General features: G+C 37.6%; 48 protein-coding genes and 1 other RNA gene (1 of these 49 running past the window's edge). 24 read left to right on the top strand and 25 right to left on the bottom strand.

Going from position 1 to position 57,671, the window contains the following annotated elements; translation table 11 throughout:
* From hemW to H4J62_RS12045, 6 genes are all read right to left on the bottom strand, one after another.
* A protein-coding gene (gene hemW / locus H4J62_RS12070; protein WP_182213959.1) for a radical SAM family heme chaperone HemW crosses the window boundary here: on the bottom strand, window positions 1-29 show its 5' portion. It extends 1,120 nt beyond the left edge of the window; 29 of the gene's 1,149 nt are visible here — the first part of the coding sequence; its start codon is at window positions 27-29; the stop codon falls past the left edge of the window.
* A 2-nt stretch (window positions 30-31) separates the two neighbouring features.
* Complete coding sequence (locus H4J62_RS12065) at window positions 32-625, bottom strand: XTP/dITP diphosphatase (protein WP_182213957.1); 594 nt, start codon at window positions 623-625, stop codon at window positions 32-34.
* A gap of 85 nt (window positions 626-710) precedes the next feature.
* Window positions 711-1,151: a DUF4426 domain-containing protein gene (locus H4J62_RS12060; protein ID WP_259364766.1), complete on the bottom strand. Its 441-nt coding sequence runs from the start codon at window positions 1,149-1,151 to the stop codon at window positions 711-713.
* Between the two features lie 94 nt (window positions 1,152-1,245).
* Window positions 1,246-1,794, bottom strand: coding sequence for a YggT family protein (locus H4J62_RS12055; RefSeq protein WP_070374256.1), 549 nt, complete (start codon window positions 1,792-1,794; stop codon window positions 1,246-1,248).
* A gap of 42 nt (window positions 1,795-1,836) precedes the next feature.
* Window positions 1,837-2,652 carry a pyrroline-5-carboxylate reductase gene (gene proC, locus H4J62_RS12050; protein WP_070374255.1) on the bottom strand — a complete coding sequence of 272 codons (816 nt, stop codon included), beginning with the start codon at window positions 2,650-2,652 and terminating at the stop codon, window positions 1,837-1,839.
* Window positions 2,653-2,743: 91 nt separating this feature from the next.
* Entirely contained in the window at window positions 2,744-3,424 is a 681-nt protein-coding gene (locus H4J62_RS12045) for a YggS family pyridoxal phosphate-dependent enzyme (RefSeq protein ID WP_182214126.1), read from the bottom strand.
* 68 nt (window positions 3,425-3,492) lie between these two features.
* Here H4J62_RS12045 and H4J62_RS12040 point away from each other — a divergent pair, with 68 nt between their 5' ends.
* Together H4J62_RS12040 and H4J62_RS12035 are read left to right on the top strand one after the other, a co-directional pair.
* Window positions 3,493-4,536, top strand: coding sequence for a type IV pilus twitching motility protein PilT (locus H4J62_RS12040; protein ID WP_070374253.1), 1,044 nt, complete (start codon window positions 3,493-3,495; stop codon window positions 4,534-4,536).
* A 227-nt stretch (window positions 4,537-4,763) separates the two neighbouring features.
* Window positions 4,764-5,891, top strand: a complete 1,128-nt coding sequence (locus tag H4J62_RS12035; RefSeq protein ID WP_182213955.1) for a PilT/PilU family type 4a pilus ATPase — start codon at window positions 4,764-4,766, stop codon at window positions 5,889-5,891.
* A gap of 119 nt (window positions 5,892-6,010) precedes the next feature.
* On the opposite strand, the gene ruvX is transcribed toward H4J62_RS12035, so the two are convergent.
* From ruvX to rsmE, 4 genes are all read right to left on the bottom strand, one after another.
* A complete protein-coding gene (gene ruvX / locus H4J62_RS12030; RefSeq protein ID WP_070374251.1) occupies window positions 6,011-6,445 on the bottom strand; it encodes a Holliday junction resolvase RuvX in 435 nt (144 codons plus the stop codon).
* Between the two features lie 19 nt (window positions 6,446-6,464).
* Window positions 6,465-7,019 (bottom strand): YqgE/AlgH family protein, encoded by a 555-nt coding sequence (locus H4J62_RS12025; RefSeq protein ID WP_070374250.1) that lies wholly within the window; start codon window positions 7,017-7,019, stop codon window positions 6,465-6,467.
* A gap of 140 nt (window positions 7,020-7,159) precedes the next feature.
* Window positions 7,160-8,116, bottom strand: coding sequence for a glutathione synthase (gene gshB / locus H4J62_RS12020; RefSeq protein WP_070374249.1), 957 nt, complete (start codon window positions 8,114-8,116; stop codon window positions 7,160-7,162).
* 24 nt (window positions 8,117-8,140) lie between these two features.
* The gene (gene rsmE, locus H4J62_RS12015) at window positions 8,141-8,902 is read right to left on the bottom strand and encodes a 16S rRNA (uracil(1498)-N(3))-methyltransferase (protein WP_182213953.1); all 762 of its coding nucleotides are present in this window, start codon (window positions 8,900-8,902) and stop codon (window positions 8,141-8,143) included.
* Between the two features lie 239 nt (window positions 8,903-9,141).
* Between rsmE and H4J62_RS12010 the strand changes: the two genes are divergently transcribed.
* From H4J62_RS12010 to H4J62_RS12000, 3 genes are all read left to right on the top strand, one after another.
* Window positions 9,142-10,326, top strand: a complete 1,185-nt coding sequence (locus tag H4J62_RS12010) for an efflux RND transporter periplasmic adaptor subunit (RefSeq protein ID WP_182213951.1) — start codon at window positions 9,142-9,144, stop codon at window positions 10,324-10,326.
* A gap of 10 nt (window positions 10,327-10,336) precedes the next feature.
* On the top strand, window positions 10,337-13,444 hold the full coding sequence (locus tag H4J62_RS12005; RefSeq protein WP_182213949.1) for an efflux RND transporter permease subunit: 3,108 nt from the start codon (window positions 10,337-10,339) through the stop codon (window positions 13,442-13,444).
* A 248-nt stretch (window positions 13,445-13,692) separates the two neighbouring features.
* Window positions 13,693-14,673 (top strand): rhodanese-related sulfurtransferase, encoded by a 981-nt coding sequence (locus tag H4J62_RS12000; protein ID WP_182213947.1) that lies wholly within the window; start codon window positions 13,693-13,695, stop codon window positions 14,671-14,673.
* An 88-nt stretch (window positions 14,674-14,761) separates the two neighbouring features.
* Here H4J62_RS12000 and metK read toward each other — a convergent pair whose 3' ends face one another.
* The 5 genes from metK to zapA all read right to left on the bottom strand — a co-directional run bounded on the left by metK (window position 14,762) and on the right by zapA (window position 18,532).
* Window positions 14,762-15,949: a methionine adenosyltransferase gene (gene metK, locus H4J62_RS11995; protein ID WP_182213945.1), complete on the bottom strand. Its 1,188-nt coding sequence runs from the start codon at window positions 15,947-15,949 to the stop codon at window positions 14,762-14,764.
* Between the two features lie 130 nt (window positions 15,950-16,079).
* Entirely contained in the window at window positions 16,080-16,928 is an 849-nt protein-coding gene (gene murI, locus H4J62_RS11990; RefSeq protein ID WP_220470056.1) for a glutamate racemase, read from the bottom strand.
* Between the two features lie 103 nt (window positions 16,929-17,031).
* A complete protein-coding gene (locus H4J62_RS11985; RefSeq protein WP_182213943.1) occupies window positions 17,032-17,733 on the bottom strand; it encodes an ABC transporter substrate-binding protein in 702 nt (233 codons plus the stop codon).
* A gap of 216 nt (window positions 17,734-17,949) precedes the next feature.
* Window positions 17,950-18,131, bottom strand: a non-coding RNA gene (gene ssrS, locus H4J62_RS11980) — 6S RNA.
* Window positions 18,132-18,223: 92 nt separating this feature from the next.
* Window positions 18,224-18,532: a cell division protein ZapA gene (gene zapA, locus H4J62_RS11975; RefSeq protein WP_182213941.1), complete on the bottom strand. Its 309-nt coding sequence runs from the start codon at window positions 18,530-18,532 to the stop codon at window positions 18,224-18,226.
* A 185-nt stretch (window positions 18,533-18,717) separates the two neighbouring features.
* Between zapA and H4J62_RS11970 the strand changes: the two genes are divergently transcribed.
* The 10 genes from H4J62_RS11970 (at window position 18,718) to H4J62_RS11925 (ending at window position 33,086) form a co-directional block, all read left to right on the top strand.
* Window positions 18,718-19,287, top strand: a complete 570-nt coding sequence (locus tag H4J62_RS11970) for a UPF0149 family protein (RefSeq protein ID WP_070374244.1) — start codon at window positions 18,718-18,720, stop codon at window positions 19,285-19,287.
* 14 nt (window positions 19,288-19,301) lie between these two features.
* On the top strand, window positions 19,302-20,669 hold the full coding sequence (pepP, locus tag H4J62_RS11965) for a Xaa-Pro aminopeptidase (RefSeq protein WP_182213939.1): 1,368 nt from the start codon (window positions 19,302-19,304) through the stop codon (window positions 20,667-20,669).
* Window positions 20,670-20,858: 189 nt separating this feature from the next.
* Window positions 20,859-22,082 (top strand): 2-octaprenyl-6-methoxyphenyl hydroxylase, encoded by a 1,224-nt coding sequence (gene ubiH, locus H4J62_RS11960; RefSeq protein ID WP_182213937.1) that lies wholly within the window; start codon window positions 20,859-20,861, stop codon window positions 22,080-22,082.
* Between the two features lie 72 nt (window positions 22,083-22,154).
* A complete protein-coding gene (locus H4J62_RS11955) occupies window positions 22,155-23,423 on the top strand; it encodes a UbiH/UbiF/VisC/COQ6 family ubiquinone biosynthesis hydroxylase (RefSeq protein ID WP_182213935.1) in 1,269 nt (422 codons plus the stop codon).
* A 476-nt stretch (window positions 23,424-23,899) separates the two neighbouring features.
* Window positions 23,900-24,988, top strand: a complete 1,089-nt coding sequence (gene gcvT / locus H4J62_RS11950) for a glycine cleavage system aminomethyltransferase GcvT (RefSeq protein ID WP_182213933.1) — start codon at window positions 23,900-23,902, stop codon at window positions 24,986-24,988.
* 184 nt (window positions 24,989-25,172) lie between these two features.
* On the top strand, window positions 25,173-25,562 hold the full coding sequence (gene gcvH, locus H4J62_RS11945) for a glycine cleavage system protein GcvH (RefSeq protein ID WP_070374238.1): 390 nt from the start codon (window positions 25,173-25,175) through the stop codon (window positions 25,560-25,562).
* 243 nt (window positions 25,563-25,805) lie between these two features.
* Window positions 25,806-28,697 (top strand): aminomethyl-transferring glycine dehydrogenase, encoded by a 2,892-nt coding sequence (gene gcvP / locus H4J62_RS11940; protein WP_182213931.1) that lies wholly within the window; start codon window positions 25,806-25,808, stop codon window positions 28,695-28,697.
* Window positions 28,698-28,986: 289 nt separating this feature from the next.
* A complete protein-coding gene (locus tag H4J62_RS11935; RefSeq protein WP_182213929.1) occupies window positions 28,987-29,616 on the top strand; it encodes a heme-binding protein in 630 nt (209 codons plus the stop codon).
* A gap of 338 nt (window positions 29,617-29,954) precedes the next feature.
* On the top strand, window positions 29,955-30,938 hold the full coding sequence (locus H4J62_RS11930; RefSeq protein ID WP_182213927.1) for a transposase: 984 nt from the start codon (window positions 29,955-29,957) through the stop codon (window positions 30,936-30,938).
* A gap of 390 nt (window positions 30,939-31,328) precedes the next feature.
* On the top strand, window positions 31,329-33,086 hold the full coding sequence (locus H4J62_RS11925) for an ATP-binding protein (RefSeq protein WP_404842526.1): 1,758 nt from the start codon (window positions 31,329-31,331) through the stop codon (window positions 33,084-33,086).
* 241 nt (window positions 33,087-33,327) lie between these two features.
* On the opposite strand, the gene H4J62_RS11920 is transcribed toward H4J62_RS11925, so the two are convergent.
* Window positions 33,328-34,173, bottom strand: a complete 846-nt coding sequence (locus H4J62_RS11920; RefSeq protein ID WP_182213924.1) for a LytTR family DNA-binding domain-containing protein — start codon at window positions 34,171-34,173, stop codon at window positions 33,328-33,330.
* 146 nt (window positions 34,174-34,319) lie between these two features.
* On the opposite strand from H4J62_RS11920, the gene H4J62_RS11915 reads away from it, so the two are divergent.
* Window positions 34,320-35,600: an acyltransferase family protein gene (locus H4J62_RS11915; protein WP_182213923.1), complete on the top strand. Its 1,281-nt coding sequence runs from the start codon at window positions 34,320-34,322 to the stop codon at window positions 35,598-35,600.
* 374 nt (window positions 35,601-35,974) lie between these two features.
* On the top strand, window positions 35,975-38,863 hold the full coding sequence (locus H4J62_RS11910; protein ID WP_182213921.1) for a pitrilysin family protein: 2,889 nt from the start codon (window positions 35,975-35,977) through the stop codon (window positions 38,861-38,863).
* A 266-nt stretch (window positions 38,864-39,129) separates the two neighbouring features.
* On the opposite strand, the gene adhP is transcribed toward H4J62_RS11910, so the two are convergent.
* The 8 genes from adhP to H4J62_RS11870 all read right to left on the bottom strand — a co-directional run bounded on the left by adhP (window position 39,130) and on the right by H4J62_RS11870 (window position 49,669).
* Complete coding sequence (gene adhP, locus H4J62_RS11905) at window positions 39,130-40,140, bottom strand: alcohol dehydrogenase AdhP (protein ID WP_182213919.1); 1,011 nt, start codon at window positions 40,138-40,140, stop codon at window positions 39,130-39,132.
* A 326-nt stretch (window positions 40,141-40,466) separates the two neighbouring features.
* On the bottom strand, window positions 40,467-41,126 hold the full coding sequence (locus H4J62_RS11900) for a peptidylprolyl isomerase (protein ID WP_182213917.1): 660 nt from the start codon (window positions 41,124-41,126) through the stop codon (window positions 40,467-40,469).
* Window positions 41,127-41,418: 292 nt separating this feature from the next.
* Window positions 41,419-43,173, bottom strand: coding sequence for a M14 family metallopeptidase (locus H4J62_RS11895; RefSeq protein WP_182213915.1), 1,755 nt, complete (start codon window positions 43,171-43,173; stop codon window positions 41,419-41,421).
* A 2-nt stretch (window positions 43,174-43,175) separates the two neighbouring features.
* Window positions 43,176-44,822, bottom strand: a complete 1,647-nt coding sequence (locus H4J62_RS11890; protein ID WP_182213913.1) for a M14 family zinc carboxypeptidase — start codon at window positions 44,820-44,822, stop codon at window positions 43,176-43,178.
* Between the two features lie 263 nt (window positions 44,823-45,085).
* Complete coding sequence (locus tag H4J62_RS11885; protein WP_070374218.1) at window positions 45,086-45,874, bottom strand: amidohydrolase; 789 nt, start codon at window positions 45,872-45,874, stop codon at window positions 45,086-45,088.
* On the bottom strand, window positions 45,862-46,992 hold the full coding sequence (locus tag H4J62_RS11880; RefSeq protein WP_259364862.1) for a methionine aminotransferase: 1,131 nt from the start codon (window positions 46,990-46,992) through the stop codon (window positions 45,862-45,864). Before H4J62_RS11880 ends, H4J62_RS11885 begins: the two co-directional genes overlap by 13 nt.
* Window positions 46,993-47,231: 239 nt before the next feature.
* Window positions 47,232-48,764, bottom strand: a complete 1,533-nt coding sequence (locus H4J62_RS11875; protein WP_182213910.1) for a hypothetical protein — start codon at window positions 48,762-48,764, stop codon at window positions 47,232-47,234.
* Window positions 48,764-49,669: an ABC transporter ATP-binding protein gene (locus tag H4J62_RS11870; protein WP_182213908.1), complete on the bottom strand. Its 906-nt coding sequence runs from the start codon at window positions 49,667-49,669 to the stop codon at window positions 48,764-48,766. Before H4J62_RS11870 ends, H4J62_RS11875 begins: the two co-directional genes overlap by 1 nt.
* Window positions 49,670-49,939: 270 nt before the next feature.
* Here H4J62_RS11870 and H4J62_RS11865 point away from each other — a divergent pair, with 270 nt between their 5' ends.
* The 5 genes from H4J62_RS11865 to H4J62_RS11845 all read left to right on the top strand — a co-directional run bounded on the left by H4J62_RS11865 (window position 49,940) and on the right by H4J62_RS11845 (window position 52,913).
* Complete coding sequence (locus H4J62_RS11865; RefSeq protein WP_182213907.1) at window positions 49,940-50,260, top strand: hypothetical protein; 321 nt, start codon at window positions 49,940-49,942, stop codon at window positions 50,258-50,260.
* 51 nt (window positions 50,261-50,311) lie between these two features.
* Window positions 50,312-51,103: a phytanoyl-CoA dioxygenase family protein gene (locus H4J62_RS11860; protein WP_182213905.1), complete on the top strand. Its 792-nt coding sequence runs from the start codon at window positions 50,312-50,314 to the stop codon at window positions 51,101-51,103.
* A gap of 235 nt (window positions 51,104-51,338) precedes the next feature.
* Window positions 51,339-51,740, top strand: coding sequence for a hypothetical protein (locus tag H4J62_RS11855; protein ID WP_182213903.1), 402 nt, complete (start codon window positions 51,339-51,341; stop codon window positions 51,738-51,740).
* A 310-nt stretch (window positions 51,741-52,050) separates the two neighbouring features.
* Window positions 52,051-52,428: a PAS domain-containing protein gene (locus tag H4J62_RS11850; RefSeq protein ID WP_182213902.1), complete on the top strand. Its 378-nt coding sequence runs from the start codon at window positions 52,051-52,053 to the stop codon at window positions 52,426-52,428.
* Window positions 52,429-52,613: 185 nt separating this feature from the next.
* Complete coding sequence (locus tag H4J62_RS11845) at window positions 52,614-52,913, top strand: YkgJ family cysteine cluster protein (RefSeq protein WP_182176625.1); 300 nt, start codon at window positions 52,614-52,616, stop codon at window positions 52,911-52,913.
* Window positions 52,914-53,036: 123 nt separating this feature from the next.
* Here the strand turns inward: H4J62_RS11845 and dnaK are convergent, their stop codons facing one another.
* A complete protein-coding gene (gene dnaK / locus H4J62_RS11840) occupies window positions 53,037-54,929 on the bottom strand; it encodes a molecular chaperone DnaK (RefSeq protein WP_182213900.1) in 1,893 nt (630 codons plus the stop codon).
* Window positions 54,930-55,264: 335 nt separating this feature from the next.
* On the opposite strand from dnaK, the gene H4J62_RS11835 reads away from it, so the two are divergent.
* Window positions 55,265-56,029: a Crp/Fnr family transcriptional regulator gene (locus tag H4J62_RS11835; RefSeq protein ID WP_070374211.1), complete on the top strand. Its 765-nt coding sequence runs from the start codon at window positions 55,265-55,267 to the stop codon at window positions 56,027-56,029.
* Window positions 56,030-56,578: 549 nt separating this feature from the next.
* A complete protein-coding gene (locus tag H4J62_RS11830; protein ID WP_182213899.1) occupies window positions 56,579-57,538 on the top strand; it encodes a PHB depolymerase family esterase in 960 nt (319 codons plus the stop codon).
* The last annotated feature ends 133 nt before the right edge of the window (window positions 57,539-57,671 follow it).

Genomic DNA, 57,671 nt, shown 5'->3' with positions numbered 1-57,671 from the left:
TATAAAGAAAGCGGGGGCGCTTGTAGCATTATTATTTAACACCAAAATGTTGTACAAGCTTAGCAAGTGCTTGGCCGCGGTGACTTAAACTATTTTTTAAATCGCGAGGCAATTGTGCTGAAGTTTGTTGCTGCAGCTCTTGCCAAAAAATAGGATCATAACCAAAACCTTGCTCGCCCAATTTTTCATGGGTAATTGTGCCTTCCCAAACGCCATGACAAATTATCGGCGTTGGATCGTGCTCGTGTTTCATATAAACCAGCACACAATGAAAACGAGCGGTACGTAGTTCATTAGGTATATTCTCTAATGCTTTTAACAGTTTTTCAGTATTGTCACTATCACTAGCGTTTTCACCCGCGTAACGCGCCGAATAAACCCCCGGTGCGCCATTTAATGCATCAACCTCTAAACCTGAGTCGTCAGCGATTGCCGGTAAGCCCGTTATTTTAGCTGCATGACGCGCTTTAATGATGGCATTTTCAACAAAAGTAGTGCCTGTTTCTGCCACTTCACTGACATTAAATTCACTTTGGGGTTTTATTTCAATGTTATGTGCGGCTAATAAATGGCTAAGCTCTTTAACTTTACCTGGGTTGCCTGTGGCTAATACGATGGTTGACATTTTGTACCTTGAGCGTGTAGAAATGAAAAAGTAAAATCAGGTAAAACCTGATTTTATATATTAATTATTTGTATGCAATTAGTGATTAATCAACATAAAATTTCTGTTTGAATTTAAGCTGGTGGGTTTCTTTGCCGTCACTAATGGTGATATCAAAGTAAAAGGTTTCTTCGTTGGTGTAATTAACTTGTGCTAAATAATAAATAGCATCACCTTCTTTTACTTCGTCAAATTCAAGGGTTTTGATTTGACCAATATCATTTCGAGCTGTTCCTTGTATGGTTACTGCTTTAGCTGGCGTCGACGGTTTAGTATCGTCTAAAACCGAAATATTAATTAAACCGTTAAAACGACTACGTTCAATATCATAAGCTTTTGCTACTTTTGGAGTTAAAAATGTGGCATTTATTGCCATATAATGAACTTGCATCGAACCCAATTTTTTCATGTTTTCAGCAAAAACGTTACTGGCTAGGGTCAATGAAACTAAAATAATAAATAAACAGGTTTGAAAGATATTTTTCATAATGTGTTCCTTTTTGTTTTAATGATCCATACATTTAATAAGACAGGTTTTATAGCCAAATTATTACAAAACCTGTTTTATTGTTTCTACGTTATTATAGCATTGCCCAACCTGGAATGGCGCCAGATAGGAAAATATTAATTACGTTTAGTAATAAGAAAGCAATAAGTATAGATAAGTCTAAACCGCCAATGCTGGGTACAATACGTTTTATCGGTTTTAAAAACGGTTCAGTTAACTGCTGGAAAATAGCTTGCGTAGGATTATAACCCTGAACTACCCAACTCATTAATGCCATAACGAGCATTAACATAAATAGCAATACACCGGTTTGTTTAATTAAATAGATAAGACCTAAGTATAGCGCCGAAATAATATTGATATCTCCACCATTAAGTAATGGGATAAGAATAAACTTTAACGCTGCTACGGCAAAAGCTAACAACAATGTTGATACATCAATACCACCAAAACCAGGTATAACGCGGCGAAGCGGAATAACGGCTGGGTTGGTTACTTTTACAATAAACTGGCTTAACGGGTTATAAAAATCAGCACGGACCAATTGTAACCATACACGTAAAACTAACAACATTAATAATGCGTCAAAGGCAAAGCTCAGCAAATAATTAATGGCTTCCATCTACTTCTCCAAAACTTAATAATTAATAAAATTCAAACGGTATTAAACGTTATTTTGCGCCATTTCTTTAGCGCGATGCAATGCACTGTTCATTGCATTTGTTACTATTTTATCCAAACCATCATCTATAAAAGAATTAATAGCAGCATTGGTTGTACCACCTTTTGAGGTGACCTTAGCACGTAATTCGCTGATTGGAATATCGTTGTTGACCACCATTTGCGCAGCACCTAAAGCCGTTTGCTGTACTAATTCACGGCTTTCTTTTGCTGAAAAACCTAACGCTATCGCTTGTTTTTCCATTGCTTCCATAAACAAAAAGAAATAGGCAGGCGCTGAGCCAGAAACCGCGATAATATTGTCAATTTCATCTTCAGTGGCTAACCACTTGATAATACCTACCGAACTCATTAGTTCTTCGGCAACCTGTTTTTGTTGAGTATTAACATTTTCGTCGGCATATAAACCAGTAACACCTAAACCAATCTGTGAGGGGGTATTGGGCATAGTACGAATAATGCCACAAGGTTTGGCTAAGGCTTTTTGCATTTGTGCAACAGTGCAGCCAGCAGCAACGGAAATAAAGCACTTGTTGCTAATATCAATTTCTTGGCTGATTTTTTGGCAAACCTCAGCAATAAAGTGAGGTTTAACACCAAGTACAATAAAATCTGCAAAATTAGCCGCAACGATATTGTCTGCTGTTTCTTTAATACCAAGTTGCTCTTGTAAAGCCAGTCGCTTTTCAGGTGAAGGATTTGATACGATAATATCTTGAGCGGCAAAGCCTGTGTTTACTAAGCCAGAAATAATTGCGCCATTCATGTTACCAGCGCCAATAAAAGCAATTTTTGTCATGAAATACCTATGATAAATAAGAATGTGAATATTTTAACTATTGTAACGAATTATACTTAAAGAAAGTGAAATAGATTGTATCCGAATATAACTATTTATCTTCTCTAGCGCCAAAAATGGCTGAGCCAACTCTGACCATAGTCGAACCTTTGGCAATAGCGTCACTCAAGTCACCTGACATGCCCATCGATAAAGTATCCATACTAGGATGTTCTTTTTTTAATTGCGTATATAGTTGCTGCATTTTTTCAAAACTTTGTTCCGAGGCATTTTTCTCAGGGATAGCCATTAAGCCGCGCAGGGTTAAATGTGGGCAATGCTCAATACAATCAACTAACGCTTTAATATCTTTAACGGCTATGCCAGACTTGCTTTCTTCGCCACTAATATTGACTTGTAAACAAACGTTGAGGGGAGTATCTTGGCTAGACCTATGATCATTAAGGCGTTTTGCTACTTTAATGCGGTCAACACTATGTACCCAAGCAAAGTTATCGGCAATTAATCGTGTTTTGTTTGACTGTATAGGACCAATAAAATGCCAAGTAATGTCGGACAAACTTTGTAATTCTGCTATTTTTTCAACGGCTTCTTGAATATAGTTTTCACCAAATTCTCGTTGGCCCGCTAAATAAGCTTGTTCGATCATGGCACTGGTTTTGGTTTTACTTACCGCGAGTAAGGTCACCTGTGAAGATGGACGTTTTGCTAGCTCGCAAGCATTAAAAATTTGCAGATTTATCTTAGCAAGATTATCTTTAATGGGTGTCATATTGTTTTGTGTCAATTTAGTTTCAACTTACTTTATATTATAAAAAATAATTATTAAGAGGTCTTTTTATGGATATTACCGAATTACTTGCCTTTAGTGTGGAAAATAATGCATCTGATCTACATTTATCTGCAGGCACTCCGCCTTCAATTCGTGTTGACGGTGACGTACGTAAACTCAATATCCCAGCATTTGACGAGAAAGATGTTAATGCTCTGGTCTATGATATTATGAATGATCGTCAACGCAAAGAGTATGAAGAAAATTTAGAAGTCGATTTTTCTTTTGAAGTGCCAAATTTAGCACGTTTTCGTGTCAATGCTTTTAATCAAAATCGTGGCCCTGCAGCGGTATTTCGTACTATTCCAAGCAAAATATTATCCTTAGATGATTTAGGCTGTCCTGATATCTTTCGTGAAATTTCTGATATACCTCGCGGCTTAGTTTTAGTCACGGGCCCAACAGGCTCAGGTAAATCAACCACTTTAGCGGCTATGGTCGATTATATTAATAACAACAAACACGATCATATTCTTACCATTGAAGATCCTATTGAGTTTGTTCACGAAAACAAAAAATGTTTAATAAACCAACGTGAGGTTCATCGCGATACACTAAGTTTTGAAGCTGCTCTGCGCAGTGCTTTACGTGAAGACCCTGATGTTATTCTTGTTGGTGAAATGCGCGACTTAGAAACCATTCGTTTAGCGATGACAGCGGCGGAAACCGGCCACTTAGTTTTTGGTACTTTACATACAACCTCTGCACCAAAAACCATCGACCGTATCATTGATGTTTTCCCCGGTGAAGAGAAATCTATGGTGCGTTCAATGTTGTCAGAATCACTTCGTGCGGTTATTTCACAAACCTTGATTAAAAAAGTGGGTGGGGGTCGTGTTGCCGCTCATGAGATAATGTTAGGTGTTCCTGCAATAAGAAATTTAATTCGTGAAGACAAAATAGCGCAGATGTACAGTGCCATTCAAACCGGTATGTCTCATGGTATGCAAACCATGGATCAGTGCTTGCAAGGTCTAGTGAATAGAGGCCTGATAACTAAACAAGATGCGATGGAAAAAGCAGTTGATAAAAATCAGTTTAGAGGTTTCTAATTTAGAGGTTTCTAAAGCCAGCTCAAACCATGGGTATCTATTGTCTACAAGGTCTAGTGAATAGAGGCTTAATAACTAAGTAAGATGCGATGGAAAAAGCAGTGGATAAAAATCAATTTAGAGACTTTTTAAAGCACGCTAAAATCACTTTAGAGGTTTTTAAAACTAGCTCAAACCCTAGGTGTCTATTACTTCACATTACGGTTTAAAAGATAAGAGAAAGATCAATGAATTTTCATGACTTATTACAAAAGATGGTAAAAGAAGGTGCCTCTGATATGTTTGTTACCGCTAAGCTTGCGGTAAGCGCGAAAGTAAATGGCGAGTTACAAGCAATCGATGATCACCTTTTAACAAGCGATGAATCGTTAGCGCTTGTTCATAACGCAATGAACGATAAACAGAAAAAGCAATTTACTGAAGAGAAAGAATGTAACTTTGCCATTTCAATTGACGACATTGGCCGCTTCCGTATTTCAGCCTTTTGGCAACGCGATATGGCAGGTATGGTTGTCCGACGTATCGTCACAGAAATTCCTGATGCTGACGAACTCGGTTTACCGCCAATCTTAAAAGATGTAGTCATGTCAAAGCGCGGTTTAGTACTTTTTGTTGGTGGCACGGGTACGGGTAAATCAACATCAATGGCTTCATTGATTGGTTATCGTAATAAAAATTCGCGTGGCCATATTCTTACCATTGAAGACCCTGTTGAATTTGTTCATGAACATGCGCGTTGTATGGTAACGCAACGAGAGGTTGGCTTAGACACTGAAAGTTTCGATGCGGCCTTAAAAAGCTCATTACGCCAAGCACCCGATGTTATCTTAATTGGTGAGATCCGTAACCAAGAAACCATGGAACATGCGTTAAGCTTTGCTGAAACCGGGCACTTATGTATCGCAACCTTGCATGCAAATAATGCTAACCAAGCGATTGACCGTATTATGCATTTAGTGCCTGCGGATCAACATGGCAAGTTATTGTTTGATTTAGCGTTAAATTTACGCGGTATTATCGCTCAGCAACTGATCCCTACCTGCGACGGTAACGGGCGTGTTGCGGCGATTGAGATCTTACTTAACTCGCCTTATATCGCTGAACTTATTAAAAAAGGTGATATTGGTAGTATTAAAGAAGTGATGGAAAAGTCTAAAGAACTTGGCATGCAGACCTTTGATGGTGCTTTGTTTGAGTTGTATCAAAAAGGCTCAATAAACTATGCTGATGCATTGCATCATGCTGATTCACCTAATGATTTACGCTTGATGATTAAGTTGCGCAGTAATGAGCAAGGAGGCACCGGTGCATTAAGTGGCGTGACCATTGACGGTTTTGGCCCTAAAGATATTTAGTTAACAGATACTTATGAAACATTGCTAGGTGTTAAGCTAAGTTTCTTGAACAGTGTAACAATAGATAGTCAAACTACTTGACGCATGAGCTTTATGTGGTTTGACTATATTGCTATTTTCTAGTCGTAAAGCGTTTCAAAATAGCTTTCAATAATTAATCTTGCTGACTCAGCATCAATATTATCCTTTTTTAAATTACGATAGCCTCCTGCGGCAAATAAACGTTCTTTGGCATCTGCTGTGGTTAAACGTTCATCTTGAAATTCTACCTTCAGGGCGAATTTATTCGATAAGCGGTTACCAAATTTTTTGGCATCAAGGGTTAATTGTTGCTCACTACCATCCATATTTAAGGGTAATCCCACTACTAAATAGTCAGGTTGCCATTCTTTAATAAATTTTGTTAATTCCATCTCATTAGGAATACCTTCTTTAGCTCTAATCGAGCCTAAAGGAGAGGCACTTCCGGTCATTTCTTGGCCAACAGCAACGCCAATATATTTTTTACCAAAATCAAAACCTAAAACGGTGCGTTGGCCGACATCTTTTGACACTTATTATTCCTCAATGTTGTTAAGCATGGCCAATATCCGTAGATAAATGAGCCATATCAATACCTAGTTTTTCTGTGGCTTTTTTCCAGCGCTGCTCAATCGGTGTATTAAAAACAATATCACCATCGGCAGGGGTTAAAAGCCAGGCGTTAGTTTTTATTTCTTCTTCTAATTGACCAGGCCCCCAACCAGCATAACCTAAGGTAACCATATATTTTTCAGGCGCACCTTCTGTTCCTAACGCCATTAAAATATCTTTAGAGGTGGTGATCATGACCTCTTTACTTAGCGATAACGATTGTTTCCAGCAATCTTGTGGGCTATGTAGAACAAAACCTCGGTCTTGAGAAACAGGACCTCCGGTTAGCACTTGTTGACCTAACTCAGGTGCTTGTTCTTTTTTAGCATCTATCTGGATGAGCAATTCGTTTAAAGTGACGTTAACGGGTAAGTTAATAATAAGACCCATAGCGCCTTCTTCATTGTGCTCACAAATATAAGTTACGGTTTTATTAAAATAGGCATCGTCTAATGCAGGCATTGCAATTAATAGTTGATTTTCTAAGCTTTCCATACCATCACCTTTTACACTTTAAGTTTTAAACAAACTCTATGTATCATTGTTTTTATAGAGGTATGGTGATCGTTTATTTCAAAGGATCACCGCTAGTAGAGACTCATAACTTTAAATGGTAAAAAATATAACTAAAATATTTATACTCTAGGACGAATATTTTCTTCTATTGCATCCATTAATTTTCCACTGATATTAATAGGATATGCAGCTTCAATTTCTCGGATACAGGTGGGACTGGTAACGTTAATTTCGGTAACTTTGTCACCAATAACATCTAACCCAACAAAGTATAGACCACGTTTCTTCAATTCTGGTGCAATAGTTTCAGCAATTAACCTATCGGTAGCACTAAGGGGTCTTGCTTCACCACGGCCACCGGCAGCTAGATTACCACGCGTTTCACCTTGTGCAGGGATACGTGCAAGGCAATAAGGCATAGGTTCACCGTTAACAATAAGAATACGTTTATCACCATCTTTAATTTCAGGCATGAATTCTTGCACCATGGCGTATTGATTACCGTGGTTGGTGAGTGTTTCTAATATAACACCGACATTAGCATCATTTTCTTTTATACGAAAAATTGACGCACCGCCCATGCCATCAAGTGGCTTAATAATAATGTCTTTTTCTTTTTGATGAAATTCACGAATTTTATCATTGTTACGTGTCACTAAGGTACGTGGTGTCAACTCTGCAAACCAAGCGGTGAAAAGTTTTTCGTTACAGTCACGCAAGCTTTGTGGTTTGTTTACAATTAATGTGCCTTCAACTTCTGCACGCTCAAGCATGTAGGTCGCGTAGATAAATTCGGTATCAAAAGGAGGATCTTTACGCATTAAAACCGCGTCAAGTTCTGAAACAGCTATGTCGTTTACTTCGTCTAGTTCATACCAATGTTGAGGATCGTCAAAAACCTTTAATTTTTGTGCTGTGGCACGGCATTGTCCTTGATCAAGGTATAAATCTTTCATTTCCATGTAATAAATTTCGTAACCGCGCTTTTGAGCTTCGAACATCATCGCCATAGATGAATCTTTCTTTACATTGACCTGTGAAATAGGGTCCATTACTACGCCAAGTTTAATTGTCATCTTTATTTCCTAATGTGTTCGTTACTAATTAATATCGCCAAAGCGGCATTGCAATGCGGTAATTGCCGTTAATGCTGCCGTTTCTGTTCTTAATATTCTTGGTCCTAATAAAACATCAACAAAAGAGGCTTGATTGGCTCGTTTAATTTCATCATCACTTAAACCGCCTTCTGGACCAATAAGTAAACGCACTCGCTGATTTGAATCATTGATGTTTTTTTCAGGCAAATTCATTATTGAGTATTGCGCTTTTGGGTGTAAATTTAGTTTTAATGAAGCAGTTTGTTGAGTTAGCCATTCATCTAAATAAACAGCAGGCATAACAATAGGGACCGAACAACGGCCACTTTGTTCACAAGCACTGACCACTATTTTTTGCCATTGGTCTATTTTTTTCTGTAAGCGATCGCCGTTTAGCTTTACTCCGCAACGTTCGGTAAATAGCGGGGTAATGGTGTTAACACCCAGCTCAACCGATTTTTGTAAGGTAAAGTCCATTCGGTCGCCACGTGAAATACCTTGCCCTAAATGAATATTTAATGGTGATTCAACATTTTTTTCGCTGAACGATTTTATAATGACTTGGGCATTTTTTTTACTAACGTCAGTTATTTCAGCTTGATAATCGCCAAGTACACCTTGGTTTAATTCGCCATTAAAAAGGGTTAAATCATCACCACTTTTTAAACGCAGAACTCTTATGGTATGGCCAAAGGCATCTTCACTTAAAGTAATAGTGTCGCCAACAGAAAATGATTGTTGCTGAAAAATTCTAGGATTGCTCATTTTTATTAATATTTTTTATTATCTTATCAAGAAATATAAGGGCGACTTGCTCATATTTCAATTATGATTTTATAAAATAGCGTAAAAACGGCTATTTAAAAAAAGCATAAGGTGTTTTCAATGTTTAAATACATTTTCAGACTGAATTAACTATCATCACATGTAATAATATATTCTTTAGCAATTTATTCTTAATAGTGGTTTTGTCACGTGCTGTTAGCACTAAACGGAGAACATAGATGTTCACAAAATATCAGCAAGCTTTTCAACCTATTTTATTTCGCGTTAGTCTTTTATCAGTGATAACTTTTACAGTGATAAGTTGTGGACAAGTAGAACAAGTTAAAATAGCAGCTCCTGCTCCCGCTGTTTCTGTTTATCAAATAAAGGTCAATGAAATTGGTAGTTACCGTGAATTTGTTGCTCGTTCAGTTGCGTCAAAAGAAGTTGACTTACGCGCTAGGGTTGAAGGTGAGTTAATCGATCGTAACTTTAGTGAAGGCTCTATTGTTGAAAAATCTCAAGTGTTACTTAATATTGATCCCGCGGCTTACCAAGTTTCTTTAGAGTCAGCAAAAGCCGATTTAGCCAGTAAAGTCGCTGGTGCTAATGGTGCTGCAAGAGACTTAAAACGTGGGCGTGAAGTCGCAGGGCAAGGTTATATTTCTCAATCTGATCTCGATAAATTAATAACTAATGATTCACAAGCAAGGGCATCAGTGCAGGTCGCCCAATCAACATTAGAAAACGCTGAGTTGAATTTAAGTTACACCGTTATTAAAGCGCCATTTTCAGGACGTATTGGCAAAGTAAATTATAGTATTGGCACGATTATCAGCCCAAGTAGTAACACACTGGCGACATTAACAGCAACAGATCCTATGTATGTCAGTTTTCAAGTAGAAGAAAGCGAATATGTTTCTTATTTACAAAAACATAAAAACACTCAAAAGCCTGAAGATTTATCGATTGATATTTCCTTACTTTTACCTAATAACACTCAATATAGTGAAAAGGGCCTGTTAACGTTTGCCGGAACAAAAATAGATCAAGGCATGGGAACGGTTGAATTACGCGCAATATTTAATAACCCTGATGGTATTATTGTGCCCGGTTTATTTCTTACTTTAATTATAGAAGGTAAGAAAAAAGAACAAATGGCCTTAGTGCCTCAGGTCGCTGTACAGGAAAGCCAACAAGGAAAATTTGTCCTTGTTGTTGGCGAAGATAATAAAGTTTCACAGCGTCTGGTTACTTTAGGGCGAAGAATTAATGCAATGTGGGTGGTTGAATCAGGTATTAACGCCAACGAGTGGGTTATTGTCGAAGGTTTACAAAAAGTCAGAAATGGTGTTGAAGTTAAACCCGTAGCTAAAAGTATTGATCCATTTACCGGTATTATTTCTGACTTTTTAGCCCAATAAGGGGACTGCTATGATCAGTAAAACGTTTATTCATCGCCCCAAGTTTGCCTTTGTTATTTCAATTGTTATCACCTTAGCAGGCCTCATTGCTATGGGCTTATTACCCGTTAATATGTACCCACAAATAACACCACCACAAGTGCAAATTACTGCGGTGTATCCAGGTGCGAGTGCTCAAGTTGTCGAAGAGTCAGTTATTCGTCCCATTGAAGAAAAAATCAATGGTGTCGAAGATATGATGTACATCGAATCAACCGCTTCAAATAATGGCTCAGCAACCATTACCGTGTTTTTTAAAGTCGGTATCGATGACAATATGGCACAGGTCAATGTGCAAAATCGTGTCGCATTGGCTCAAAGTGCATTGCCTTCAGAAGTAACACGCTTGGGGGTTACGGTTAAGAAAAAGTCTAGCTCGATGTTAATGGCGATCAATTTATTTTCAAAACAAGCTGAAATCGACCAATTGTTTTTAAGTAACTATGCGACTAATTCACTAACTGAACCGTTAGGACGTATCCCTGGCGTTGCTGAAGCCAGTGTGATGGGTGAAATGACTTACAGCATGCGTGCATGGTTAAGACCCGACCGTATGGCATCATTAGGGGTTACCGTTACCGAGGTAAAACAAGCCCTTCAAGAACAAAATTTAATTGTTGCTGCTGGCAAGTTAGGTGCAAGCCCGGCATTGCCTAACCAACAATTTGAGTACTCCATTCAAGCAAGAGGGCGCTTAAAAACGGTTGAAGAGTTCGGGCAAACCATTGTTCGTGCTCGCACAAACGGTAATTTTGTCCGTTTGTCCGATATTGCACGCTTAGAACTAGGATCGCAAAACTATGGTGTTCAAGCACGCTTAAATGGCAACGAAACTGCATTCTTAGTTATTTATCAATTACCTGGTGCAAATGCAACAGAAGTTGCTCGTTTGGTTAAACTGGAAATGGAAAAACTATCAACACGTTTTCCTGCAGGACTTGAATACGCTATCCCTTACGATACCACTGAGTTTATCTTACGCTCTATTGACGAAGTGAAAGTGACTTTATTTCAGGCGATAGTCTTAGTAGTTTTAGTAGTGTTCTTATTTTTACAAAATTGGCGAGCAACACTTATTCCGACCATCGCGATACCTGTGTCATTAATAGGTACTTTTGCCTTTATGTTGGCCATGGACTATTCGATTAACACTATCACTCTTTTTGGCTTAGTGCTGGCGATAGGTATAGTCGTTGACGATGCGATTATCGTTATTGAAAACGTAGAACGAATCCTTAAAGAAGAGCAACTTGAAATAAAAGCCGCTGTCACTAAGGCAATGGAACAAGTCTCAGGTCCTATTATAGCGACTACTTTGGTGTTACTAGCAGTATTTATTCCTGTGGCCTTTATGCCAGGTATTACCGGAGAACTGTACAAACAATTCTCGGTTACTATTTCATTTGCCGTTATCATTTCTTCTGTTAATGCCTTAACACTAAGCCCTGCGCTTTGTACGGTGTTATTAAGTAAAGATAATATGAAGCCAATAAAATGGTTAATCCCCTTTGAACGGGGTATTAAGAAGATGACTGGAGGCTATACCACAGCGGTAAATTTTTTATTAAAACGCGCAGCTCGTGTTGGTTTTATTGTTGGTATTTTATTTATGGCAACTGGTTGGTTAACAACGTCGGTACCTTCGGGGTTTGTGCCAAGTGAAGACCAAGGTTATGTTTTTCTTAATATTCAATTACCAGATGCTGCATCGAGTAATAGAACACAAGCACTTATTGATAAAATAACGCCGATAATAAAAGCTGATCCTGCGGTGACTGATGTGATTACTGTTGCTGGTTTTTCATTATTAGGAGGAGCGGGTTCTAATAATGGTTTAGGCATTATTATGCTAAAAGATTGGGAGGACAGAACTGAACCAGAATTAGCGTTACGTGCTGTTATTCAACGTTTAATGGGGCAACTTTGGACCATACCAGACGCGCAAATCATGATATTTAATCCGCCGCCTATTCCTGGGCTAGGGTCAAGTTCGGGGTTTGAATTTAAATTACAAGATAGTGAAGGCAGAAGCCCAAGTGATTTGGCGCAAGTGATGAATGGTCTTATTTATGAAGCTAATCAGCGTCCTGAATTAAATCAAGTTTTTAGTACTTACCGCGCTAATGTTCCGCAATATTTTTTAGAGGTCGATCGAAATAAAGCCAAAGCCCAAGGTGTCGCTTTGTCTGATATTTTTATTACTTTACAAGCCCAACTTGGCTCAATGTATATTAACGATTTTAGCCAGTTTGGCCGTACTTATAGAGTAACTGTTCAAGCAGAAAAAGAGTTCCGCAAAGACCCGTCTGACTTACGTCACTATTTTGTCCGTAATCAAGAGGGTGAAATGGTGCCATTAACGACACTGGCTAAGTTAGAACCTATTTTAGGACCAACAAGTATCGGACACTTTAATTTATATCGTAGTGCTAACATTACTGGGCAAGCAGCGAGTGGTCATTCATCAGGTGAGGCAATAGCTATTATGGAAGAATTAGCTGGAAACTTACCTCAGGGCTATATTTTCGAATGGGCCGGGCAGTCTAAACAAGAAATTGAGGCAGGTAATTTAGCACCTGTTCTATTTGGCTTAGCATTGTTGTTTGTTTACTTATTTTTAGTGGCGCAATATGAAAGCTGGACCATACCATTCTCGGTTATCGCAGCGGTTCCCTTGGCATTGTTTGGTTCAATGTTAACGCTGTATATCTTGGGCATGGAGAATAACATTTATGCTCAGGTGGGGTTAGTGCTACTCATCGGCTTATCGACTAAAACCGCGATTCTTATTGTTGAATTTGCCATGGAACTTAGAGCCGCAGGTAAAAGTATTATGGAAGCCGCGCTTGATGCCGCAAAATTAAGATTTAGAGCCGTATTAATGACTGCACTCTCTTTTGTGTTAGGTGTAATTCCTTTGGTTATGTCTTCGGGGGCAGGCGCTAGTAGCCGGATATTCTTGGGCGTTACCGTACTATCAGGTATGTTAGCTGCTACTATATTGGGTACTTTACTTGTGCCATATTTCTATATGATTATTCAAAGGTTGCGCGAAAAACTTAAAGGCTCACCGAGTTAACGAGTTTTTATTGAAATACTTTGCCTTTTAAAAGACTTTTCACTGTGGTGTTAAGTCTTTTTTTAGCTCTAAATAATACGATAGACAACAACTTTATAATTAAGGCGAGCGACGAGGTACTTTATCTAAATAAGCGCTTTTGATAGAATGCGCATCTTTCGACTAACATCGCTAGTAGCAGGTGTTGGTTTTATATTAATCTACAGCTCCGGATTTACGTTCTGGCTGGCTCAATGGGTATTATTACTATGCAAAATATTACTGTCTGTGCACTTTATAAATTTGTGCGCTTAGAAAACTTCGAACAACTTAAATCACCTTTATTAAGCGTTATGTTAGAAAACGAGATCAAAGGTACGTTATTACTCGCTAACGAAGGTATTAACGGTACGGTTGCAGGTACAAAAGCCAGTATCGATCTGCTTTTAGCTCATTTAGAGACGGATGAACGTTTAATTAATGTTTCTCATAAATATTCATATGCTGATGAAAACCCTTTTCAACGTAGCAAAGTAAAATTAAAAAAAGAAATTGTTACTATGGGTGTTGAAGGCATTGACCCATTATTAACCGTTGGTACTTATGTGAAACCAAAAGACTGGAATGCGCTTATTTCAGATCCAGAAGTTTTATTGATTGATACGCGTAACGATTATGAAATTGAAATTGGTACCTTTAAAAACGCCGTTAACCCTAAGACTGAAACGTTCCGTGAATTTCCAGAATATGTTGCCCAACATTTAGATAAAAATAAGCACAAAAAAGTGGCTATGTATTGTACTGGTGGTATTCGTTGCGAAAAATCAACAGCTTACTTGAAAGAGCAAGGCTTCGAAGACGTTTACCACCTTGAAGGAGGTGTGCTTAAATATTTAGAAGAAGTTGAACAAGAGAATTCAATGTGGGAAGGCGAATGTTTTGTTTTTGATGGCCGTGTTGCCGTTGGACATGGTTTAGAGCAAGGCCAGTACGACCAATGTTTTGCTTGTCGTTACCCGATAACAAGCGAAGAAATGCAAAGCGAACACTATGTTAAAGGTGTGAGTTGTCATCGTTGTTATGACAAGTATACCGACGAGCAGCGCAGTGGTTTCGCTGAGCGTGAGCGTCAAATAAATTTAGCGAACCAACGAGGCGAAAAGCATATTGGTGGCAATGTTCAAGATGTTATCGAACAACGACGAAAAGATAAAGTTGCCAGCAAAAAAGCACAGTCGACTAAGTCGTGATGAGCTAGGTTGCTATTTACCCTTTGAACAAAAAAAGCGACTTATTCAGTCGCTTTTTTATTAGGAGCCTTGATGTTTAGTCGTTAAACTAAAAACCAGCAGCTTTTCTAAGTGCGTCAGCTTTATCAGTTCTTTCCCACGTAAATGCAGTAAAAGTATCATCACCAACAGTGACTTCAACAGGTTCACGACCAAAATGTCCGTAAGCTGCTGTCATCTGATACATAGGGTGTAACAAATCAAGCATCTTAGTAATGCCGTATGGTCGTAAATCAAAATGTGCTCTTACCAATTCAATTAATTTTGCTTCAGAGACTTTACCGGTACCAAAAGTTTCAATTGAAATTGACGTTGGCTCAGCAATACCAATGGCATAAGAAATTTGAATTTCACAACGGTCAGCTAAACCAGCCGCAACGATGTTTTTTGCTACATAACGACCAGCATAAGCAGCACTGCGATCAACTTTTGATGGATCTTTTCCTGAGAAAGCCCCGCCACCATGACGAGCCATGCCGCCATAGGTATCAACAATAATTTTACGACCCGTTAAACCACAATCACCTACCGGACCACCAATAACAAAACGGCCAGTAGGATTAATAAAGTATTTAGTATCTTTAGTTAATAACTCGGCAGGTAACACAGCTTTGATAATATTTTCCATCACCGCTTCGTGCAAATCTTCTTGAGAAATCTCTGGATTATGTTGAGTTGATAAAACAACCGCGTCAATCGCTACTGGCTTATTATCTTCATAAATAAAAGTGACTTGAGATTTAGCATCAGGACGCAACCAAGGTAAGACCCCTGATTTACGGACTTCAGCTTGACGCTCTACTAAACGATGAGAATAAAATATTGGCGCAGGCATTAACGTTTCAGTTTCATTGGTCGCATAACCAAACATTAATCCCTGGTCACCAGCACCTTGATCTTCAGGGTTTGCTCGGTCAACACCTTGGGCAATCTCAGGTGATTGCTGACCAATTAAATTCATAATGCCACAAGTTTCACCATCAAAACCAACGTCAGACGAAGTATAGCCAATATTACTGATAACATTACGGGTAATCGCTTCTAGATCAACCCATGCCGTGGTAGAAACTTCACCTGAAATAATAGCTACACCAGTTTTCACCATAGTTTCACAAGCGACACGAGCATTCTTATCTTTAGCGATAATAGCATCAAGTACCGCATCAGAAATTTGATCGGCGATTTTATCCGGATGACCTTCAGAAACTGATTCAGAAGTGAAAAATTGAGTAGACATATAACCTCAGAAAAATGTAATAGTTTAAAATATTTTCGAATTGGAGTTATTCTAACTGCAAGATTAACTATTTTCTAGTTTTTTTACGCCTAGATGGCTAAACGGCTAAAAATAATTATTAATTGTTCATTTATAGAGCAGGAAATTGCTGAAGGGTAACATTCTGACCAAAAAGTACTGACATCAATTTGGCTTGTTGCTGAGATACCTTAGAGCTAAAAAAGTGTTGTTTCGAACTAGATAGAGTACTTGCCAATAATCCTTGGTTTGCCAGTTGCCGAGTAAGTTGATCCGTTACGGGCTGAGCGGTTTCCATGATGGTAATTTTATCACCAACAATTCTTTGTATAAGCGAACGAACAAAGGGGTAATGTGTACAACCTAAGACTAAGGTATCTATATTACTTTGCACAAGAGGTTGCAAAAAAGTATGCAGTATTTCAAGGCACTGTTCACTTTCATGAAGGCCTTGCTCGATAAGTTCTACTAAGCCAGGGCATGGCTGAATATAAATTTCAGCGCCATTTTTATGCTTATTCACTAAAGACAGAAACCGAGTATTTATTGCGGTTGCCCCTGTTACTAACAAGGCTACCTTCTTTGTTTTACTGTGCAACGCAGCGGGTTTTATCGCTGGTTCAACGCCAATAATTGGAATTGAAACCCTCAAACGCAGTTGATCGATAGCGCTAACTGTTGCGGTATTACAGGCAACAACAATGGCTTTTACCTGTTGGCTAATCAACCAGTCAGCAATTTTATTTACCCGTTCAATAATTTCTGCTGACGACTTATCGCCATAAGGTGCAAATTGACTATCAGCCACATAAATAAGATTTTCATTGGGTAAATGCTGATGGATACACTTAGCAATCGACAAACCACCAATGCCAGAGTCAAAAATACCGATCGCTGGTGTGTCAGCATAAACTTGCCCTTGTGGTTTTTTTGATTTGTTGGCTAGATGATTTTGGGTCATGTTGTCTATTGTTATTAACTAACTGATAAAATTCGTCTTTGTTATATTGATTTTTTAGATAAAAGTAAAGCGCACTAGCCATTATTTACTAAGTATGTAGCGTTTACTGCACTTGCCACTTATTTCTCAGTTTGTCTAAAGTGCCATTTTTCTCTATTATTTTATAAGCGTTGGTATATTTAGTGACAATCTTTTTATCGCTATTTAGACTAAAAGCAAAATATAAGTCATGATTAACGACTGAGAGAGGTATAATTTTTTTTAGTCTACTTACCTCTAAATTTAATTTACTCGCTCGCGCCACTAAGGTGCTCTTTGTTCCCGTTATAAAATCAACTCTATTGAGGTAGAGCATCTGTAAGCTTTGCTCTGGTGAAACGACAGTATAAATAAAGGGGTAGTCTTGTTGCTGAAAATATTGAGCGGTACTTGACGAATTAGTGACCGCCAATTTATATTTTTTAAGTTGCTCTATATCAGTGACGGGTGTTTTAAATTTTTCTTGTAAACACCAAGCATAAATATCTTCTCTCATTAATTTACCGCCCCAAATAAATAGATTTTCTCGAACTTTGGTGCGAGATAGTGAAAAGATAAGAGTATTGGGTTGGTTAAGTGCGGTTTTATAAGCTCGAGCCCAAGGGAATACTTGTAAATCAATTTCATCACCGGTAATTTTGAATATTTCCTGCATGACTTCTACGGAGAATCCACTTAGCGCAGTATTCTCTTGATAGAATTGGTAGGGCGGTAATATCTCAGTAACAACAAGTTGCTTAGCGATACTTGATGAAGTATTCAGCATTAGCAACAGCATTACACAAAGGTATTTTATAGGCATATAAACAAGTAAGCTAATTAATAACAATAAGTGTATTAAGTATATAGTAAGTTAGCCTTTTATTCTTTATTTCAGCTGTAACATTATAAATAATATTTGATAAATAAGATGTTGTTAGGTGCTGCGCGGAGGTATCAGGTCTAAGCCTAATATGTTTAAACCTGCGATGGTTTTAAAAAGGATGCTTCCAAGGTGCCGCAGTCCACTTTAGTCCTGAACACCGGGTGTTCAGGGCGGAGGTATCATTTCAACCGTAGGCTTCCCGATACGAGCCGGGCTTGCACAATAGTTAATAATCAACTTCCTTAGTTAAAACTTATCGGCTCAGGGACATAGTTAACATACAAACACCCCAGAAGACGAAATTAGTATAGCTAATTTTTCAAAGCGATTTAAGTGTTTTTTTGTAACTTAAGTTTGTTTGTTTTTTTAGTGAACAGAGGTTGCTGAAAAATCAGGCTTTCTTGAGGTATTCGGAAATTACAGCTTGTTTGATAGTCGCTTGTAGTAAATCAATTTTACTTTGCATCGCAGCACGTTCATCGATAATTTCTTTACGAGCAGCTAATAAATCATTAGATAAGTTAAGTGCAGTCATTACTAGTGATTGTTCAGGTGTCTTTATAGAACAAGTTTTACTGTCTGTTAGCAAACGTTGGTTTAACTCTTCCGCGGCTAATAATAAAGACGACTCTTGCCCGCTAGGACATGAAATCTTCAGTCTTCTATTAGCAACTTCAATGGTAACCGAGTGTTGACTCATAACAGGCTTATTCTCACAAAAACATCTTAATTAATAGTAATATATACATATCTGAGCACTATAGCGATGAGCAGTACACTATGCAAGCGTTCTCTAGGGTTTTCTCCTTTTAATCTCTAGCATCATAAAAGCGTGAATGTTACGATACCTTGCATTAACTCACGCATTTTATTGATGATTAAAACATGTCCAACGAAACCTCTTTAGACTTTGCCTCAGTGCAAGCAATTCTTACAACAGAAAGTATTACCGTCCATGGCGCTGAATTACATGGGGTATTAACTGGCTTAGTTTGTGCCGGTTTTACCTTTGAAAGTGAGGACTATATCGTGATGATTAATGACTTGTTTAACAACGGCGAAGGTTTACCTCGTGCCGTTAAGTCGTTGGTGAAATCAATGTTTGCAAAAGTTTGGCATGACATTATTGATGACTCTTATGGTTTTCAATTAACGTTACCCGATGATGACGATAGTATAGTTGAACGTGGCCATGCCTTAAGTGTTTGGGTACAAGGCTTCAATTTAGGATTCGGCCTACAACAAAAAAACAAAGCGGTATTATCAGAAGACGTTAAAGAAGTCCTTATTGATTTTGCTGAAATCTCTAATTTGTCTGACGAAATGGAAGAAGACGAAGATACCGAGCAAGCCTATTTTGAAATAGCTGAATATGTCAGAATTTCTGCTTTATTGTGTTTTACCGAGCTAGGCTCACCGCCAGAAAGTAAAAGCGCAGAAGATACTGTCCACTAAAAAAAGATCAAGTCATGAATACATCAACTTTAGTTAAAAATACTTTATTACCTTTGGCAGAATTCATCCAACGTCGTGCTCAATTTTTTGCTTCGATGCCAGAAAATTCTATTGCGATATTTTCCGCTGCACAAGAAGTCACGCGTAGTAACGATACCGAATATGCTTTTTGCCAAGATAAAAGTTTTTATTATCTAACGGGATATAACGAACCTGATGCTGTTTTAGTGCTGATTAAATCTGCTGATAAGGGAGAAGAAAATCAACAAAGTATTTTATTTAATCTTGAGAAAAATGCCCTTCAAGAAGTCTGGCACGGTAGGCGAGTAGGACAAACGTTAGCGGTAGAGCATTATGGTGTAGATGAATGTTTTCCACTAACCGAAATAGATCAATACCTCCCTGATTATATTGCGGATAAAAGTCACTTGTTGTTTTGCCAAGGAAAAAGTACCCGCTTAGATAGCCAAATATATGCATGGTTGTCAGCGGTTAAAGCGCAAAGCCGCCTTGGCGTAAAAGCACCGACACTATTGGTTGATTGTCGAAATATTATTGAAGAAATGCGTTTAATCAAAAGTGCCGGCGAACTCGATATTATGCGTCAAGTAAATATTATTAGCGGTGCGGCTCATGCCAGAGCGATGAAACAGTCAGCGATTGGTAAATTTGAATACCAATTAGAAGCGGAAATATTGCATGAATTTGCCAGTAATGGTGCAAGGCACCCCGCTTATGGCAGTATCGTTGCCTGTGGTGATAATGGCAATATTTTACATTACACTAACAATGATGACGTACTGAAAAATAATGAATTGGTGTTGATTGACGCCGGTGGTGAACTTAGCGGCTATGCGGCTGACATTACTCGCACCTTTCCTGCAAATGGCAAGTTCACATTAGCACAACGAGAAGTCTATCAACTCGTGCTAGATGCACAGAACTTAGCGATTGATGCAATAAAGCCACACGCAACCTTTGCCGAGCTTAATGTTTTAGTGAATAACTTCCTAACTTCAGGTTTACATCGTTTAGGTATATTGTCTGGGAATTTAGCTCTGTTAATCGAGGATAAAGCCTGTAAAAAGTATTTTATTCATGGTTTAGGGCACTGGTTGGGTTTAGATGTTCATGACGTTGGTGATTATCAGTCAAATGATAAACGCGAGCAATGTCGAGCGTTTGAACAAGGTATGGTGATGACCATAGAGCCGGGCATTTATATTCCACTTGATGATTATAGTGTTGATAAAAAGTGGCGCGGTATAGCAATAAGAATTGAAGATAATATAGCAGTAACTGATCAAGGTCATGAAAACTTAACGGTAAATGCGCCAAAATCAATTGCTGAAATTGAACAACTAATGACTGCGAATAATTAACTGACTTTTTTATCGTCAATTCACATTGCCATATGAACTTGTCATCATAGATTTACGTATTTACATTCAGGCAGCAATCATTAATCAATGTTTTATTTCACAGTTCAATGATGAATTGGCAATGAACTTAGCATTTCACTTTAACGCTTTATCTTAAGCGACTGTATTAAATAGCTAAAAAAAGTAACTATGAAAAAAGAATTCGATATCGTAATTTCTGGTGGTGGTTTATCTGGTGCATTAATGGCACTGAGTTTGATCGACTGCAAAAAACAACAGGGTCAGCCACTGTCTATTGCCATTGTTGAAGCTAATCCGGTATTAGAAGATCCAAGATTAACTTTTGACGATCGTGTGTTAGCGCTTTCACATGGCACAGCAACCTATTTAGAACGTTTAGGCGTTTGGCAACAATTAAAGCACCTAGCCGAGCCCATTAAAAATATTCATATCTCTGATCGAGGCTTCTACGGTAAAGCTCGACTTTATGCTGAGCATCATCAAGTTAATGCACTCGGCTTTGTTGTTGAAATGTCATTGCTTGGGCAAGCATTATTAAGCAGTTTAAAAGAGAAAAACAAAATAACAGGTAATATCACTTGGTTCACTCCCGATAAAATAACCGATATTACTTGGCAAAAAGAGCAGGTTGAACTGACGCTTAATTCAACAGCAAAGCTTAGCGCGAAATTACTATTAGCCTGTGATGGTGTTCATTCAGCCTGTCGAAAATTTGCTAACATTGCTGTTCAAGAGTCTCACTACGATCAATCGGCACTTATTACCAATGTAAGTACGGCGATTCCCCACAACAATTTGGCTTTTGAACGCTTTACTGATACTGGTCCTATTGCGATGTTACCGCTGTCAAAACAGGGGAGCGCAACAAGTGATAGTCGTTGTTCTTTGGTATGGACATTACCGCCTGAACAAGCAGATAAAATGCTAGCACTTAGCGATAAACAATTCCAAGATGAACTTGAAAATGCTTTTGGTAGTTGGCTTGGCGCAATAACCCAAGTGGGTAAGCGCGATGTATATTCGCTTAAATTATTAATGGCAGATGAACAGGTTTTTCATCGGATGGCACTTATTGGTAATGCTTCTCACACTATTCATCCTATTGCCGGACAAGGTTTTAATTTGGGTGTAAGAGATGTTAAGCAAATGGTGGAGCTGATCAAAGTAGCCTTAAATAACAATCAAGACATTGGACAATTTTCTCTGTTAAGTCATTATGCCTCGCAACGAAAGTTAGATCATCAGCAAGTCATTGGTTTAACCGATTCGTTAGTGACACTTTTTTCAAATAAATTGCCCCCTTTAGTTATAGGTCGTAATGTTGGTTTGAAAGTTATGAATTATTTATCACCTTTAAAAAGTCGCCTCGTTAGAAAAACGATGGGTTATTAAGGGTGAAACCAAGGTAACTAAAAACACCCAGTTAACCTAACGTAAAGCCATTTTAAAATTAAGAAGAATAACATGCAAAAATTTGATGTATTAATTGTTGGCGGCGGCATGGTGGGCTTGACCTTAGCTTTAGCGCTACGTCAGCAAACACAGTTAACCGTTGCTATTGTTGACACTTCTCCTCCGGATGAATTATCAGAACAGCCTGATGTTCGAGTTAGTGCGCTTAATGTCGCCAGTAAACAAATTTTTGATAATCTTGATGTTTGGCCATTAATTCAACAAAAACGTATTCAAGCTTATACTGATATGCATGTTTGGGATAAAGCTGGCTTTGGCAAGTTACTTTTTTCTTGTGACGATTTAGCCGATACCTCAGCCAATGAACAGCTAGGTTGGATCGTTGAAAATAGCGTTATACGTCAGAGCCTTTGGCAAAAAGCAAAAGCAGATCAAGGTATAATTTTTTATACTGAGAATACCTTAAGTAATATAAGTATTGGTGAAAGTGAGGCTTTTGTTAGTTTTACATCAACTAACGGCAACCCTATGCCAATAACCGCTAAATTAGTGGTTGGTGCTGATGGCGCAAATTCTTGGGTTAGACGTCAAATGGCGTTCCCTTTAACTTTTCGTGATTATGATCATCACGCTATTGTTGCTACGGTAAAATGTTCACAAGGACACCAAAATACCGCATGGCAAGTTTTTCTAGAAACTGGCCCTCTAGCGCTACTACCACTTAACGACGCTCTTGGAACGCAAGACTTATGCTCGATTGTTTGGTCTACATCCCCCGAAGATGCAATTCGTTTAAATGGCTTAACCCCAGCAGAGTTTTCAAAAGCGTTAACGGCAGCAAGTGATGGAAAATTAGGGAATATTGAACTACAGAGTAAACGTTTTACTCATCCGCTAACTATGCGTATCGCCCAAAGCTTTGTTCAAGAGCGTATTGCTTTGGTTGGTGACGCTGCTCATACCATTCATCCATTAGCAGGCCAGGGCGTTAATTTAGGTTTACTTGACGCGGTATCATTGGCGCAAATTATTAATGACAAGATAACCCAACAAAAATCCCCTAATGATGCTTGGTTAACCACTCGTTTGTTAAATGAATATTCGCGTTGGCGTAAAGCCGAAGCAACCGAAATGGTTGCAGCAATGGAGTCAATTAAACAAGTGTTTACGCCTCAACAAGGCGCTATAAAATTGTTGAGAGGTCTAGGTTTGTCTTTAATTAATAACTTAAAGCCCGTTAAGCAAGTCTTAATTAAACAAGCATTGGGTTTGAAAAGTGATTTACCTAAACTTGCAAAACTCAAAGACAAGTTATTTTAAAATTAACGTTGCTTTGAGCATTTAAGCAAACGCTTTTGACATGACAGTAAGAGCTTGTAATAACGTTTGCTCTGTTTTATAAAACTTATCTAATGATTGTCTTTTAAGTGTATGGTTAATCGATGAAAAATAATTTTATAAACGTCCTAATATTCCTCCTTCCTTTTGATATTATTAGCTTTTAAATTAATAAGTTTTCCTGAAAAAAAATGTCAGTAAAAAACACAAAATAAAAACCCAAGATTCTATTTTTTAACGAAGTAAAACTGATTATAATTTTCAAAACACGAGGTTTTGAAAATTAAATTTGGATTAAAATATTTATCTGGTTTAAAATTTGTATTATTGACTGTTTTCTTTGTTTTTAGTTGAATAGGTTGCTTTGCGCGGCTATAATCTGGCCAATTATTTTGTAAATATACTACCTTTAAGCTTGGCTTAATGGTGAATTCAACAATTAAAGTGGAATACATACGATGACTAATAAAACCGTATTACATGCTAAGCATATTGAAGCTGGCGCAAAACTAGTTGATTTTCACGGCTGGGAAATGCCAATTAACTACGGCTCGCAAATAGAAGAGCATAATGCTGTTCGAACTGATGCCGGCATGTTTGATGTTTCACACATGACCATTGTTGATATTAAAGGTGTTGATGCCAAAGCATATTTACGCCGTTTAGTGATCAACGATGTTGCAAAATTAACCGTTGAAGGTAAAGCCCTTTATACCGGTATGCTCAATCACGAAGGTGGTGTTATTGATGATTTGATCATTTATTTCTTCACTGAAACTTATTATCGTTTGGTTGTTAATTCAGCAACGCGCGTAAAAGATTTAGCGTGGATGAATGAACAATCGGCTGGTTTCGACATTACAATTACCGAACGTCCTGAATTTGGCATGATTGCCGTGCAAGGTCCTCAAGCTAAAGCTAAAGTAGCTTCACTATTAACACCAGAGCAAACTCAAGCTGTTGAAGGTATGAAGCCATTCTTTGGTGTTCAAGCCGGCGATTTATTCATTGCCACCACGGGTTATACCGGTGAAGATGGTTATGAAATAGTGGTTCCAGAAGACCAAGCAGCAGATTTATGGCAAAAACTACTCGACGCAGGTGTTGCACCTTGTGGTTTAGGCGCTCGTGATACCTTGCGCTTAGAAGCAGGCATGAATCTTTATGGTTTAGATATGGACGAAACTGTTTCGCCATTAGCGGCTAACATGGCATGGACCATTAGCTGGGAACCAACAGATCGTAACTTTATTGGCCGTGAAGTATTAACTGCCCAAAAAGCGGCTGGCGACCAACCTAAACTTGTTGGTTTAGTCTTTGAAGAAAAAGGCGTATTACGCACTGGCTTAAAAGTGATTACGCCATTTGGTGAAGGTATTATTACCTCAGGTACATTCTCGCCAACATTAGGTCATAGTATTGCTATGGCTCGTGTTCCTCGCAGCGTAAGCTTAGGCGACACTGTTGAAGTAGAAATGCGTAAAAAATTAGTTAACGTTAAAGTGATCAAAGCTGGCTTTGTTCGCAATGGCAAAAAAGTTTTTTAATTAATTTTTAATCATAAAGATTTGTTATAAAAGCAAGTAGAATGACAAGATTGGTCGAGGGTAAATCTATTTACGCTTGTCCAATATAGAAGAATAATTAAGCTATAGTATTTAATTGTTAGCCAATAGCGACAATTGAAATTGAGTTTACGATAAACAATAATTAACCTCAGGAAAATAAAAAATGAGCAACATTCCTTCAGAACTAAAATATGCAACATCACACGAATGGGTACGTCAAGAAGGTAACGGCGTAGTTACAGTTGGTATCACTGAACATGCACAAGACTTATTAGGTGACATGGTATTTGTTGAGTTACCTGATGTTGATGACGAAATCAGTACGGGTGACGACGTTGCAGTTGCAGAATCTGTAAAAGCAGCTTCAGACATCTACGCACCCGTTTCAGGTAAAGTTATTGAAGTAAATGAAGACTTAGAAGATTCTCCTGAATTAGTTAACTCAGACGCTTTTGGCGCTGGTTGGTTATTCAAGGTTCAGTTAGCTGATGAAGCAGAGTTAGATGCTTTATTAGATGCTGAAGGTTACGCGAACTCTATTGACGAAGACTAATTTCGGGCACATTTAGCTTTTATGCTGCGTTGCTTTTGATACTCGTCTAATCTCACTTGCTTAATAGCCTTTAGCTAAAGGCTTATTAAGCTTATAAGACTGATAATTTTAGCGCCTTACCAAAAAGCTAGCTGTTTACGAAATCTGTTATTAAGCCTCCAACTGCTTGTTTGGGGCTTTATTTTAGTTACGCCGTAACTAAAGACCCAGTAAATTAATTACCCACTTAAGAGAAGCTGTTTTATGACTACTCAATCAAAATCACTTGCTTATTTAGAGCAAACTCAAGACTTTATTCGTCGTCACATTGGCCCTAATGCCGAACAAACTCAAGCGATGTTAAAAGACATTGGCGCAGAGTCGGTTGACGCACTTATCAATGAAATCGTACCAAGTGATATTCGTTTATCAGCATTGCCTGCGATTGAAGAAAGTAAAACAGAAGCGCAAGCCTTAAGTGATTTAAAAGCCGTTGCAAGCTTGAACAAAGTAAACGACACCTACATTGGTTTAGGTTACTACGGCACATTAACACCGAACGTAATTTTGCGTAACGTGTTAGAAAATCCAGGCTGGTACACGGCTTACACGCCTTACCAACCAGAAATTGCTCAAGGTCGTTTAGAATCATTATTAAACTACCAGCAAATGTGTATCGACCTTACTGGTCTTGAACTAGCTTCTGCTTCATTATTAGATGAAGGAACTGCGGCTGCTGAAGCCATGGCATTAGCAAAACGTGTTTCTAAAAACAAAAAATCAAACTTGTTCTTTATCTCAAGTGATGTTTATCCACAAACTATCGACGTTGTTAAACAGCGTGCAGAAATGTTTGATTTTGACGTTATCGTTGCTCCTGCTCACGAAGCCGCTGACCATGATGTTTTTGGTGCTTTGCTACAGTATCCAAGTGCATCGGGTGAAATTACAGATATTAGTGAGTTAATTGAAAAAATTCACGCAAACAAAGGTATTGTTGCGGTTGCCGCCGATATCATGAGTTTAGTGATGTTAAAAGCACCGGGTGAATTAGGTGCCGATGCCGTTATTGGTTCAAGCCAACGTTTTGGTGTTCCAATGGGCTACGGCGGACCACACGCTGCATTTTTTACTACCTCTGAGAAATACAAACGTTCATTGCCTGGTCGTATTATTGGTGTTTCTAAAGATACCCGTGGTAACGCTGCATTGCGTATGGCAATGCAAACTCGCGAACAACATATTCGCCGAGAAAAAGCTAACTCAAACATTTGTACTGCCCAAGTACTCTTAGCTAACATGGCGGCGTTTTACGCGGTCTATCATGGTCCAAAGGGCTTGAAAATCATTGCTAATCGTATTCATCGTTTCGCAGATATTTTATGCTTAGGTACAGCCACAAAAGGCTTAACAGCTATTCATGCTAACTACTTTGATACCTTAACGTTCAATTTAGATAATAAAGAAGAAATCGTTGCACGCGCACTAGCTGCAGGTGTTAACTTCCGCACTGATGTTGCGGGTCAAATTAGTATTTCTCTAGATGAAACAACGACTCGTACTGATATTGCTGGTTTATTCGATATATTATTAGGCGCAGGCCATGGTTTAGACGTTAGCGACCTTGACGACAAAATAGTCAGTAGCGGTCATTCTTCAATTCCTGCAGCATTAGTACGTGAATCTGAAATATTGACTCACCCGGTATTCAATTCATACCACAGCGAAACAGAAATGCTTCGTTATATCAAAAGATTAGAAAACAAAGATTTAGCATTGAACCATTCAATGATTTCTTTGGGTTCTTGTACGATGAAGTTAAATGCAACAGCACAAATGATCCCAGTATCATGGCCTGAATTCGCTAACATGCACCCATTTGCACCCATTGACCAAGCTCAAGGTTATAAGCAAATGATTGACGAGTTAGGCGATTGGTTAGTTGAACTAACGGGTTACGACAACATTTCAATGCAACCTAACTCTGGTGCTCAAGGCGAGTATGCGGGTTTAATCGCGATTGTTAAATATCATGAAAGTCGTGGCGATGCACATCGTAATATTTGTTTAATTCCATCTTCTGCCCACGGTACAAACCCTGCGTCTGCGCAAATGGTTGGTATGAAAGTTGTTGTTGTTGCTTGTGATAAAGAAGGTAACGTTGACATGAACGACCTGCGTACTAAAGCAAGCGAAATGGCCGACAATCTTGCCTGTATTATGATCACATACCCGTCAACGCACGGAGTATATGAAACAACAGTAGCAGAAATTTGTAACATCGTTCACGAACATGGCGGTCAAGTTTATCTTGACGGTGCAAACATGAACGCACAAGTAGGCGTAACGTCGCCAGGCTATATTGGCGCTGACGTTTCTCACCTAAACTTGCATAAAACGTTTGCTATTCCACACGGTGGTGGCGGCCCAGGTATGGGACCTATCGGCGTTAAAGCACACCTTGCACCATTCTTGCCTGATCATGCATTAATTAACATTGATGAAAGTACTAAAGGTAATGGAGCCGTTGCAGCAGCACCATTTGGTAGTGCGGGTATTTTATGTATCTCTTACCTTTACTGTGCAATGCTAGGTAAGCAGGGCGTAACAGATGCGACTAAATATGCTATTACTAATGCCAATTATTTAGCTAAAAAGTTAAGCCAACATTACCCACTTTTATACGCAGGAAAAAATGGTCGTGTTGCTCATGAATGTATTATCGATTTACGTCCACTTAAAGCCACATCAGGTATTAGTGAAGTTGATATAGCAAAACGCTTAATTGATTATGGTTTCCATGCACCTACGATGTCGTTCCCAGTAGCGGGTACTTTCATGATTGAACCTACAGAATCTGAGTCAAAAGTTGAACTTGACCGTTTTGTTGAAGCGATGGTTTCTATTCGCGACGAAGTACGTAAAGTTGAATCGGGTGAATGGTCAAGTGACGACAATCCATTACATAATGCTCCTCATACGTTAGCGGATATTACAGATACTTGGGAACGTGGTTATTCTATTAAAGAAGCGGTATTCCCAGTTCCTGCTGCAGCCAAAAATAAATTTTGGCCAACAGTTAATCGCATCGATGATGTCTACGGAGACCGTAACTTAATTTGTTCATGTCCTCCAATTGAAAGTTATCAAGACTAGTTTTTTGCTGTCATCTGTTAATTAAGTTTGTGAAAGTTTAATTAAGTTTGAAAAATTAATTAAGTTTGTGAAATTTAAAAAGGCGAATCAGAAATGATTCGCCTTTTTATTTATTACGGTTAGAAAAGTGAGCCGATATCGGCTTTCTTGTAATTCAGCACTAGTCAACCGCAACCAACAGGTTTTATTGAAGATAAAATTGAACTAATTTCCCAGTTTTACGTATTTAGTCTTAATAAAAAATGAAAACAGTGATAAACACTGTTTTATAAGACCTCAAGGAAACTCTATGAAATTACTTTTCGCACTTCTTGTTCCACTGATTTTGGCCGGTTGCTCCGTGTTTGGAGAAAGTGGAGTTGAAAACGCGCCTTATACACTATTGAAATCTGATCAGGTACAGAAAATTGAAGTGCGTAACTATGAATCGATAGTGCTAGTGTCCTCCGACATGTCAGCCGACGGAATGAACGGTGCTTTCAGGAATCTGTTCAGATACATTACTGGTGAGAATGAAGGCGCCACAGAAATAGCCATGACAGCACCTGTACTGATGGATGAATCAGAGGCATTATCTAAGGGGACCAAAATCACTATGACCGCTCCGGTGTTTATGAAAGAGCGATCAGAACAACAAGTAATGTCATTTGTAATGCCTGCCGACTTTACGATACAAAGCACCCCTAAGCCAACCAATCCAGACGTCTGGATAACAGAAGTAAAGGATTACAAAGTCGTGGTGATAAAGTTCAGCGGGCTACTCAGTGATAGTAATGTTGAAACACAAACCCAAATCCTTAATAACTGGATTGCGAAAAACGGCTATACCGCAGTTAGCGAGCCTATTAACGCAGCCTACAATGGTCCTTTCACTATCCCATGGCTTCGCCACAACGAAGTGTTAATTGAAGTGAAATAGCCCAAAATGCATTACTATTGGTTGCTGTAAATGCCAGTTAGGGTATCTGTTTTTCCTCTGACTGGCTTGCTGTTGTGCAAGACGAAACATTTAAATGTTTGCTTTTTCGAATAGCGTTCACTGACAAAATAGTCACAAAATCTCTTAATAGACCCCCATAATAACTTATGCAGTTTTTGTTCGAGACGCTTATTCCTTCCTAATAGGCCACCCATAATAACTTATGCAGGTTTCGTTCGAGACGCTTCTTCCTTCTTAATAGGCCACCCATAATAACTTATGCAGGTTTCGTTCAATAAACTAGACTTAAGTTACCTTTATTCAGTCGGGTGATTGTTATGCCTAAGCCTCGTTCACAACAAATTAGTTTATTGGATACACCTTATTATCACATTTGCAGTCGAACGGTACGCAAGGCTTTTTTGTGTGGCGTAGATAAGGAGACGGGTGTCAGTTTTGAGCATCGACGCAGATGGATTGAAAAGCGATTATTTACATTATCTGAGGTATTTTCGATAGATATCTGTGCTTATGGTGTCATGCATAATCATTTACATATTGTCTTGCATGTCGATAGTGAGCTAATAGAGCGCTGGTCAACCGATGAGGTATTGCAACGTTGGCATCAATTATTCAAAGGGACCTTATTAACTCAAAAATATTCGAACAAACAACCGCTTGATAAGTTTCAATTAGCGACGGTTGAAAGTACGGCTGAGATATATAAGCAGCGTTTAATTGATATCAGTTGGTTTATGCGCTCATTGAACGAGCCGATAGCCCGACAAGCTAACCGAGAAGACCAATGTACCGGACACTTTTGGGAAGGGCGCTTTAAATCACAAGCACTGCTTGATGAAGGGGCGTTACTGTCGTGTATGGCATATGTTGATTTAAACCCTATACGAGCAGGTATTTCAGTTACCCCAGAGCATTCTGACTTCACCAGTATTCAACGACGCATTAAAGCGGCTATAACCGGTGAGCAACCGACCTGTTTATTACCTTTTATGGGTAATGAACCCCATCAAGAATCAACTGGCGCGGGTATTTATTTTAGCTTACAAGATTACTTAACTCTGGTTGATGAAACAGGACGCCTCCTGCGTGATAAACGTGGCGCCATCGACACGACCACGGTAAATATTCTCGCGAGGTTACACATCAATGATGAAAGTTGGCTAAAACTTACGACGGATTTTGAAACTATCTTCACAGGTGCTGTCGGTACTGCTGAGCATTTATGTGAATTTAGTGAGCATGTTGGTTTGCAGCGAACACATGGTATAGCGAATGCTCAGGCTTGCTTGAATAGCGCATAACGCTCTTTATGAATAAGACGTAACCTTACTACTATTTTAGAGTGGTGGGTTTAACTCAGCTATCATTTGATGTTTGAAGAAAGTAGTTGCGATAAAGGACTATAGAAACTCGCTTTACCTTATCAATAGGTATTGTTATAAGCTAAAAAGACAAGAAATGGCTTATCATTATTATTTGAGGTTATTATGGGTGGCATAGTAATTTGTATCAATAGGTATTGTTATAAGCTAAAAAGACAAGAAATGGCTTATCATCATTATTTATTGTTATTATGGGTGGCATAGTAATTTAAACATTACTTCAAATTTTGCTTAAATGGCTATACACAAATACAATTAAGTTAATATTGTTCACATATATAAAAGATTCTTTATTAAGGCCGTCAATTAATGTTAAACACACCGAGCATGGAAATTAATAGTCATCTGGCTAATCGATTACTATTAGTGTTTATAATATTTTCTACTCCGGCCTTAATTAGCTCTCTTCTTAGAATTTCTAATATTGGTTTCCAGCCCATAATGGGCATTCAAATTAGTATGTACTTTATTTCAGCAGCTATATTTTTTTTTCGTAAGCAAGTCTTCTACAAATTTAAAGCTTATTTCATTACTAGTTGTTTTCTATTATTAGCAATTGGCGGCATGATTCAATTTGGCTTATTTGGTGCGGGGATATTACTGATGATTATGTACACTGCTTTATGCAGTCTACTTTTTGATCGTATTTCGGCATTAATTAGTATTGCCGTTGGATTTATCATTATTACGTCTATTGGTATTGCTTATATTACCGGCCATCTTACTTATATAGTCAATGCTGATGAGTATCACACTTCTGTTAATGCATGGTTACTCATGTTGGGTACCACTATTTTTGTCGCGACAAATTTATATATTGTGCTGACATTCATGTCTTCTCAGTATCAACAATCATTAACTGAGTTAGATAAACAAGTTAAATTAAGAACAAAGGCTTACGAAGCTGAAAAAATTAAAGCAGAAGAAGCTAGTGAAATAAAATCGCAGTTTCTAGCTAATATGTCTCATGAAATAAGAACCCCTATGAATGGTGTTTTGGGGGTGATGCAGTTATTGCGTTTAGAACATCCCAACGAAAAACAAAACACCCTGATCGACACCGCCATTTTTTCAGCCAAAAATTTATTAAGAATTTTGAATGATATTTTAGATTTTTCAAAAATCGAAGCAAATAAATTAGATATTGAAAATATCGAATTTGAACTACAGCCTATTCTAGATTCAATCTACTCAAACGTAGAGTTAGATATAGATATGAAAGGTATATCGCTCAATTTCATCAATAAAACCAGTAAAAATACGTTGTGGACAGGTGACCCTACTCGTTTTTATCAGGTATTACTTAATCTTGTAACCAATGCAACTAAGTTTACTGATACTGGCGCCATTAATGTTTATATTACTCAAAAGAGCATCAATGGAGTGTCATACCTAACTTCAGAAGTGGTTGATACAGGTATAGGTATGAGCACAGAAGAAATCAACAATCTTTTCCAAAACTTTAGCCAAGCAGATGCATCGATCACTAGGAAGTTTGGTGGAACTGGGCTAGGTCTATCAATTGCAAAACGCTTAGCAACATTAATGGAGGGTAACTTAACGGTCACCAGTAAAAAAGGGGAAGGGTCAACATTCATTTTTACAATTAAATCTAAATCTAGATCTATTATCTCACCTTTAGTGGCAGCTAAAAATCCAAAAATTATCAGTAACGACTTAGCACCAGACTGGTCAAATAAAAGAATATTAATTGCAGAAGATAATAGAATTAATCAAAAAATTATTTGTGCCATGTTAAAGCCGACTCATGCATTATTACACTGTGTAAATAATGGTAGAGAAGCCGTAGACTTAGCCTTTAATTTTTCCCCTGATATCGTGTTGATGGATATTCAAATGCCAGAGATGGATGGCGTTACAGCAAGTAATGAACTCAGGAATAAGCAATTTAATAAGCCCATAATTGCATTCACCGCAAACGTAATGAAAGGTGATGTAGAACACTACCTAGCAAACGGAATGAATGACTTTATCCCTAAGCCTGTAGATATGAATCTATTATATCGAACCATTTCAAAGTTCTTACAAAGTGACCAAAGGAGTTAATCTAGATACAAGTAGGTACTAGAAAAAATAACGCATTAAGTTATTTTACGCACAGCGTGAGCCTTTAGGTCGTTGACCTCATATTAGACAATATGATTGAAATAGATAAATTGATTAACTCCGATTAGTTTTACTCCACAAAATAAACATTATACCTATTTAAGTGTGCAAAGAACTTGGCCATTATTATGGGTGGCATAGTTAAATTCAATTATTATCATGGGTGGCATAGTTAATCCCACTACCCAGCGAGCCGAGTATTTACCTCATCACGATAACGCCGTGATAACTTCAGTTGACGCCCATTATTTAGCGTTAATAAAAAATCACCTGTTTCTAACGCAATAATTTCTTTAACTAAGTCCAGATTTACCATTGTAGAACGATGAATTCTTACAAATTGATGTGGATCTAACCTTTTTTCCAAATCAGCCATTGTCGTTCTAATTGGATAACAACTCTCACCAATATGCAAATTCATATAGTTGCCTGATGCTTCGACCCAAGCAATATCGCTCACCCTAATAATAAATTCTTTACCTATTTTTTTTACAATTAATCTTTCTACATAAATTGAGCCTTGTGGACCTTCACCAACCTCTATTTCTCTTGCTTCATTACGTAGTCGGCTGATAATGAATCTATAGATATAAAATGTAGCTAAGATTGAAATATAGCTGCCTAAATCCTTGCGATATTCATAAATCAGTTCTACAGACCAGTTTCCAAAATCATAATTGCTTTGACTGAAATAATAATAAAAGTGTCGTAAAGCTATCATTAGATAAACATGTAATACAGAGAAGGCTATAGAAAGCGGAAGGTGTAATAAAAGACTTTGTTTAATTTTACTAATATTAATTGGATGTTTTTTGTCTATATAAAACAGTATAGGAATCAAAATAAATATTGAAATTTGGCTAGAAAACTCCCAAACAAATGGCTGCCATCGCTCAATAGACAACCCTCGGCGCTTATAATCGTCAAGCACTGAGAAGCTATTGACCAGTGCTGTAATCGTACCAATAAGTAACCAATATGATACTTCAAGCTGTTTTTGATACTTTTCATATAACGGGTGTAGCAAATTAAAAATTCCTTAAAAGTGATGCGTAAAATCTTATCACATCAGCTTGCCTCTTATCACAAAAACAGTAGATTCAATCACTTAGGTGTTGATGAGTTTACTGTGAATTGATTAAATAGTCTTCTTGAAATCGCAAAGGCTGACTTATGAACATAAATTTAGAGAGCAATAATAACCGACGATTCGATATAGATCACCTTAGAGTTTTTGCGTTTGGACTATTAATTTTATATCACACATGCATGCTTTATGTTGCTGGGTGGGAGTGGCATATCAAAAGTAATTACCAAAGCAATTTTTTGGCAAACCTTATGCTAATGGTTCAACCATGGCGTATGGCATTAATATGGATGATTTCAGGTATTGCATCTTGTTTTCTCCTGCAAAAACTATCCATAGGTAATTTCTTAACAAGTAGAACCATACGCTTATTACTACCTTTAACCTTTGGTATTCTATTTATAGTACCGCCACAACTGTATTTTGAAATGAAATTTAATGGCGATATGGAATTAACTTTCTGGCAATTTTGGCAAATCTTTTTCGATTTAGACAACCCCATTTTTGATAAATATAAATCGGGAATATTGCCACATATCGATGTTAATCATTTATGGTATTTAAGAGAGTTATGGGCTTTTACTTTGGTGCTGATAGTTCTTCAACCCTTACTGTATTTACCTGTAATATCAAAAGCGGTTAAAAAGTATAGCGATGCAGTTGGCCAGTACAGTGTGTTAATTGTCCCTTTGCTTATACTGTTTGCACTTGACTATTTTGTTTTTAAACAACTCGAAGGTGATAGATTACGCCAGGCCACAGGCTTTACCTTCTTTATTACGGGTTTCTTAATTGCAAATCAGAAAGGCTGGTGGTTAGCAATGCAGAAAGTAAGAAAGCTAGCATTAGGGCTTGCTGCTATTAGTTATGTGCTTCTTATTTATCGCTATCAAACTATTTATTTGGATGAAAGTGTTGCTATAAATAGCCAAATGGAAATTATTTTTAGTTTAGCGTCAGCTGCGAATAAGTGGTTGTGGTTAGTGAGTATATTTGGCTATGCCTATACTTACCTAAATAAAGAAAACAAGGTAATTCAATACCTTAATCCTGCAGTATATCCTGTATATATTCTACATCAAACGTTGATTATCTGTATTGGTTCATTACTCAGTCCATTCGAGCTTGGCGGAGCTTTAGAAGCAGTGCTGGTTTTGGTGGGAACATTATCTATATGTGTTATTAGTTATGAAGTTATTCGTCGGGTACCATTGTTAAAGCCATTTTTTGGCTTAACTATTTCAAGGAAAGATATGCCATCGGTGAGCCGTGTGTTTTTTAAAGCTAAAGTCTATCGAAGTGTGGGCATCTTGATTGTTTTACCTATAGCTATTCCCATATTTGGTTGGTTCTTTTATCTTTATTAACGATTAATCTGTATTTACATTCTCGTCATGGAGGTGAGAGCTAATATCTACTAATGACACTATCGCTCATATATCTATAGTATGCGTGAACGTCGAATCAGAGAGTTTTTTCATAAGCACAAGAAAAAATGTTTTACTCCATACCTATTTATGAAGACAAACCCGATAATATTATTGGGTTTGTTATTTGAGCCGACTTGAGAAGATATTTTAGAAACGTTAATTGGTTATAAAATAATTGCCTTCCCATTTTATTTCTTTATTTATGACCCGTACTTATTTTGTTACATGATGTCGTGGCTTATCCTCAAAAATTTAATGAAAAATTTCTCAGAGTTACATAAAATACAGCAATAAAAATAAAGGGAACTATGATGAAAAAGAAATATTTAGCGGCTGTCATAGCTGCAAGTTTAACGTTATCCGCCTGTATGGCAACCAGCAACGACTCTGGCAATAGTATGTCACAGCAATCAAGCCAAGAGAGTGCAAACAAAGTCTTTAGCCAAAATTACTTGTTCAAAGAGTTGGCTAATGGTTTACGTGTCTTAGTGGTAAAAACAGACTATCCAGATCTTGTTTCAGTACAAATCCCCGTTTCTGTAGGTTCTCGTGATGAAAATGAAGTAGGTAAAACAGGTTTTGCCCACTTCTTTGAACATATGATGTTTAAAGGTTCAGAAAAATTTCCACAAGCTGTTTATGCCGATTTATTTAAAAATGCCGGTGTTGATAACGGTGCTTACACCACCAACGATTATACTAACTATCATTTAGATTTTTCTAAAGATCATTTAGATAAAGTATTAGAGATTCAAGCGGATCACTTTAAAAACCTAAAGTACACCGAAGCACAATTTAAAACAGAAGCCTTAACGGTAAAAGGTGAGTATTTAAAAAATAATGCTAGTCCAACTCGAAAGTTGTTAGCGGCGGTGCGAAAAGAAGCATTCGATACGCATACTTATAAGCATACCACTATGGGCTTCTTTGAAGATGTAGAAGCAATGCCTGATCAAGTTGCATATGGTGAACAGTTCTTTAAACAATTCTATAAGCCAGAATACGTTTCTTTAGTAATTGTCGGTGATGTTGAACCAGAAGCAACAATGGCCATGGTCGAGAAGCATTGGGGAAATTGGCAAAAAGGTGATTTTGTTAGCACTATAGCACCTGAGCCAAAACAGGAAGCTGCGAAATATGTTCATGAAAAATTCGATGGCTTACCGGGTCACTGGTTACTCGTTTCTTATAAAGGTGCTGATTGGCAACCCAAGAAAAAAGATCGCGCGGCTTTAGATTTAATTTCTGAATTGTATTTTTCCAATAACTCAGCATTGTATCAAGAACTCGTTGTTGATAAGCAGTTGGCTAGCCAAATGTTTAACTACAACCCTGAAACAAAAGATGCTGGCTTACGTCACGTATTTATCAAAGTGAATGATGAAAAAGACCTAGCAACGGTTCGTGATGCAGTAAACCGTACTTACGCACAAGTAAGAACTGAGCTCGTTTCTTCAGAAAAACTTGATAACTTAAAGTCTAACTTAAAATATAGTTTTGTTAATAGTTTAGATTCATCAGAGTCTATCGCTTCAACATTGGCGAGTTATATGCATTTTGACCGCGATCCCGAAACGATTAATCACCTCTATAATAGCTTTGACAATATTACAGCTGAAGATATTCAACGTATTGCTAATGAATACTTTATTGATGAAAACCGCACAACAGTGACTTTATCAGCATTAGATGAGATTGCCGACTTCGAACAAGAAGTTGACTTAAATGGCGCCGTTGCAAAAATAGTCATGAAAAATTCGCAGCCGAGTACTCCACAGTTTGCGGTATTAGATAAGACCAATGACTCACCGTTGATTGATGTTAACTTCTTATTTTATACCGGTGCTGCAGCAGATCCAGCCGGTAAAAAAGGGGTAGCGGCTTTAACCGCTCGTATGTTAACTCAAGGCGGCTCGGCAACAAAAAGCTATCAAGATATTAAGAAAGGTTTATACCCTTTAGCTGGACGTTTTTCGTCGCAGCTTGATAAAGAAATGATGTCATTTACTGGCCGGGTGCATAAAGATAATGCTACTCAGTGGTACGAACTTATTAGCGATCAATTATTGAATCCAGGATGGCGTGAAGACGATTTTAAGCGTCTGAAAAAAGAGCTTGTTGACGGTATTAAATCAGGTCTTAAATCTTCTAATGATGAAGAATTAGGTAAAGAGGTGCTTTATAGCGAACTTTATCAAGGGCATGTTTACGAAAACTACAATAGTGGTGATTTGTCTGACTTAGCCGCAATTACTCTTGAAGATGTTAAAGCATTCTACAACACCCAACTTACCCAAGCAAAATTAAACTTAGGTATAACTGGCGCTATGCCTAGTGCTTTAAAAGCACAATTAATGACAGATTTAGCGACTTTACCCGTCGGAGATGAAAAGCGCTTAACAATTGCTAAAGCACCCGTTTTAAAAGGTCATCATGCGACAATTATAGAAAAAAGTGCGCAATCTACAGCGGTATCTTTTGGTTTTCCCATTGATACTATACGCAGTGATAAAGACTGGGCGGCACTTTGGTTAGTGCGTTCATACTTTGGTGAACATCGTAGTTCTAACAGCTACTTGTATCAACAAATTCGTCAAGCGCGTGGTATGAACTATGGAGATTATTCTTATATTGAATATTTTCCACGAGGGATGTACCAAACTAAACCTGATGCAAATTTAGGTCGTTCTAGTCAAATTTTTCAAGTGTGGTTACGTCCTTTACGTTCAAATAATGATGCTCATTTCGCAACGCGTGCCGCTTTGTATGAATTGGACAACTTGATTGAAAAGGGCATGAGCGAAAAAGACTTTCAAGCAACACGTAATTACTTAACGAACTATGCACCGCAATTAGTGGCCAGCCAAGATCAACAGTTAGGTTATGCACTTGATAGTGAGTTTTATCAAACAGAAGAGTTTGTTAAGTACGTTCGCGATCAATTTGCAAAACTATCATTAGATGATGTTAATCGTGTTATCAAAGAAAACTTACAAACAGATGATATTCATTATGTTTTCATTTCAGACGATGGTAAAGACATGAAGCAACGTTTGTTGTCTGAACAAGTATCACCGTTAACATATAACAGTGATAAGCCAGCAGAGCTTTTAGCGACAGATAAAATCATTGAAAGTTACAAGCTAACACTGCCGTCTAAAAATGTTGAAGTGATTGCAATAGATGAGGTTTTTCAATAAATTGCGTTTAAGCTCACTTTAATAAATATTCGTTATTATCTTATTGAATATTACAAATAACTTAATAAGAATAACGCATGTAGTTAAAAATAAAAAACCGGCATCTGCCGGTTTTTTTATTTATTAATAACGATTAATTGTGCTTTATGCATCGAGTTTAGATATATCGGTTATTGGGCTAATAAACGGTGATTGTAATTTTCCAACTCAAATTACCAAAGATATTGCTGCGTTAGTTGCAAATGCCAATAGCTAGATAGAAATGATTAAAACTTCATAACCACTCGACCGGTAATTTCGCCGTTGATCATATCTTCAAAGATATCATTAATATCTTCTAGTGACTTTTCAATGGTGATCGCTTTAACTTTTCCTCTAGCGGCAAAATCTAAGCATTCAACTAAATCTTTACGCGTACCCACAATAGAGCCGACAACGCTAACACCATTTAAAACAGTATCAAATATAGGTAACGGCATATCTTCGGCGGGTAAGCCAACTAGTACACACTTACCCCCACGACGAATAACTTGGTAACTTTGTTCAAAGCCACTTTTACTAACAGCGGTACAAATACTGGCATGAACGCCGCCTGTTTCAGCTAAAACTCTTGCTACAACATCATCACACTTGAAGTCTAAACAAAAAGAGGCACCCAAATCTTTAGCCAATTTCAATTTTTCAGTGCCAGTATCAATAGCGATGACATTTAAGCCCATTGCTACAGCATATTGCACAGCTAAATGCCCTAAGCCACCAATACCAAAAATAGCTACCCATTCACCTGGTTTAGCCGTAGATACTTTTAATGCTTTATAAGTTGTAACACCTGCGCAAAACAAGGGGGCAGCATCTACATAGCTAATCTCGTCTGGTATTTTTACAACATAGTTGCCATCTGCTTTACAGTATTCAGCATAACTCCCGTCAACAGAGTACCCTGCATTTTGCTGTAACAAACAGAGGTTTTCATTACCAGATAAGCAGTAATCACAATATCCACAAGCACTATATAACCATGGAATACCTACACGGTCACCAAGATTAAGGTGCTTAACTTGCTCGCCTACTTCAACGATTTCTCCAACACCTTCATGGCCTGGAACAAGTGGCATCTTAGGTTTTACTGGCCAGTCACCATGACACGCATGTAAGTCGGTATGACATACACCACAAGCATGAACCTTTACTAAAACTTCATGACTCGAAATTGTAGGCTTATCAAGTTGTTTAATCTCGAGCTTGTCTTTGAATTGATGAATAACAGCTGCTTTCATTAGTGACCTTTCTTTACGTTAATACATTGTAAAAAATATTATAGTACTCAACTTTAATAAAAATATGATGTAGAACAATAAATGGTCAGAAAGAAACGTTAATGGCTATCTTAATTTGTTAATAAATAATAGCCATTTAGTAAAGGTGAGTTATTTTTCTTGAGACATAATAATGTTTACTTATATCAAGGTGAAGACTGTTTTATTCATGGCTTTTAAGCGTGAATGCATATCTTGAACATTAATTTTTTGATCTGCCGATAACACCAATAAGCGATTATTACTCACCGGTCAATCTGATGTGATCAGCAAGAATTAATATTAAGTTATTCTTTGTCGGCGATACGGATTGACGCTTTAATGATGTTGACCGCTTCTCTAGTTTTACCTCTTCGGCTACCTAAGGCTTCAATTTTAGTTAAGCTATCTTCTACATCAGTCACTACTTTACCAAAAACAGTATGATTACCGTCTAAATGAGGTGTCGCGTTAAAAGTAATGAAAAATTGACTGCCATCAGTGCTTGGACCTGAATTTGCCATACTTAACATACCCGGTTCACTGTGGCCTATGTCACTATTAAATTCGCCATCGTATTTATAACCTGGGTTGCCCGTGCCATTACCCAATGGATCGCCACCTTGTGCCATAAAGCCAGGAATAACACGATGAAAATTTAGCTCATCATAGAAACCCAATTTAGTTAAGTAAATAGTACTAGAAGCATGCATAGGCGCAGAGTCAGTGAATAGCTTGATGGTCAGATTACCTTGGTTTGTTTGCAGCTCCCAAAAGTAATCTTTCCCTTGGGTGAAGGTCAGTAATGGCGGTTTACTTAACGTCGTTTTCCAAGCAGGGTTTGTTTTATCAACCGCTTGTTTAGTAATAAATCTATCAATAGTGTTTAATGCGGGATCTATTCCGCAACATGCGGCCAGTATCATTATTAACAAAAGACTGGTGATGATGTTTTTCATATTATTCATAAAAGACTTCTTATTTTATTTTAATTTTTTGAAAATAGACTAAGTTATCAAATATTATCAGGTATTAACGACTAAGAAATAATAATTTTTATTAACTGATCAATCATTAAGTCAGCAGCTTAAGATGACTAAGCTTTGATGCCAACAATGCTGTTTCGTATGTAAGGCGTATTATAATATTTTTAGCACTTCACTAGAGGGGAGAAGTGTTAAATAACGGCTAATAAAAAACCGACAGAGGCCGGTTTTACATTACTATGTTATTAGCAGAATATTACCTTTATATTCTTTGTTAAAACTTAAACGTTTTACTGTGCTTGCCGCCTTTTTCTGAGTCTACTGTCACTTTATAAGTCCCTTTGCCATCGACAATCCATTTCACTATGGTTGTTGAGTGACCCGCAAGCGTGGCGACCTTAATCGTTGCTGGGTTTAAGTCGTGGTCAGTATGTGTGTTGGCACCTTCGCTAATAACGGTTAACCCACTTAATATTGAAAAGTCATCCGAGAGAATCGATATGCGGTCTTCAAACGACAAATTATTATTAATGTCTTGTGATAATCTTGTCGGAATTGCTCGCTCATTAGCAATATTAACCGTTATTTCATACAAACCATTACTGAGCTTGCGCGTTGATGAACGAGTTACTTCTAACTGTGGCATATGGTAGGCGTGAAATAAGGTAAAGGCCATATTTCGGTGTGCTTCTTCTTCTAATAGGAAAGAAGGGGGCGTTCTACCAAAATTCTTCTTAAAACCGCCAACTTCTATATCGCCATAAATTGGATGCTTTACTTTAGTCCAAGGAACAAAAGCATCACCAAATAAAATATGCTTGTTGAAATTGTGATTTTGATTGCCTAATTTATCGCTTGTTTTATCGTTTGGGCGAAACATATTAGCCGATGTCCAAAGTTCATTCGTAAATGCCATAATACCGTTGTTGCCATAAAACCAATCAAATTCACCACCGTAGACTTGATAAAGATCTTTCCAAGCGACGAGGTAGCGATAATTGGGTAGTATTTGCTCACCTTGGTTGGCGATAAAATCATAGACGCTAATATCAGAACGGGTATATTTGTTATTGGCTTTACCCGGACCACGTAAAATCATACCACCGGTATTATGGTAACTTTGCGCGGCAGCAATATTACGATGAGCTTTAACAAATTTAGCCACTGCACTGGTTTCTTTTAATGAAAAAGGGTAACGGCGTGCACCTCTTTGAATATAAGCTGGCTCCCATTCATGGGCCCAATCACGATTAGGATCATATTCGTAAACCCCTTTACCATCTTCGTTGACAAGACCGTCACCATCGTTGTCGTATCCTTCAGCTCCTAACATGCGGTAATCGCCAGTTTGACCTTCTGCAACAGGTACCATTAAACCTGGGTATTTCTCGTCTTCTTTATGAGTACCACGTACCTTATCTTTAATGCGCATGCGAGTAATATGGCCATCATTATTGAGATCTTCTGGACCATCTTCATCGATTTCACCGTCAAGATCGTTGTCAGTAGGTACCATGCCCGAACGAGGAGAGTGCGCAGTATTAGCCTGCTTCATAAACCAGTCACGCCCGTCAGGATTAATTGTAGGGACAATATAGAAAGCTTTATCGTTAAGTAGCTCGGTGATCCACTTCACTTTTCCGTAGCTTTCAGTTAAATACCAAGCGGTATAAAGAGAAACCTCTGTACCTTGAATCTCATTAGAGTGAATATTGCCATCAATATACATCGCCGGTTTTGTCGTATCATCACCGTTGTTATAATTGGTAATTTTAATAACAAAAATATCACGACCTTCGTAAGACTGACCAATAGATTCCAGTCGAGTAAGTTTAGGGTAAGCTTTATTTATTTTTTTGAGTATCGTTATAGTACTTTCTGAGTCATAAAAACGATTCCAGCGAATATCTACTTTTGGGTCTAAAGGCGCACCTAATGCCTGTAATCCAGTGAGTTTGTCTGCGGCTTGTGCCGTTATAGTTAACAAAGCTGTGGCCGTTAAAATGCAGGTGAGCAATATTTTTTTCATGATTAAGCTCCAAAATTAACGGTTTGTGTCACCGCATCGATGACAGGTGAAGATACTTCAAATGAGGCATCATTGAAGCCTTTGGTATTGATCAGCCACTTGATTTCTTGTTGACCGCCATGAGCGGCGATAGGCGCTAATAATGTCCGCTTGCTACCACCAATAAATTGTTCTTTGGGTAAATTCCACTGAACTCTTACGGGAAGCATCCAACGGGTGAGTTTACCCATGGCGCTTTGTGTTGGAAGTTTACCGATGTTTTTTATTTTTAAGGTCACTCGATAAAGATCTTTACCTATTTTTTTTACGCTCTGGCTCACGTTAAGCTCAGGAAAAAGTGTGGTTAAGGAAGTAATATATTCCGAACTTTTAGTTTCAGCAAATACGCTAATATCAGGATTATTTAAATAGGCAAGTCGAAAACCACCCACTTCCACCTTTTCATTTACAAAGTCTGGGTGTGAAATATTTGTCCACGGTATAATCGCCCCTTGTAGATTTTTTTCCTTGGCGTTAGTAACCAAACGAGCTTCTTTGGTATCTTCGCTTGCTGATGTGTTTTTGTTTTTTTCAACATCAGCCTCTTTGTTTTTTTCTACGTCAGCTGATTGGGCAATGGTTATTTGCTTAAAATTCCAGCCATTGGTGGCTATTGACCAACGACCACCGTGAAAATAGGCCCAGTCGTGAAAAGTACCTCGACCACGGTTTTCTGCTTTTACCTGCCAGTCTTTATGGGCTTGCTGCCATAGGTGAGTAAATAATTTATAACCGTCAACATCTTCTTTAGGCATTTTATCAAAGGCTTCCAGTGGACGTTTATATTCACTTACCAGTACTTTATTAGCCGACCAGTTTTCATGGAGGTTGTCGTATTTAGAAAAATTAACGGTCATTAAAATATTTTGATGATCGATAACAAAATCTATTAAGGCACGCGTTTCAGGTTCAGATGCTTGATTAACACCAGAGCCAATACCAAAATAGTCATAGTTATAGGTAAAGTTTTTATTTATTGCTGTTCCGCCATAGCCATCTTCATCTAATTTACCATCACCGTCGTCATCTTTTCCTTCATTGAGTAAACGGTATTGACCTGCTTCGTTTTTGAGGCGATCAACTTTTACTAATAAACTGGCATCTTGTTCACTAGCTTTGTATGGGCCAGAACTGTCTGAGATCCTTAACTGAGAAATAAAACCATCGTTGTTGAGATCATTAGGACCGTCTTCATTTATTTTTAGGTCGTTATCGTCATCTGTTTTTAAGTGATTAAAGGTCGTTGAATAACCATTTTTACCCAGTATAAAACTTGTTGCATCAGGGTTTGGCATAGGTACGATAAATATACTTTTACCATTTCGGGTGACTTTACCTGACTTTAGATCCTCGATTAGGCGCATCGCAAGTTCAGTACCGACTAAATAATCGCCATCAACGTTGCCAGTAACCAAAATTGCTGGTGAGCTTTTATCACCAAATTGAGCCACGATTATTGACTTTCCTGATCGTGAAGTACCAATTTGCTGAGTTTGAACACCCAGTTGTTTTAATTGTTTTAACATTTCTGCATGGCTGGTGTATTGGTTAATATAGTCTTGACCAAGACAACTGCCAGAGATGAGGAATAACGCGAGTAGTCGCTTCATTTACTTATATGCTCCAGTTATAAAAACGCTTAATTATTATAATTTGTTTTATAGGTGAACTTTAATTAGCCATAAAGAGTATATATTTTATTCAGTTAATTCAAAGAAAAGTGAATTAAATGAGCTGGTTTGCTAGTAATTCAGGTTAGATGATCAAAATGTATAAAAACCTAAAACAACTTAACCACTTATAATGTTGTTTTAGGTTTGTCTTGTTTATAACAATAAACGGCTTTGGGTTACGAGAATAAATCGACTGGTTTTTAATACAACTCAAATTTATCTGCATCTAAAAAGGCGGGGAATTGATTTTTAAATTTATCAAGTTTGCTGAAGTCGAGTTGGGTTGTGATGATTTGTTGTTGGTGATCAGTGGCAGAAAGTATGTTTTCACCATCAAAATTAATGAAAGTTGTGCCACCAGAGTGAGGCATATCGTTACCATCTGGTCCGATACGATTAACTCCAACGACAAAACTTTGATTTTCCATTGCCCTGGCTTTTAATAAGGTATCCCATATATGACGACGTGGAGCAGGCCAATTAGCAACGTTGACCATAAGATCATAATCTTGGCGGTTTCTCGACCAAACAGGAAAGCGCAAATCATAACAAACCAAAGGCAGTATTTTTATACCCCTAATGTTGATTGTTTTTCTGTGCTGGCCTTGCTCAACAAAGTCTTGCTCTTTACCTAAACGAAACAAATGGCGCTTGTCATAATGTTCAACCCTACCATCAGCAAAGACCCAATAAAAACGATTCACTTTTTTATCATTTTGGCTCACTAAAACCGTGCCAGCCACTACACAGTTATATTGCTTTGCTATTTTTTTTAACCAATGTAGAGCAGAGCCACCATCTTCTGGCTCTTGCACATCTTTTCTATTAATACAAAAACCGGTTGAAAATGTTTCTGGTAGCAATAATAAATCGGCAGCCGCATGGTCAGTAAAGTGATCTTTGAAAAGTTGCTCTAAACGATCAAAATTGCTTTGTTTGTCTAACCAACTAATATCGAACTGCACTGCGGCTATGGTTAAAGTTGACATAATATTCCTGCGGCCTTAAGTAGGGTATCGTCGTTTTTTGCGAAACAAAGTCTGATTACTTTATTGTTTTGATGATAAGACTCCCTTTTGTCAGCGGGATACAGGGGGCTCAATGGAATGGCGGCAACACCAACTTCTTGGGTTAACCAATGACAAAATTCACGATCATTAAGTGCTGAGATTGCAGAGTAATCAAGCAATAAAAAATAAGTACCTTTTGACGGTAGCATTTTAAAGCGAGAGTCTTTTAGTGCATTGATCAGTAAGTCTCTTTTTTGCTGATAGAAATTTGATAACTCGGTGATATGCTCGGGGTGCTGTTTTAGCATTTGCGCTATAGCTATTTGTGCCGGGGTAAATGAACAAAAGGTAACGTACTGATGAATTTTTCTAAACTCGACCGTAAGCGCATCAGGTGCGGCGCAATAACCCATTTTCCAGCCGGTGCAATGAAAGGTTTTACCAAAACTAGAGACGACAAAGGCGCGTTTAAACAAATCAGGGTAACGTAAAATACTTTCATGACGTAAGCCGTCAAACGTCATGTGTTCGTATACTTCATCGCTTATTACATATAAATCATATTTCTCAAGCAAAACTTGTAAGCTAGTAAGATCTGCAGCACTCAGTATTGAACCCGTTGGGTTGTGTGGGCTGTTGATAATAATGGCACGTGTATTTTCATTAATTGTTTGCTCAACTAAGGACCAGTTTATTGCATAGTTAGGCGCATCTAGTGCGACATGGCGACAAACTCCACCAGCAAGTTCAATGGCTGTCTCATAAGAATCATAAGCGGGATCAAAAATAATAACTTCATCATTTGGGCGAACCAGCGTTTGTATTGCAACCCATAGTGCTTCGGTAGCCCCGGAGGTTATTGTAACGTTTTTTAAGCCATTAAGTTTTTGTGCAGTGGTTAAATCTGTTTGATACTGTCGATGCACCATAGCGGCAACTTGCGTTAATAACTCAGGTAAACCGTTTGAGGGTGAGTATTGATTTTTACCTTCACTAATGGCTAAGTTTATTTTATCTTTTAAAAATTCTGGAGTATCAAATTCAGGAAAACCTTGCGACAAATTAATTGCCTGATATTGATTTGCCATCATCGACATTTCTGTGAAAATACTGGTATCTAGATTGGGCAGTTTACTGGTAAAAGAAGATGGCACAAAAGGCTCCCTGGATTATTAAGTCGATATTTTTGAGGAAAATTAGCTTAAATAAGCATGGTTCAATCGGCCTTTATTTAAATAGACCGGGAAACAATAATCGAATGTTAAGGCTAACGGCTGATGAGTTCAATCGTTATCCTTTTTAAATCGATATCTTAGTGTAAACAACCGTTAATAAATTAACGGCTACTTTTAGCGCGTACTGTTAACAACATTAAGCCAATTGCGAGAGCAGCATAATAATAAGGCATGCCTGCTTGCCAACTCATGGTGCTATTAACGCCAAAAAAGTCTAGATATAGTGCTGTTTGAATCGGTCCCATATACCAAATTGCCGGGTATAGCACTTCAAACATTCGCTTTGTGCCGGTCAATACCCCACAAAAATAAGCTAGGGATACGGTAAATGAAATGGCTATAATTAATTGTATGATTAACAGCCACTCGGCTATCGCCGCAAATCTAAGTACACTACCCAAACTTGCCAATGCTAATAATATCCATGCAGCAGAGTAGCTCGCTAAACTTTGCAATAGCGCTGACTTTTTACTGTAGGTGATTAACTCAACCGTATTTGCTTGTTTTTCTACTTGGCCGAGCTGTGAAAGCACTAAAACACACCATAACCATGACAGCGGTAAAAATATGCTAACCAGTAATTGCTGACTAATAAATAGTTGAATAATATTTAACGTTAAAAGACCTAACAGCCAGTAAATCGAATGGCTTTTTAATAATAATTTTAGTTCTAAACGTAATAAGCGAGTAAAAGCAAAGTGCTTGGTTAGCATGGTAAATAGTGCATCGAGTCGATTGAACACTTGACGGGTTAAGGTGTTTATTAGCCATGAGGTTTGTTTGGTTTCAGGTACGGGGTTTCGACTAAAGCGATCAAAAAAGATTACTGCAATAATAAAACAGCTTAAGCAAATGATCAGTAACGGCAGAATACTCGATAAATACTGTGCTGTTGGCTCTATTCCTTGCCAAAGAAAAGTGTTTACTGCATTTTCTTCATCAACAACCGTTACGCCAATATGTGTTGAGCCTGCTTGTGACGGAAAACGTTCTGCAACCTCGGTTTCTATAGCAGAAAGTATTGCGCCAACCCCTGAAACGCTTTCAATGGTTTGAACAATAGAGCCGGTCCACAAGAAAAAATAAACAACATTGCCAAAGCCCCCCTTAAGCCACTTTATTGATTCAAACATTATCGCCAGTGAAGCAACAACTAATAACACAGGTAGAACAAAGACTAATTGGGGCCAAGCTAACGCCCAAAGGTCTATCTGATAATTTTCCCCATAATAAAGTTGCAGTAAAATACAACTGATCAGCATAACCAATACGATAGTAAACAAAATTAAAACATTGGTGCACCATTTGGCGAATATAAAAGTTAACTTACTCATAGGAGTGGCAGCAATAAGTTCACAGGTCATCGATTTTCGATCTAATTCAAGACCATTCTTAATGAGATAAAAACAAATAATAGGTAAAAATAAAACATTTAACATCGCTAAACAAACACCTAACCAGGCACTGTTATAAAGACCTCTATAACCATTGATAATAAGTGTTTGATATTGAGCATCGAGTGAAGGGAAAAAAAGTAAGGTTAATACCGACATCGCCAGTAAAGTAACCACAAAGCTTTGCTGGCGTGTTCGTTGTTTAAAATCAGCGACCGTACATTGCCATAATTGATTCATTAACATGCCCTCGCAAGAACAGTTCGAGCACGCTTATTACTGGTAAAGTAGAGATACGCATCTTCTAATGTTGGCGCTCTTGGTATTGCTCGTGCATCAGGGCAGTGTTCAGCGACAATATTTAACTCGACCTTGTTGTCTTTTCGCACACTGTGGCTGACAATAAAGTCGTGCTGAATTTGTTTTAATTCATTCAAGTTAGTGGTGAGTTGCCAGCATTTATCGGCAACTTTTTCTTGTAGTGCCTTTGGAGTTGCTGATTGAATTAATTGCCCAGTTTGCATAATCGCAATTTGGTCAGCAATAGATTCAACATCTGCGACTATGTGAGTTGATAAAATAATGCAACGATCATCGGCTAATTCAGTTAATAACTGGCGAAAATTGGCACGTTCTTGTGGATCTAGACCCACAGTTGGTTCATCAATAATCAATAATTTAGGGTCATTAAGTAAAGCCTGTGCAATGCCAATGCGCTGTTTCATCCCCCCCGAATAACCTTTCAATGGCATATGAGCAGCATGGGTAAGGTTGAGCTTAGCAAGTAAATCCTCGATTCTTTGAGTCGCTAAAGATTGATTTAACCCTTTTAAGCCAGCCATGTATTGTAAAAATTCAATAGCCGACAATTGGTCATAGACGCCAAAATATTGAGGCAGGTAACCGAGTTCGTTACGCAATAATTGTGGTGATTTAACAATGTTTTGTCCTTGCCATAAAATTTTTCCTTGGCTAGGTTTTGTTATCGTAGCAAGAATACGCATTAAGCTAGATTTTCCTGCGCCATTAGCGCCTAGTAAGCCTAAAATCCCTGGTCTAACTTGTAGTGATAATGATTTGATTGCTAGTTGTGTGTGCTTGCCACTTTGGTATTGATGGCTAAGTGATTGAATATCCAATAACATTGTATTTCCCTTCGACATTAAGATGTTATCTATTTAGCAAAGTTTACGCCAAGAATAAGTTGTTTTAATTCAATGGTTTATTGTTTTTGGTTTTTATTTTTTTGAAAATAAATGTTCAATTAAACCAACTATTAGTGAAATTATTAACGATTAATAAATTTCACTAAGGTACAACGGTGACATTGTGTTTTATAATACTTGCGTGAAATAATAGCGTGGCCTTTTCAGGTGAATCAGCATGTTAATTTTAATAACTTTTAGGCATATTTGATGAAATTTATAGCTGTCTTTATTGTTGTATTCTTGTTGTTTAGTGCAACAGATGTCTACGCTTTCGAAGCGAAAAAAGTTGATGTCGGTGATATTATTTCAAAAGAACAATTCTCACGATACAAAGACGTTGGCGAATTCATCGAACATTCCCCTAAAGTCACCATTGAAGTTAAACCTGAGCCAGAAGATATCGCCGAATATGGCACTGATGTTGTTAAATCTTTGACGGGTTCCGATTGTGATAGAGACGGCATTATGGATGATAATGCTAAGTGTAATGCGGTTTATTACAAACTGTGGATGAGATATGAGCGTTAATCAATCGTCAAAATATAATCCTAAACAGTCAAGCCAAGGTAAAAGCCGTTAATGTTAGAAAATCAAAGTCAGTTGCAGGGGCATTATGATGCCCAAGGTTACTTTGTTATTAGAAATTATTTTAATGACACTGAAATTTCAGCCCTAAGACAAGTGGTATTGAAATTTCACGATCTTTGGAAAAAAGATCACGCAAAATTTTATCAAGAAGAAGCGTTCAACTCTTCTTTGATCACCGGCAGTCAGTACTTAGCATTTGACGATCGCGTTAAGCTTTTCAATTTTATTAGTTCAAAAAAAATAATGGCTGTTGTCGAGTCTGTTATAGCGGCAAAACCAGCCTTTATGAATACTCAATTGTTTTTTAACCCGGTTAATCCAGCACAAAAAGATTTTTGGCATCGAGATTGTCAATATGATCACGAGGTTGAAGAACAGAAAAAAGCTATTCAAGAGACACAAGTTGTTCACTTACGTGTGCCATTATTTGATGAGCGCGGTATGGAATTAGTGCCAGGAACACATAAACGCTGGGATAACGAAGAAGAATTTAATGTTCGACAAGAAGAAAAGGGCAGAGTGAGCAGCGAAAACCTTTCTACCGGTAAAGAAATAAAGTTAACGGCCGGTGATTTATTAGTTTTTTCGGCGGATATGATCCACCGTGGTTTGTATGGACTTGATCGATTAGCATTAGATATTTTAGTTTTTGATCCCGCTGGCGATTTTGCTGACTACGTTGATGACGATTGTTTACCCGAATTTTCGATGCTAGATAAGATTGAAAACCCAAGGTTATTTACCAATACCCTCGACTTAAAGGCAATAAAGCTAAAAGAGTAAAGCAACACTTATTATTGGTATTAATTTTTAAATTGAGCTATTTGAATAGACTAAATTTTTTATAAAAAAAACAGCTGATGATTTCAATGGGGTAATAACAGCTAATCAATATTTTATTACATTAACTTTATTACATTAACTTTATTACATTAATTTTATAGATTATGCTTAATGATAAATGATTATAAAACGAGCTTCTCGATTAATTAACATTAGATAACATAGGTAGATTTCATTGATTCAAAAATTTGCTTCGCATGGCCAATGCCAATTCACACTCGATAATAATATTATTATTATCGATGCAGAGGGTCCATGGAATGTCGAGTTTTTCAAACAAATGCACGCTAATCTACAACAAGTCGTCCTAGAAAATTTTATCAATATAAATTACGGGATCATCGTGATACTTAAAGGAGAAACATTAGCAACACAGGAAGGTTTAGATTATCACTTGTATAAAGTGAAGCACGGAACCGCTAATGCAATTGCCATTAATATGATACATAGTTCATTTGCATTAACCACTCAACTTGAATTTGAGGCTGTGTATAAGAAGGCTGGCATTAAAAATAAATTTTTTAGTGACACACCAACGGCTAAACAATGGTTAGAGAAAGAATTAGTTTCCTTATAATTGTTTTTAAAAATAGTGTGCTATTAAAGCGTTTTTTGCGCATTTTGAAAGCCAAAGTATTGTTATTTTAGTGTTCTCTTGAATATATACTTTTCTGGATATTTATTTGAGCTGAACTGAACTACTCTTAAACTTATTAGTTTGCGGCTAAGTTAAAATGAGCACTTGTTGTGTTTCTGCGTTTATCGACTAATGTTTAGCGACCAATTATTTTTTATGAGTGACTTAAGCTGGCAGAAATAGTTTACTGTTGTCTATCGTCTATTTTTTAACTATCTATTTTGACGCGAGTAAGGCGTTAGGTGATTTTATGTTTACAGAGAATCCAGAAGACTTTATCTATAATTCATCGATTGGTATTCATGCTGTATCGCCAGAAGGTATTATTGTTTATGCCAATGAGTGTGAGCTTGAAGTGTTAGGTTATACAAAAAATGAATATATAGGGCATCACATCTCAGAGTTTCAGATAGATGAAAGCTGTTTAGCGGACATGATGACACGTTTGAGCGATTTTGATATATTGAAAAATTATCCTGCAAGAGTTCAAGGCAAAGATGAAATTAAATATATTATCTACAACTCTAGTGTTTACGAAGAAGATGGCGAATTTAAGCATACGCGTTGTTATGGAACTGAAGTAGAAAAGGTCATTTATGATGTTTTCTTTAAACATTTTGATTTCTAACGTTAGTATTGAGAGGCAATAGCGTCTCCAAGTTGTACAAAATATTGTGGCTGTTTTGCAGTGCAGTGCTTTAATCAGTTCTTTTTATGTCTGCTATTTTCCCCATCAGCTTCTATTTGCTCGAGAAGCTGAGCGGTTTAGCGTATCCTACTCACCATTAAGTTTATTGTTATTTATTATTTATTATGAACATTGAAGTAAAAAATATTCCCGTTCCCGAAGTCACCTGTGCAAATTGCCAGGCATGTTGCTGTAGTTTAGAAGTTAGAATTATTTCAGATACTGGTGTGCCTCATCGGCATATCTATATTGATGACCATGGACACGAATCAATGTTACGACTTGATGATGGTCTGTGCTCAGCGTTAAACAGAGATACATTATTGTGTTCTATTTACGAAAATAGACCTTGGGTTTGTCGAGAATTTGAGATGGGTTCATACGAATGTATCGACGAAAGAACAGAAAAGCTCTATACCTCTTAAAATAGTTAACTGTTTATTTTATCATAATAAAAAACCCCTAATAATTAATATTAGGGGTTTTGTTTTTATACAGTATTATGATAAATAAGCGGTTAACTTACCTTATCAGCCACCACTCATTGATTAACCATTACTCACTTCTTCAAAGTCTGCGTCAATAACATCTTCGTTTTTAGCACTATCATTAGCCGCATCACCTTGAGGCTGCTCTGCTTGTGATTGTGAAGCTTGCATTATTTTACTGTGCGCTTCTTGTAATGCTTTTTGTCGCATTTCTATCGCCGCTTTATCATTACCATTAACGGCCATTTTTAATTGCTCAATTAATGTTTTAAGCTCGGCTTGTTGATCTTCATTCAAGCTAGTCATTGACGTTTGTACCGTATGAATCAATTGATCGGCTTGGTTGCGTTGTTCAACTAACTCACGTTTTTGCTTATCTTCAGTAGCGTGCTTCTGGGCATCGTCGACCATGCGATTAACTTCATCTTCAGTTAAACCACTTGATGCCGTAATTTTAATACTTTGCTCTTTACCGGTTGCTTTATCTTTTGCTGAGACATTTAAAATACCATCTGCATCAATATCAAAAGTGACTTCAACTTGCACCGAGCCACGAGGGCCGGGGTTAATATCTGTTAAGTTAAATTGACCTAACGATTTATTATCTGTTGCCATTTCACGCTGACCTTGCAATACATGCACAGTTACCGCCGCTTGATTATCTTCGGCTGTAGAGAATGTTTCAGAAGCACGTGTTGGTATCGTAGTATTTTTATCGATAAGCTTAGTCATTACACCGCCTAAAGTTTCAATACCTAGTGATAATGGCGTTACATCAAGTAATAACACATCACCGACCGTTCCTGATAACACACCTGCTTGAATCGCTGCACCAATAGCCACTGCTTCATCGGGGTTAACATCTTTACGCGGCTCTTTACCAAAGAAGGTTTTAACTGCTTCTTGTACTTTTGGCATACGTGATTGACCACCTACCAAAATAATTTCATCAATATCACCTTTACTTAAGCCAGCATCTTTAAGTGCTTGGTCACATGGAGCGATAGTCTTTTTCACTAAGTCATCAACCAAAGACTCTAATTTTGCTCGGGTAATTTGTACGTTTAAATGTTTAGGACCACTAGCATCAGCAGTAACATACGGTAAGTTTACGTCAGTTTGTAATGCTGATGACAACTCTATTTTTGCTTTTTCAGCCGCTTCTTTAATACGCTGTAACGCCAATGGGTCTTGGTGAATATCAATACCACTTTCTTTTTTAAATTCATCAGCAAGGTAGTTAATCAGGCGTAAATCAAAGTCTTCGCCACCTAAAAAGGTATCACCGTTGGTTGCTAATACTTCGAATTGTTTTTCGCCGTCTACATTAGAAATTTCAATAATTGAAATATCGAAGGTACCGCCACCTAAATCATAAACCACCACTTTCTGGTCAGCTTTGTTATTTTTATCAACGCCGTAGGCTAATGCCGCAGCTGTTGGTTCATTAATAATACGCTTGACATTAAGTCCAGCAATTTTACCGGCATCTTTGGTTGCTTGGCGTTGTGAATCATTAAAATAAGCGGGGACAGTAATAACCGCTTCGGTAACCGTTTCACCTAAATAGGCTTCAGCATCTTTTTTCAATTTACGTAAAATTTGCGCTGATACTTCTTGTGGTGATAATTTTTTACCATTAACTTCAACCCAAGCATCACCATTGTCTGCTTTGACAATTTTATAAGGGGCTAACTTAATATCTTTTTGTACTTCTTTATCATCAAATTTACGACCGATTAAACGTTTAATCGCAAATAATGTATTTTTAGAGTTGGTAACGGCTTGTCTTTTTGCCGGTTGGCCCGCTAATGTTTCCTCGTTTGCATAAGCAACAATTGACGGAGTGGTGCGGCTACCCTCAGCATTTTCAATAATTTTAGCAACGCCACCTTCCATAACTGCTACACATGAATTTGTTGTACCTAAATCTATACCAATAATCTTAGACATAATAATTACCTATTATTTATTAAAAAAGGTCTAATGCTTTATGGTCATTATCCAGCAAGCAGTTTGACCGTATAAACAAACTAACGTGATGTTTTAACGTTAGGCGTTTGGTTAGTGGCGCTATAATACCTAAGGTCATAAAATGCTTCTGTCACAAATATGACAGTATCGATCATTTTATAATTTTTATATTATCTCGGCTTTATAAGTTAAAAGTCAGCAGATTAACGTGAGAAATAGTATTGAAATTTAAAAAGCAACATTGTCTTTTGCTCTATAGATACAAAGGGTAGAATAAAACTATTCGTGCCCGCTATGGCTTTAATACTACTCTTATGAATAAAGACGCTACTCATCTACCTCAAAAAGCCAGCCCAGTTTTAGTAAAGCAAGCTAATATTTTTGCAGATTTACCGGCGAAGTTAATTGAAGATTTTCAACAAGAGTTTCAGCTTGATGAATGGTACAAAGGCGATTACTTTAATCCGGCCTTACTTACTCAGCGATTTTTTGTGGTGATTAGCGGTAGTTTAGAAATTAAACAAAGTAATCCAGAAACGGGCAGAGAAGCCACGTTAGATATGCTTTATGCGGGCGACTGTTTTGACTTAATGGTGCTGTTAGACGATCAACCACATGAGGTTATTGTTTCACCTTTAACAACGGTAAAGTTATTGTCAGTGAAACTTTCCACCATGCGGCATTGGTTGTGGACGTATCCAGAGTTTAACCAGCAATTTATGCCTTACTTAGCGAAAAAAATGCGTGAAAAAGAACAACAAGCCAGTAGCCTAGTTTTACACGATGTTACCACGCGTTTAAGCCGTATTATTTTAGAACATATTAATAAAATTAAGTTTTATAACGGCACAATAGAAGCAGAGCATCAACATCATTTAGTTAACGGTTTAAACGATGAAACCTTAGCGCGGATGACTGGCTCAGTTAGGCAAGTGATTAATAAGCAGTTACAACACTGGAAAAAAGAAGGTACGCTTGATAAAAAACGTAATCAATTGATTATTAAAGATTTAGAGGCTTTAGTGAAAGAAGCTAAATATACAGAAACTTTACCTAACGCCCCTTTTTTTAAACCCTAAAGACAAAAATCTCGATAATTAATAGGGTAGCCGGTGTGTCTACATTGGTTGTTTTACCTGATTTTTCAATTTCGTATTGGACTATCAAATCAGTTTCAACGATTGCATCGACACGTTTTTTTAAGAAGCAGTGATAGGCGAGCAATAGATTGTTATTACTAATTGATACCACACTATTTGCATAAGCCTGTTTAATATAGCTGCTGATAAACAGCCATCATCATCGCTTTTATAGCGCCGATATTTAAATATTGGCTTTTTATCGTATTGAAAAATGGTCTTCACAATAACACTATTACTTGTCGATTTTTAGCATCACTAGTTAGCTGTTTTTATTTATCTATGTACACAATATTCTATTGAATTTAAGTTATTATTTCCCATTTATTTGCTTATCGTCATGGGTGTTAGTTTACGCATCAGTAAGTGTCTTTATGATACTGATATACCTCTGCCACAGACCTTGAGTCGGCTGTGCACTAAAGTGCTATTGCTTGTTTAAGGTACTTTCATTCATTATCTAACCCACTATTTATTTTGGTTAATATTATGTCTACTCTCAAATGTTTAACTTCATTATCGATATCACTGACGCTAGTATTTAGCTTGTTTAGTCAAAATTCTTATGCTCAATTAACTGAGTTAAAAGATTTCAGTGATAATCCAGGCAACCTAACGGCAAGTTATTTTTCACCGGTAACCGCTAAACCTAATATCGTTGTATTACTTCATGGCTGCGCGCAAGAGGGCAAAGAATTGGCGAGGCAAAGTGGTTTGCTTGGTTTAGCACAACAGCATAATTTTGCCTTGTTAATTCCTCAGCAAAGCCTAGAAAATAATATTAAGGGTTGTTTTAATTGGTATTCTGCTAGTGATTACGCTACAGAAACCGGTGAAAATTTATCAATAAAAAATATGATATTGGCCTTAAAGAAACAGCTGGTTGGGCAAAATATCTATATTTTAGGCTTATCTGCTGGTGGCGCTATGGCAAGCAGTTTGTTAGTTAATTATCCTGAACTGTTTACTGCAGGGGCGATCGTTGCAGGCATTCCATTTCCTTGTGCCGATGGTTTAATTACCGCTATTTCTTGTATGAAAAACGGCCCATCACAAACGGCAGATGAACTTACATTATTAGTTCAAAAATTAAATCCAAATCAAAAAGTATGGCCAAAATTATCTATATGGACAGGAGATAATGATGCGATTGTTAATCCGTTGAATGCGATTACCTTAGCTGAACATTGGGCTACGTTATCAGGAATAACGTTAATGCCCCAAGTAAAAACTAAAGCAGGTTACACCCGTAAATCCTGGGGAGATAAGCAAGAAAAAGTTCAGGTAGAGTTAATGACTATCGCTAATGTAGGTCATGGCATTATGGTTAATCCGAAAGAAGTTAATGGTGGAGAAACAGCCAACTACTTACTTGAATCTCCTATTAGTACCGCTAAACACATTGTTGACTTTTGGCACTTGGCTTCAACAAAAAACAACGCACCTTGAATATAATCCTTAATAAACAACGACTTGGTTGTGGTACTATAGTGCTAATTATTTTTGTTAAATTATCAAGTAGAGTGTAAATAGTTGTAATAACAACGTGACTAAAATTGGGGTTCAAAAGAACAAGTAAGAC

The organism is Colwellia sp. BRX8-5, assembly GCF_014077325.1.
Classification (GTDB): domain Bacteria; phylum Pseudomonadota; class Gammaproteobacteria; order Enterobacterales; family Alteromonadaceae; genus Colwellia_A.
The sequence above is the reverse complement of the archived record's forward strand: the minus strand, read 5'-3'. Positions and strand labels throughout refer to the sequence as shown.

Bases quoted from the DNA above. Each gene is read 5' to 3' on its own strand.
- dnaK (WP_182213900.1), bottom strand. From the start codon at position 54,929: ATGTCTAAGATTATTGGTATAGATTTAGGTACAACAAATTCATGTGTA.
- H4J62_RS11875 (WP_182213910.1), bottom strand. From the start codon at position 48,764: ATGAATCAATTATGGCAATGTACGGTCGCTGATTTTAAACAACGAACA.
- H4J62_RS11985 (WP_182213943.1), bottom strand. From the start codon at position 17,733: ATGCTGAATACTTCATCAAGTATCGCTAAGCAACTTGTTGTTACTGAG.
- H4J62_RS11895 (WP_182213915.1), bottom strand. From the start codon at position 43,173: ATGAAAAAAATATTGCTCACCTGCATTTTAACGGCCACAGCTTTGTTA.
- metK (WP_182213945.1), bottom strand. From the start codon at position 15,949: ATGTCTACTCAATTTTTCACTTCTGAATCAGTTTCTGAAGGTCATCCG.
- proC (WP_070374255.1), bottom strand. From the start codon at position 2,652: ATGACAAAAATTGCTTTTATTGGCGCTGGTAACATGAATGGCGCAATT.
- gcvT (WP_182213933.1), top strand. From the start codon at position 23,900: ATGACTAATAAAACCGTATTACATGCTAAGCATATTGAAGCTGGCGCA.
- murI (WP_220470056.1), bottom strand. From the start codon at position 16,928: ATGACCCAAAATCATCTAGCCAACAAATCAAAAAAACCACAAGGGCAA.
- H4J62_RS11890 (WP_182213913.1), bottom strand. From the start codon at position 44,822: ATGAAGCGACTACTCGCGTTATTCCTCATCTCTGGCAGTTGTCTTGGT.
- H4J62_RS11835 (WP_070374211.1), top strand. From the start codon at position 55,265: ATGAATAAAGACGCTACTCATCTACCTCAAAAAGCCAGCCCAGTTTTA.
- H4J62_RS12005 (WP_182213949.1), top strand. From the start codon at position 10,337: ATGATCAGTAAAACGTTTATTCATCGCCCCAAGTTTGCCTTTGTTATT.
- H4J62_RS11860 (WP_182213905.1), top strand. From the start codon at position 50,312: ATGTTAGAAAATCAAAGTCAGTTGCAGGGGCATTATGATGCCCAAGGT.
- H4J62_RS11910 (WP_182213921.1), top strand. From the start codon at position 35,975: ATGAAAAAGAAATATTTAGCGGCTGTCATAGCTGCAAGTTTAACGTTA.
- gcvP (WP_182213931.1), top strand. From the start codon at position 25,806: ATGACTACTCAATCAAAATCACTTGCTTATTTAGAGCAAACTCAAGAC.
- adhP (WP_182213919.1), bottom strand. From the start codon at position 40,140: ATGAAAGCAGCTGTTATTCATCAATTCAAAGACAAGCTCGAGATTAAA.
- H4J62_RS12010 (WP_182213951.1), top strand. From the start codon at position 9,142: ATGTTCACAAAATATCAGCAAGCTTTTCAACCTATTTTATTTCGCGTT.
- H4J62_RS11955 (WP_182213935.1), top strand. From the start codon at position 22,155: ATGCAAAAATTTGATGTATTAATTGTTGGCGGCGGCATGGTGGGCTTG.
- gcvH (WP_070374238.1), top strand. From the start codon at position 25,173: ATGAGCAACATTCCTTCAGAACTAAAATATGCAACATCACACGAATGG.
- rsmE (WP_182213953.1), bottom strand. From the start codon at position 8,902: ATGAGCAATCCTAGAATTTTTCAGCAACAATCATTTTCTGTTGGCGAC.
- H4J62_RS11970 (WP_070374244.1), top strand. From the start codon at position 18,718: ATGTCCAACGAAACCTCTTTAGACTTTGCCTCAGTGCAAGCAATTCTT.
- H4J62_RS11915 (WP_182213923.1), top strand. From the start codon at position 34,320: ATGAACATAAATTTAGAGAGCAATAATAACCGACGATTCGATATAGAT.
- H4J62_RS11865 (WP_182213907.1), top strand. From the start codon at position 49,940: ATGAAATTTATAGCTGTCTTTATTGTTGTATTCTTGTTGTTTAGTGCA.
- gshB (WP_070374249.1), bottom strand. From the start codon at position 8,116: ATGACAATTAAACTTGGCGTAGTAATGGACCCTATTTCACAGGTCAAT.
- H4J62_RS11935 (WP_182213929.1), top strand. From the start codon at position 28,987: ATGAAATTACTTTTCGCACTTCTTGTTCCACTGATTTTGGCCGGTTGC.
- zapA (WP_182213941.1), bottom strand. From the start codon at position 18,532: ATGAGTCAACACTCGGTTACCATTGAAGTTGCTAATAGAAGACTGAAG.
- pepP (WP_182213939.1), top strand. From the start codon at position 19,302: ATGAATACATCAACTTTAGTTAAAAATACTTTATTACCTTTGGCAGAA.
- H4J62_RS11880 (WP_259364862.1), bottom strand. From the start codon at position 46,992: ATGTCGATGATGGCAAATCAATATCAGGCAATTAATTTGTCGCAAGGT.
- H4J62_RS12065 (WP_182213957.1), bottom strand. From the start codon at position 625: ATGTCAACCATCGTATTAGCCACAGGCAACCCAGGTAAAGTTAAAGAG.
- H4J62_RS12025 (WP_070374250.1), bottom strand. From the start codon at position 7,019: ATGGAAAGCTTAGAAAATCAACTATTAATTGCAATGCCTGCATTAGAC.
- H4J62_RS11925 (WP_404842526.1), top strand. From the start codon at position 31,329: ATGTTAAACACACCGAGCATGGAAATTAATAGTCATCTGGCTAATCGA.
- H4J62_RS11900 (WP_182213917.1), bottom strand. From the start codon at position 41,126: ATGAATAATATGAAAAACATCATCACCAGTCTTTTGTTAATAATGATA.
- H4J62_RS11830 (WP_182213899.1), top strand. From the start codon at position 56,579: ATGTCTACTCTCAAATGTTTAACTTCATTATCGATATCACTGACGCTA.
- H4J62_RS12035 (WP_182213955.1), top strand. From the start codon at position 4,764: ATGAATTTTCATGACTTATTACAAAAGATGGTAAAAGAAGGTGCCTCT.
- H4J62_RS12060 (WP_259364766.1), bottom strand. From the start codon at position 1,151: ATGAAAAATATCTTTCAAACCTGTTTATTTATTATTTTAGTTTCATTG.
- H4J62_RS11885 (WP_070374218.1), bottom strand. From the start codon at position 45,874: ATGTCAACTTTAACCATAGCCGCAGTGCAGTTCGATATTAGTTGGTTA.
- ubiH (WP_182213937.1), top strand. From the start codon at position 20,859: ATGAAAAAAGAATTCGATATCGTAATTTCTGGTGGTGGTTTATCTGGT.
- H4J62_RS11850 (WP_182213902.1), top strand. From the start codon at position 52,051: ATGTTTACAGAGAATCCAGAAGACTTTATCTATAATTCATCGATTGGT.
- H4J62_RS11930 (WP_182213927.1), top strand. From the start codon at position 29,955: ATGCCTAAGCCTCGTTCACAACAAATTAGTTTATTGGATACACCTTAT.
- H4J62_RS12045 (WP_182214126.1), bottom strand. From the start codon at position 3,424: ATGACACCCATTAAAGATAATCTTGCTAAGATAAATCTGCAAATTTTT.
- H4J62_RS11845 (WP_182176625.1), top strand. From the start codon at position 52,614: ATGAACATTGAAGTAAAAAATATTCCCGTTCCCGAAGTCACCTGTGCA.
- H4J62_RS12040 (WP_070374253.1), top strand. From the start codon at position 3,493: ATGGATATTACCGAATTACTTGCCTTTAGTGTGGAAAATAATGCATCT.
- H4J62_RS11870 (WP_182213908.1), bottom strand. From the start codon at position 49,669: ATGTTATTGGATATTCAATCACTTAGCCATCAATACCAAAGTGGCAAG.
- H4J62_RS12055 (WP_070374256.1), bottom strand. From the start codon at position 1,794: ATGGAAGCCATTAATTATTTGCTGAGCTTTGCCTTTGACGCATTATTA.
- H4J62_RS12000 (WP_182213947.1), top strand. From the start codon at position 13,693: ATGCAAAATATTACTGTCTGTGCACTTTATAAATTTGTGCGCTTAGAA.